The 56,909-nt window shown below is 65.6% G+C and carries 50 protein-coding genes (2 of these 50 cut by a window edge); 36 read left to right on the top strand and 14 right to left on the bottom strand.

Going from position 1 to position 56,909, the window contains the following annotated elements:
- The 17 genes from IB268_RS17645 to IB268_RS17565 form a co-directional block, all read left to right on the top strand.
- Positions 1-45, top strand: partial view of a porin gene (locus IB268_RS17645; RefSeq protein WP_125472577.1) — the 3' portion only. Its footprint begins 1,065 nt before the window's first position; only the last 45 of its 1,110 coding nucleotides appear in the window; its start codon lies off the left edge, out of view; it ends in the stop codon at positions 43-45.
- 291 nt (positions 46-336) lie between these two features.
- The gene (locus IB268_RS17640) at positions 337-696 is read left to right on the top strand and encodes an NADH-quinone oxidoreductase subunit A (RefSeq protein WP_006217959.1); all 360 of its coding nucleotides are present in this window, start codon (positions 337-339) and stop codon (positions 694-696) included.
- A 39-nt stretch (positions 697-735) separates the two neighbouring features.
- Positions 736-1,212, top strand: coding sequence for an NADH-quinone oxidoreductase subunit B family protein (locus IB268_RS17635; RefSeq protein WP_006217960.1), 477 nt, complete (start codon positions 736-738; stop codon positions 1,210-1,212).
- A 75-nt stretch (positions 1,213-1,287) separates the two neighbouring features.
- On the top strand, positions 1,288-1,914 hold the full coding sequence (locus tag IB268_RS17630) for an NADH-quinone oxidoreductase subunit C (RefSeq protein WP_054450481.1): 627 nt from the start codon (positions 1,288-1,290) through the stop codon (positions 1,912-1,914).
- A 3-nt stretch (positions 1,915-1,917) separates the two neighbouring features.
- The gene (locus tag IB268_RS17625) at positions 1,918-3,174 is read left to right on the top strand and encodes an NADH-quinone oxidoreductase subunit D (protein ID WP_054450482.1); all 1,257 of its coding nucleotides are present in this window, start codon (positions 1,918-1,920) and stop codon (positions 3,172-3,174) included.
- A gap of 47 nt (positions 3,175-3,221) precedes the next feature.
- Positions 3,222-3,716, top strand: coding sequence for an NADH-quinone oxidoreductase subunit NuoE (nuoE, locus tag IB268_RS17620; RefSeq protein WP_054450483.1), 495 nt, complete (start codon positions 3,222-3,224; stop codon positions 3,714-3,716).
- Positions 3,713-5,080, top strand: coding sequence for an NADH-quinone oxidoreductase subunit NuoF (gene nuoF / locus IB268_RS17615; protein ID WP_054450485.1), 1,368 nt, complete (start codon positions 3,713-3,715; stop codon positions 5,078-5,080). The genes nuoE and nuoF overlap by 4 nt, the downstream gene beginning before the upstream one ends.
- Before the next feature lie 15 nt (positions 5,081-5,095).
- Positions 5,096-7,423, top strand: a complete 2,328-nt coding sequence (nuoG, locus tag IB268_RS17610; protein ID WP_054450489.1) for an NADH-quinone oxidoreductase subunit NuoG — start codon at positions 5,096-5,098, stop codon at positions 7,421-7,423.
- A complete protein-coding gene (gene nuoH / locus IB268_RS17605; protein WP_054450490.1) occupies positions 7,423-8,496 on the top strand; it encodes an NADH-quinone oxidoreductase subunit NuoH in 1,074 nt (357 codons plus the stop codon). Before nuoG ends, nuoH begins: the two co-directional genes overlap by 1 nt.
- Before the next feature lie 21 nt (positions 8,497-8,517).
- The gene (gene nuoI / locus IB268_RS17600; protein WP_008161196.1) at positions 8,518-9,006 is read left to right on the top strand and encodes an NADH-quinone oxidoreductase subunit NuoI; all 489 of its coding nucleotides are present in this window, start codon (positions 8,518-8,520) and stop codon (positions 9,004-9,006) included.
- Positions 9,007-9,023: 17 nt separating this feature from the next.
- Complete coding sequence (locus IB268_RS17595) at positions 9,024-9,674, top strand: NADH-quinone oxidoreductase subunit J (protein ID WP_054450491.1); 651 nt, start codon at positions 9,024-9,026, stop codon at positions 9,672-9,674.
- Positions 9,671-9,979: an NADH-quinone oxidoreductase subunit NuoK gene (gene nuoK / locus IB268_RS17590; protein ID WP_006217969.1), complete on the top strand. Its 309-nt coding sequence runs from the start codon at positions 9,671-9,673 to the stop codon at positions 9,977-9,979. The genes IB268_RS17595 and nuoK overlap by 4 nt, the downstream gene beginning before the upstream one ends.
- A gap of 17 nt (positions 9,980-9,996) precedes the next feature.
- Entirely contained in the window at positions 9,997-12,018 is a 2,022-nt protein-coding gene (gene nuoL, locus IB268_RS17585; protein ID WP_054450492.1) for an NADH-quinone oxidoreductase subunit L, read from the top strand.
- Complete coding sequence (locus tag IB268_RS17580) at positions 12,015-13,517, top strand: NADH-quinone oxidoreductase subunit M (RefSeq protein WP_054450494.1); 1,503 nt, start codon at positions 12,015-12,017, stop codon at positions 13,515-13,517. Before nuoL ends, IB268_RS17580 begins: the two co-directional genes overlap by 4 nt.
- A gap of 9 nt (positions 13,518-13,526) precedes the next feature.
- A complete protein-coding gene (gene nuoN, locus IB268_RS17575; protein ID WP_119449060.1) occupies positions 13,527-15,011 on the top strand; it encodes an NADH-quinone oxidoreductase subunit NuoN in 1,485 nt (494 codons plus the stop codon).
- Between the two features lie 15 nt (positions 15,012-15,026).
- The gene (locus IB268_RS17570) at positions 15,027-15,356 is read left to right on the top strand and encodes a DUF2818 family protein (protein WP_054450498.1); all 330 of its coding nucleotides are present in this window, start codon (positions 15,027-15,029) and stop codon (positions 15,354-15,356) included.
- 334 nt (positions 15,357-15,690) lie between these two features.
- Positions 15,691-17,967, top strand: coding sequence for a TonB-dependent siderophore receptor (locus tag IB268_RS17565; RefSeq protein ID WP_192354571.1), 2,277 nt, complete (start codon positions 15,691-15,693; stop codon positions 17,965-17,967).
- Between the two features lie 88 nt (positions 17,968-18,055).
- On the opposite strand, the gene serB is transcribed toward IB268_RS17565, so the two are convergent.
- On the bottom strand, positions 18,056-18,913 hold the full coding sequence (gene serB / locus IB268_RS17560) for a phosphoserine phosphatase SerB (protein ID WP_175213932.1): 858 nt from the start codon (positions 18,911-18,913) through the stop codon (positions 18,056-18,058).
- Positions 18,914-18,935: 22 nt separating this feature from the next.
- Entirely contained in the window at positions 18,936-22,418 is a 3,483-nt protein-coding gene (mfd, locus tag IB268_RS17555) for a transcription-repair coupling factor (RefSeq protein WP_175159647.1), read from the bottom strand.
- Between the two features lie 29 nt (positions 22,419-22,447).
- On the opposite strand from mfd, the gene ispD reads away from it, so the two are divergent.
- The 3 genes from ispD (at position 22,448) to IB268_RS17540 (ending at position 25,845) form a co-directional block, all read left to right on the top strand.
- Positions 22,448-23,131 (top strand): 2-C-methyl-D-erythritol 4-phosphate cytidylyltransferase, encoded by a 684-nt coding sequence (gene ispD, locus IB268_RS17550; protein ID WP_175213933.1) that lies wholly within the window; start codon positions 22,448-22,450, stop codon positions 23,129-23,131.
- Positions 23,128-23,616 carry a 2-C-methyl-D-erythritol 2,4-cyclodiphosphate synthase gene (ispF, locus tag IB268_RS17545; RefSeq protein WP_054450511.1) on the top strand — a complete coding sequence of 163 codons (489 nt, stop codon included), beginning with the start codon at positions 23,128-23,130 and terminating at the stop codon, positions 23,614-23,616. The genes ispD and ispF overlap by 4 nt, the downstream gene beginning before the upstream one ends.
- Positions 23,617-23,760: 144 nt before the next feature.
- Complete coding sequence (locus IB268_RS17540; RefSeq protein ID WP_119450991.1) at positions 23,761-25,845, top strand: DUF4344 domain-containing metallopeptidase; 2,085 nt, start codon at positions 23,761-23,763, stop codon at positions 25,843-25,845.
- Between the two features lie 70 nt (positions 25,846-25,915).
- Here IB268_RS17540 and IB268_RS17535 read toward each other — a convergent pair whose 3' ends face one another.
- From IB268_RS17535 to ompR, 4 genes are all read right to left on the bottom strand, one after another.
- Positions 25,916-26,434, bottom strand: coding sequence for a carboxymuconolactone decarboxylase family protein (locus IB268_RS17535; RefSeq protein WP_042796792.1), 519 nt, complete (start codon positions 26,432-26,434; stop codon positions 25,916-25,918).
- A 74-nt stretch (positions 26,435-26,508) separates the two neighbouring features.
- Positions 26,509-27,057: a peroxiredoxin gene (locus IB268_RS17530; protein WP_006389231.1), complete on the bottom strand. Its 549-nt coding sequence runs from the start codon at positions 27,055-27,057 to the stop codon at positions 26,509-26,511.
- A gap of 55 nt (positions 27,058-27,112) precedes the next feature.
- Complete coding sequence (locus IB268_RS17525; protein ID WP_059374934.1) at positions 27,113-28,507, bottom strand: ATP-binding protein; 1,395 nt, start codon at positions 28,505-28,507, stop codon at positions 27,113-27,115.
- Between the two features lie 34 nt (positions 28,508-28,541).
- Positions 28,542-29,276 carry a two-component system response regulator OmpR gene (gene ompR / locus IB268_RS17520; protein WP_013392162.1) on the bottom strand — a complete coding sequence of 245 codons (735 nt, stop codon included), beginning with the start codon at positions 29,274-29,276 and terminating at the stop codon, positions 28,542-28,544.
- A gap of 142 nt (positions 29,277-29,418) precedes the next feature.
- Here ompR and tsaB point away from each other — a divergent pair, with 142 nt between their 5' ends.
- Together tsaB and IB268_RS17510 are read left to right on the top strand one after the other, a co-directional pair.
- The gene (tsaB, locus tag IB268_RS17515; protein WP_054450515.1) at positions 29,419-30,669 is read left to right on the top strand and encodes a tRNA (adenosine(37)-N6)-threonylcarbamoyltransferase complex dimerization subunit type 1 TsaB; all 1,251 of its coding nucleotides are present in this window, start codon (positions 29,419-29,421) and stop codon (positions 30,667-30,669) included.
- Positions 30,666-31,649: a uracil-DNA glycosylase gene (locus tag IB268_RS17510; RefSeq protein ID WP_192354570.1), complete on the top strand. Its 984-nt coding sequence runs from the start codon at positions 30,666-30,668 to the stop codon at positions 31,647-31,649. Before tsaB ends, IB268_RS17510 begins: the two co-directional genes overlap by 4 nt.
- 75 nt (positions 31,650-31,724) lie before the next feature.
- Here IB268_RS17510 and lplT read toward each other — a convergent pair whose 3' ends face one another.
- Positions 31,725-33,038, bottom strand: coding sequence for a lysophospholipid transporter LplT (lplT, locus tag IB268_RS17505; protein WP_054450519.1), 1,314 nt, complete (start codon positions 33,036-33,038; stop codon positions 31,725-31,727).
- A gap of 298 nt (positions 33,039-33,336) precedes the next feature.
- Here lplT and smc point away from each other — a divergent pair, with 298 nt between their 5' ends.
- From smc to ligA, 3 genes are read left to right on the top strand one after another with little or no spacing between them, the layout of a single operon-like run.
- Positions 33,337-36,870, top strand: a complete 3,534-nt coding sequence (smc, locus tag IB268_RS17500) for a chromosome segregation protein SMC (protein WP_054450521.1) — start codon at positions 33,337-33,339, stop codon at positions 36,868-36,870.
- Positions 36,871-36,916: 46 nt separating this feature from the next.
- Positions 36,917-37,996, top strand: coding sequence for a cell division protein ZipA C-terminal FtsZ-binding domain-containing protein (locus IB268_RS17495; protein ID WP_054450522.1), 1,080 nt, complete (start codon positions 36,917-36,919; stop codon positions 37,994-37,996).
- Positions 37,997-40,105, top strand: a complete 2,109-nt coding sequence (ligA, locus tag IB268_RS17490) for an NAD-dependent DNA ligase LigA (protein WP_054450524.1) — start codon at positions 37,997-37,999, stop codon at positions 40,103-40,105.
- A gap of 22 nt (positions 40,106-40,127) precedes the next feature.
- On the opposite strand, the gene IB268_RS17485 is transcribed toward ligA, so the two are convergent.
- The gene (locus IB268_RS17485) at positions 40,128-40,922 is read right to left on the bottom strand and encodes an IclR family transcriptional regulator C-terminal domain-containing protein (protein ID WP_082400663.1); all 795 of its coding nucleotides are present in this window, start codon (positions 40,920-40,922) and stop codon (positions 40,128-40,130) included.
- A 149-nt stretch (positions 40,923-41,071) separates the two neighbouring features.
- Here IB268_RS17485 and IB268_RS17480 point away from each other — a divergent pair, with 149 nt between their 5' ends.
- Genes IB268_RS17480 through IB268_RS17465 form a run of 4 tightly spaced genes read left to right on the top strand, consistent with a single transcriptional unit; the run spans position 41,072 to position 45,084 of the window.
- Positions 41,072-42,052 (top strand): tripartite tricarboxylate transporter substrate binding protein, encoded by a 981-nt coding sequence (locus IB268_RS17480; RefSeq protein ID WP_119450988.1) that lies wholly within the window; start codon positions 41,072-41,074, stop codon positions 42,050-42,052.
- 21 nt (positions 42,053-42,073) lie between these two features.
- On the top strand, positions 42,074-43,222 hold the full coding sequence (locus IB268_RS17475; RefSeq protein WP_192354569.1) for a Xaa-Pro peptidase family protein: 1,149 nt from the start codon (positions 42,074-42,076) through the stop codon (positions 43,220-43,222).
- A gap of 20 nt (positions 43,223-43,242) precedes the next feature.
- On the top strand, positions 43,243-44,085 hold the full coding sequence (locus IB268_RS17470) for a TauD/TfdA family dioxygenase (RefSeq protein WP_225588992.1): 843 nt from the start codon (positions 43,243-43,245) through the stop codon (positions 44,083-44,085).
- Between the two features lie 9 nt (positions 44,086-44,094).
- Positions 44,095-45,084, top strand: coding sequence for an alpha/beta fold hydrolase (locus IB268_RS17465; protein ID WP_192354568.1), 990 nt, complete (start codon positions 44,095-44,097; stop codon positions 45,082-45,084).
- A gap of 84 nt (positions 45,085-45,168) precedes the next feature.
- Here the strand turns inward: IB268_RS17465 and IB268_RS17460 are convergent, their stop codons facing one another.
- Genes IB268_RS17460 through msrB form a run of 4 tightly spaced genes read right to left on the bottom strand, consistent with a single transcriptional unit; the run spans position 45,169 to position 47,264 of the window.
- The gene (locus IB268_RS17460) at positions 45,169-45,945 is read right to left on the bottom strand and encodes a peptidylprolyl isomerase (protein WP_175164515.1); all 777 of its coding nucleotides are present in this window, start codon (positions 45,943-45,945) and stop codon (positions 45,169-45,171) included.
- 17 nt (positions 45,946-45,962) lie between these two features.
- The gene (locus tag IB268_RS17455) at positions 45,963-46,232 is read right to left on the bottom strand and encodes a BolA family transcriptional regulator (protein WP_082400667.1); all 270 of its coding nucleotides are present in this window, start codon (positions 46,230-46,232) and stop codon (positions 45,963-45,965) included.
- A gap of 54 nt (positions 46,233-46,286) precedes the next feature.
- Positions 46,287-46,865: a septation protein A gene (locus IB268_RS17450; protein ID WP_054450536.1), complete on the bottom strand. Its 579-nt coding sequence runs from the start codon at positions 46,863-46,865 to the stop codon at positions 46,287-46,289.
- The gene (gene msrB, locus IB268_RS17445) at positions 46,866-47,264 is read right to left on the bottom strand and encodes a peptide-methionine (R)-S-oxide reductase MsrB (protein ID WP_054450538.1); all 399 of its coding nucleotides are present in this window, start codon (positions 47,262-47,264) and stop codon (positions 46,866-46,868) included.
- Between the two features lie 52 nt (positions 47,265-47,316).
- Between msrB and IB268_RS17440 the strand changes: the two genes are divergently transcribed.
- The 7 genes from IB268_RS17440 to IB268_RS17410 all read left to right on the top strand — a co-directional run bounded on the left by IB268_RS17440 (position 47,317) and on the right by IB268_RS17410 (position 54,372).
- Positions 47,317-47,994, top strand: a complete 678-nt coding sequence (locus IB268_RS17440; RefSeq protein WP_054450540.1) for an energy-coupling factor ABC transporter ATP-binding protein — start codon at positions 47,317-47,319, stop codon at positions 47,992-47,994.
- The gene (locus IB268_RS17435; RefSeq protein WP_054450543.1) at positions 47,991-48,587 is read left to right on the top strand and encodes an energy-coupling factor transporter transmembrane protein EcfT; all 597 of its coding nucleotides are present in this window, start codon (positions 47,991-47,993) and stop codon (positions 48,585-48,587) included. The genes IB268_RS17440 and IB268_RS17435 overlap by 4 nt, the downstream gene beginning before the upstream one ends.
- Positions 48,588-48,626: 39 nt before the next feature.
- Complete coding sequence (locus tag IB268_RS17430; protein WP_125472597.1) at positions 48,627-49,184, top strand: biotin transporter BioY; 558 nt, start codon at positions 48,627-48,629, stop codon at positions 49,182-49,184.
- A gap of 242 nt (positions 49,185-49,426) precedes the next feature.
- On the top strand, positions 49,427-50,590 hold the full coding sequence (locus tag IB268_RS17425) for an ABC transporter substrate-binding protein (RefSeq protein WP_192352593.1): 1,164 nt from the start codon (positions 49,427-49,429) through the stop codon (positions 50,588-50,590).
- Positions 50,591-50,741: 151 nt separating this feature from the next.
- Positions 50,742-51,779 carry a branched-chain amino acid ABC transporter permease gene (locus tag IB268_RS17420; RefSeq protein ID WP_192352594.1) on the top strand — a complete coding sequence of 346 codons (1,038 nt, stop codon included), beginning with the start codon at positions 50,742-50,744 and terminating at the stop codon, positions 51,777-51,779.
- Between the two features lie 5 nt (positions 51,780-51,784).
- The gene (locus tag IB268_RS17415; protein WP_054450549.1) at positions 51,785-53,620 is read left to right on the top strand and encodes an ATP-binding cassette domain-containing protein; all 1,836 of its coding nucleotides are present in this window, start codon (positions 51,785-51,787) and stop codon (positions 53,618-53,620) included.
- Positions 53,620-54,372, top strand: coding sequence for an ABC transporter ATP-binding protein (locus IB268_RS17410; protein ID WP_054450551.1), 753 nt, complete (start codon positions 53,620-53,622; stop codon positions 54,370-54,372). Before IB268_RS17415 ends, IB268_RS17410 begins: the two co-directional genes overlap by 1 nt.
- Before the next feature lie 51 nt (positions 54,373-54,423).
- On the opposite strand, the gene IB268_RS17405 is transcribed toward IB268_RS17410, so the two are convergent.
- The gene (locus IB268_RS17405) at positions 54,424-54,822 is read right to left on the bottom strand and encodes an ASCH domain-containing protein (protein ID WP_054450553.1); all 399 of its coding nucleotides are present in this window, start codon (positions 54,820-54,822) and stop codon (positions 54,424-54,426) included.
- On the bottom strand, positions 54,819-56,909 hold the 3' portion of the coding sequence (locus IB268_RS17400) for a phosphocholine-specific phospholipase C (RefSeq protein WP_192354567.1). It continues 54 nt past the right edge of the window; only the last 2,091 of its 2,145 coding nucleotides appear in the window; its start codon lies off the right edge, out of view — the gene reads right to left on this strand; it ends in the stop codon at positions 54,819-54,821. Before IB268_RS17400 ends, IB268_RS17405 begins: the two co-directional genes overlap by 4 nt.

The following is a 56,909-nucleotide window of genomic DNA, read 5'->3' as shown; positions in this document are numbered from 1 at the left end:
GTCAAGTCGACCGCCGTCGGCGTCGGTATCCGTCACCGCTTCTAATCCAAAGCAGGGCGCAAGTCCTGCCTGGATTTAAAGTGCACAAACGGGCTTCGGCCCGTTTGTATAAAACCACCCTCCGGGGTGGTTTTTTTCGTTTGCGCGCCTGTGTTTTTGCGTGTGTTTGTGCGTGCATCGGCAGGCTGCTGTATGCTTGCGTACCGGTGCTGAAAGCAGCCATTGTTCCATTTAAGGAATGCTGTCTTTCGCCTGCTGTTCGAGCTACAGAGTTCAGCCAGAAGTAACCGCGCGAATGCTACAATCCTAAGGTTTGCGCATTTGACGGACGCCTGAATGAACCTGCAACAGTATTTTCCCGTCCTGCTGTTTATCGTAGTGGCCACCCTTATCGGGTTCGCGCTTCTAACGGCCGGCTCCCTCCTTGGTCCGCGGCGTCCTTACGCCGAGAAGCTCTCGCCGTACGAATGCGGTTTCGAGGCCTTCGAAGACGCCCGCATGAAGTTTGACGTGCGCTACTACCTGGTGGCGATCCTGTTCATTCTTTTCGACCTGGAAATCGCCTTTCTGTTCCCGTGGGCCATCGCCCAAGGCACGGTCGGTCTCGTCGGTTTCTGGACGGTCATGGTTTTCCTGGCCGTGCTGACGGTCGGCTTCATCTACGAATGGAAAAAGGGCGCGCTGGACTGGGAATAACCCGCCGGGTTTTTTCACAGCACGCTATCAGAGACGAATATGGCTATAGACGGCATTCTCAAGCAAGGGTTCATCACAACCAGCGCCGACAAGTTCCTTAATTGGGCGAAGACCGGCTCCATGTGGCCCATGACCTTCGGTCTGGCCTGTTGCGCGGTTGAGATGATGCACGCGGGCGCGGCCCGCTACGACCTGGACCAATTCGGCATCATCTTCCGCCCCAGCCCGCGCCAGTCCGATCTGATGATCGTGGCCGGCACGCTGTGCAACAAGATGGCGCCGGCGCTGCGCAAGGTCTACGACCAGATGCCCGAGCCGCGTTGGGTGGTTTCCATGGGCTCCTGTGCCAACGGCGGCGGTTACTACCACTACTCGTATTCGGTGGTCCGTGGCTGCGATCGCATCGTACCGGTAGACGTCTACGTGCCAGGCTGCCCGCCCACGGCCGAGGCGCTGGTCTACGGCTTGCTGCAAATGCAGAACAAGATCCGTCTGACCAACACGATTGCGCGCTGAGTTCCGCCGCGCCAGGCAGCAGCCTTTGCAGCCGGCCCCGCGAAACCAGCATATCGGTTCACCTAAGCGTACAAGATGATGACCAGGCTCGAAACCCTGAAAAACAATTTGCAGACCACCCTCGGCGCGGATATCGCGCTGACCGAGGCGTTGGGCGAGCTGACGCTCGAAGTACCCGCGCAGCAGTGGTTCTCCGTCTGCAACAAGCTGCGCACCGAAGCCGGCCTGCGCTTTGAAACCTGTATCGACCTCTGCGGCGTCGACTACCTGACCTGGGGCAACGGCACGCGCCAACTGCCCGAGGAAACCAACGCCAAGATCCACCGCTCGCGTTTCGCCGTGGTTGCCCATGTGCTCTCGATCGAGAACAACTGGCGCCTGCGCGTGCGCACCTGGGCCGAGGACGACGAGTTCCCGATGGTCGCCTCGCTGATGGAATGCTGGCCGGCCGTGGGCTGGTTCGAACGCGAAGCCTTCGACCTGTACGGCATCGTCTTCGAAGGCCACCCGGACCTGCGCCGCATCCTCACCGACTATGGCTTCATCGGCCATCCCTTCCGCAAGGACTTCCCGCTGTCCGGCACCGTCGAAATGCGCTACGACCCGGAACAGCGGCGCGTCATTTACCAGCCGGTCACGATCGATCCGCGCGAGGTTACTCCGCGCGTGGTCCGCGAAGACTCTTACGGCTTGGGGCGTTAAATCATGGCAGAAATCAAGAACTACACGCTCAACTTCGGTCCCCAGCACCCGGCTGCGCACGGTGTGCTGCGCCTGGTGCTCGAGCTCGACGGCGAAGTGATCCAGCGCGCCGACCCGCACATCGGCCTGCTGCACCGCGCCACCGAAAAACTGGCCGAACACAAGACCTACATCCAGGCGCTGCCCTACATGGACCGCCTGGACTACGTGTCCATGATGTGCAACGAGCACGCCTACGTCATGGCCATCGAGAAGCTGCTGGGCGTCGAAGCGCCGCTGCGCGCGCAGTACATCCGCGTGATGTTCGACGAGATCACCCGTCTGCTGAACCACCTGATGTCGCTGGGTTCGCACGCGCTGGACGTGGGCGCCATGGCGGTGTTCCTTTACGCCTTCCGTGAACGCGAAGACCTGATGGACTGCTACGAAGCGGTTTCGGGCGCGCGCATGCACGCGGCCTACTACCGTCCGGGCGGCGTCTACCGCGACCTGCCGGACTCGATGCCGCAATACGGCGACACCAGCAAGTACCGCGGCGACAAGGAAGTGCGCGCCATGAACGACGCGCGTTCGGGTTCGCTGCTGGATTTCATCGAAGACTTCACCAACCGCTTCCCGGCTTGCGTCGACGAGTACGAAACTCTGCTGACCGACAACCGCATCTGGAAGCAGCGTCTGGTGGGCATCGGCGTGGTCGACCCCGATCGCGCCAAGGCGCTGGGTTTCACCGGCCCGATGCTGCGCGGTTCCGGCGTGGCCTGGGACCTGCGCAAGATGCAGCCCTACGAAGTCTACGACCTGCTCGATTTCGACATCCCCGTGGGTGTCAATGGCGACTGCTATGACCGCTATCTGGTCCGTATCGCCGAAATGCGTGAGAGCAACCGCATCATCCGCCAGTGCGTGGAATGGCTGCGCAACAACCCGGGCCCGGTCATGATCGAGAACCACAAGATCGCCCCGCCCAAGCGCACCGCCATGAAGACCAACATGGAAGAGCTGATCCATCACTTCAAGCTCTTCACTGAAGGTTTCCACGTGCCTCCCGGTGAAGCGTACGCCTCGGTGGAACACCCCAAGGGCGAATTCGGCATCTATATGGTGTCCGACGGCGCCAACAAGCCTTACCGCCTGAAGATTCGGGCCCCCGGCTTCGTCCACCTGCAATCGCTGGATGAAATGTCGCGCGGTCACATGATTGCCGACGCCGTCACCATCATTGGCACGCAGGACATCGTTTTCGGCGAGATCGATCGCTGATCCGCCCAGACAGTCACGAGCACGCCCGCATAACCCGGATTCAAACTATGCTGCTTTCCGAACAGGCCTACCAGAAAATCGACCGAGAACTCGCGAAGTTCCCGGGCGACCAGCGGCAGTCCGCCATCATGGCCTCGCTTGCCATCGCGCAAGAAGAGAAGGGCTGGTTGGCTACCGAAATCATTGAAGATGTGGCCAACTACATTGGCGTTCCGCCCATCGCGGTCCAGGAAGTCGCCACCTTCTACAACATGTTCGACGTCAAGCCCGTCGGCAAGAACAAGATCGCCGTCTGCACGAACCTGCCCTGTGCCTTGCGCGACGGCGAACGCGCCGGCGACTACCTCAAGCGCAAGCTGGGCGTCGATTACCGCGGCACTACTCCCGACGGCCAGTTCACGCTGGTGGAAGGCGAGTGCATGGGCGCTTGCGGTGACTCGCCCGTGCTGATCGTGAACAACAAGCATATGTGCGTGCGCATGACCGAAGAGAAGCTGGACGCGCTGGTCGCGGCCCTCAAGGTGCAAGGAGAGTCGGCATGAACGCGCCCGACCTGTACAAACAGTTCGCGCAGGGGCTGGACCCCAACCCGCTGAACGATGTTTCCAATTCGATGTGCCTGCATGGCCGGCACATCCAGCCGCAGATCCTGGCTGACGTCGACGGCGCCAACTGGCGCCTGGCCGACTACGTCAAGCGCGGCGGCTACGAAGCCCTGAAGAAGATCCTGACCACCGGCATGAAGCCGGAAGACGTGATCGCCGAGGTCAAGGCCTCCGGCCTGCGCGGCCGCGGCGGCGCGGGCTTCCCGACTGGCCTGAAGTGGAGCTTCATGCCGCGCGCCTTCCCGGGCCAGAAGTACTTGGTCTGCAACTCCGACGAAGGCGAGCCTGGCACGTTCAAGGACCGCGATATCCTGCGCTTCAATCCGCACATCGTGATTGAAGGCATGGCGATCGCGGCCTACGCCATGGGCATCAGCGTCGGCTACAACTACATCCACGGCGAAATCTTCGAAGTCTACGAGCGCTTCGAAGAAGCGCTGGAAGAGGCGCGCGCCGCCGGCTTCCTGGGCGACAAGCTGCTGGGTTCGGATTTCAGCTTCCAGCTGCACGCGTTCCATGGCTATGGCGCCTACATCTGTGGCGAAGAAACCGCGCTGCTGGAATCGCTGGAAGGCAAGAAGGGCCAGCCGCGCTTCAAGCCGCCGTTCCCGGCCAGCTTCGGCCTGTACGGCAAGCCCACCACCATCAACAACACCGAGACGTTCGCGGCGGTGCCCTGGATCATCCGCAACGGCGGCCAGGCCTACCTCGAAGTCGGCAAGCCGAACAACGGCGGCACCAAGCTGTTCTCGATCACCGGCGACGTCGAGCGTCCCGGCAACTACGAGATCCCGCTGGGCACTCCGTTCTCGAAGCTCCTGGAGCTGGCGGGCGGCATGCGCGGCGGCAAGAAGCTGAAGGCCGTGATTCCCGGCGGTTCGAGCGCGCCGGTGCTGCCGGCCGACATCATCATGGAATGCACGATGGACTATGACTCCATCGCCAAGGCCGGCTCGATGCTGGGCTCGGGCGCCGTGATCGTCATGGACGAAACGCGTTGCATGGTGAAGTCGCTCCTGCGCCTGTCGTACTTCTATTTCGAAGAAAGCTGCGGCCAGTGCACGCCGTGCCGCGAAGGCACCGGCTGGCTCTACCGCATGGTGCATCGCATCGAAAACGGTCACGGCCGTCCGGAAGATCTGGACTTGCTGGACAACGTGGCGGGCAACATCATGGGCCGCACCATCTGCGCCCTGGGTGACGCCGCCGCCATGCCCGTCCGTGGCTTTCTCAAGCATTTTCGCGACGAATTCGCGCACCACATCGAGCACAAGTCTTGTGTGGTCCCGCAATATCTGTAGGTCTCAGGAACAGCAATGGTTGAACTAACCGTCGACGGCAACAAGGTCGAAGTGCCCGAAGGCAGCATGGTCATGCATGCCGCCCAGAAAGTCGGGCTTTACGTGCCGCATTTCTGCTACCACAAGAAACTGTCCATCGCGGCCAACTGCCGCATGTGCCTGGTTGAAGTGGAAAAGGCGCCCAAGGCGCTGCCCGCCTGCGCCACGCCCGTGACCAACGGCATGGTCGTCCACACCTGCTCCGAGAAGGCTCGCGCCGCTCAGAAGTCGGTGATGGAATTCTTGCTCATCAATCACCCGCTCGACTGCCCGATCTGCGATCAGGGCGGCGAATGCCAGCTGCAGGACCTGGCCGTGGGCTACGGCGGTTCTTCCTCGCGTTACCAGGAAGAAAAGCGCGTGGTCTTCCACAAGGACCTGGGCCCGCTGGTTTCCGCCGAGGAAATGAGCCGCTGCATCCACTGCACCCGCTGTGTGCGCTTCGGCCAGGAAATCGCCGGCGTCATGGAACTGGGCATGCTGGGCCGTGGCGAACACTCCGAGATCACGACCTTCGTCGGCCGCTCGATCGAGTCCGAACTGTCGGGCAACATGATCGACATCTGTCCGGTGGGCGCGCTGACCTCCAAGCCCTTCCGCTACAGCGCGCGCACCTGGGAACTGGCTCGCCGCCGTTCGGTCAGCCCGCACGACAGCCTGGGCGCCAACCTGGTGGTCCAGGTCAAGGGCGACCGCGTCATGCGCGTGGTTCCGTTCGAAGACGAAGCCGTCAACGAGTGCTGGATCAGCGACCGCGACCGCTTCTCGTATGAAGGCCTGAACAGCGAAGACCGCCTGTCGGCCCCGATGATCAAGGGTACCGACGGCAAGTGGCAGGAAGCCTCCTGGAGCGACGCGCTTGCCGCCGTGGCCCAGGGCCTGTCCCGCGTGCGCGACAGCTTCGGCGCCGGCCAGATCGGCGCCCTGGCGTCCGAATACGCCACCACCGAGGAATACGCGCTGCTGGGCCGCCTGGTCCGCGCGCTGGGTTCCGAAAACATCGACTTCCGCCTGCGCCAGACCGATGCCGCCTTCGACGCCGCCCTGACCGGCGCGCCGTGGCTGGGCATGCCCATCGCCGAACTCGACAACCTGGATCGCGTCCTGGTGGTCGGTTCCTTCCTGCGCAAGGATCATCCGCTGATGGCGCAGCGTCTGCGCCAAGCTGCCAAGCGCGGCACGCAGATCCTGATGGTCGACAGCGCTGCCGACGATCCCCTGATGCCCGTGGCTGCCCGTATCACCGTGGCTCCGTCCGAGCTGGCGCGCGCGCTGGCCGAAGTGGCAGTCGCCTTGGCCCAGGCCAAGGAACAGGCCGTGCCGGCCGAGTTCGCCTCGGTCACGCCCGGCGAAAACGCTAAGCTCATCGCTGCCAGCCTGGCTTCCGGCGCCAACACCGCCGTGCTGATGGGCAACCTGGCAGTGGCCAGCGCCCAGGCCTCGACCCTGGCCGCCAACGGCCGCGCCGTGGCTGAGTTGGCCGGCGGCAAGTTCGGTTTCCTGACCTCCGGCGGCAACACCGTCGGCGGTTACCTGGCCGGCGCCATTCCGGGCAAGGGCGGCAAGAACGCAGCCGCCATGCTGGCCGAGCCGCTGAAGGCCTACGTGGTCCTGCACGCCGAGCCGCTGTTGGATGCCGACAACGGCCAGCAAGCCATCGCCGCGCTGCGCGGCGCGCAGTTCGCCGTGGCCCTGACGCCTTACCGTTCGGCCGCCGCCGAATGGGCCGACGTCATGCTGCCGGTGTCGCCGTTCACCGAAACCTCGGGCACCTACGTCAACGCGCAAGGCCTGGCCCAGAGCTTCAAGGGCACGGTCACGCCGTTCGGCCAGACCCGTCCGGGCTGGAAGGTCCTGCGCGTGCTGGGCAACGTCCTGCATCTGGCTGGCTTTGACGACGAGACTTCCGAGTCCGTGCGCGACGCCGTGCTGGCTGGCGGCATCGAAGGCCGCCTGTCCAACGAGATCAAGGCCCCGCTGGGCCTGGGCCAGGCCGCCAGCGGCCTGGAGCGCGTCGCCGACGTGCCGATCTACCGCACCGACGCGATGGTTCGCCGCTCGGAGCCGCTGCAAGCGGCCCCGGCCTCGAAGAAGCCGGCTGCCGCCATGAACGGCCGCACGCTCACCAGCCTGGGCCTGACGGCCGGCGTCAAGGTGCGCGTGTCGAGCGGGCAGGGCGCCGTCGAACTCGAAACCGTGCAGGACGATGCCGTGGCCGACCGCGCCGTGCGCATCTCCGCAGCCTTTGAAAACACCGCAGCCCTGGGTGGCGCATTCGGTCAAATCAGCGTGGAGCGTGCCTGATGGAATGGCTTAATGTTCTTGAGAGCCAGGGTACGGCATTGCTGGGCCCGACGGTCTGGATGGTCCTCTGGACCCTCGTCAAGATTGTGGTCATCGCCGTGCCCATCATTCTGTGCGTGGCGTACCTGACCTACTGGGAACGCAAGATGATCGGCGCCATGCACGTGCGCATGGGTCCGAACCGCGTCGGCTTCAAGGGGCTGCTGCAGCCGTTCGCCGACGTGTTCAAGCTGCTGACCAAGGAAGTGGTGGTTCCGTCGCAGGCCAACAAGGTGCTGTTCATCGTGGCCCCGGTGGTCACGCTGATGCCGGCCCTGGCGGCCTGGGCGGTGGTGCCGTTCGGTCCCGACGTGGTCCTGGCCAACGTCAACGCCGGCCTGCTGTACATCATGGCCATCACGTCCGTGGGCGTGTATGGCGTGATCGTCGCGGGTTGGGCGTCGAACTCCAAGTACGCCTTCCTGGGCGCGCTGCGCGCTTCCGCGCAGATGCTGTCCTACGAACTGGCCATCGGCTTCGTGCTGGTGACGGTGCTGCTGGTGTCCGGCAGCCTGAACATGTCCGAGATCGTGCACGTGCAGAACCGCGGCTGGTTTGCCGACAAGGGCCTGACGTTCCTGTCCTGGAACTGGCTGCCGCTCTTGCCGTTGTTCGTGATCTACGTGATTTCGGCCGTGGCCGAAACCAACCGCCACCCGTTCGACGTGGTCGAAGGCGAATCGGAAATCGTGGCCGGCCACATGGTCGAATACTCGGGCATGGCGTTCGCGCTGTTCTTCCTGGGCGAATACGCCAACATGATCCTGCTGTCCTGCATGGCCTCGATCATGTTCCTGGGCGGCTGGGCTTCCCCGATCGACATCGCGCCGCTGACCTGGATTCCGGGTTGGATCTGGCTGGGTCTCAAGACGTTCGTCGTGGTCTCGTTGTTCGTGTGGTTCCGCGCGTCGTTCCCGCGTTACCGCTATGACCAGATCATGCGCTTGGGTTGGAAAATCTTCATCCCGCTGACCGGCGTTTGGCTGGTCGTGGTGGCGATCTGGATGCAGACGCCCTGGAACATTTGGCGCTAAGCCGCCAGGCAGAGGCAGGATATGGAAGCGATCAAGGATTTCTTCGGCAGTCTGATGCTGACCGAATTGCTCAAGGGCATGCGCCTGACGGGCAAGTATTTCTTCAAGCGCAAGGTCACCTTGCGCTACCCCCAGGAAAAGACGCCTGCGTCGCCGCGTTTCCGCGGCCTGCATGCGCTGCGCCGCTACCCCAACGGGGAAGAGCGCTGCATCGCATGCAAGCTGTGCGAAGCCGTGTGCCCCGCGCTGGCGATCACCATCGAGTCGGACCAGCGCGATGACGGTACCCGCCGCACCACGCGTTACGACATCGACCTGACCAAGTGCATTTTCTGCGGCTTCTGTGAGGAAAGCTGCCCCGTGGACTCCATCGTGGAAACGCACATCCACGAATACCACGGTGAAAAGCGCGGCGACCTGTATTTCACCAAAGACATGCTGCTCGCCGTGGGCGACCGCTACGAAGCCGACATCGCCCGCCGCCGGGCCGAAGACGCTCCCTATCGTTGAAGCCCAGGACCTGATCCATGACTTTTACCACTGTCCTGTTTTACATACTGGCCGCCGTGCTGGTGATCGCGGCGTTCCGCGTGATCACCGCGCGCAGCCCGGTCACCGCCGTCCTGCACCTGATCCTGGCCTTCGTCAACGCGGCCATGCTGTGGATGCTGCTTGGCGCCGAGTTCCTGGCGCTGCTGCTGGTGCTGGTGTACGTGGGCGCCGTGATGGTGCTTTTCCTCTTCGTCGTGATGATGCTGGACATCCGCATGGATGCCCTGCGCCAGGGCATGAAGACCTACCTGCCGCTGGGCCTGGTCATCGGCCTGGTGATGGTGGTCGAAATGGCCTTCGTGCTGGGTTCGACCTGGTACGGCGCGGGCCCGCAAGCCCCGGTTGCCGGCGACTACAACAACGCCCGCGCGCTGGGCGAGGCCATGTACACCCAGTACATCTACGCCATTGAAGTGGGCGCCGCGCTGCTGCTGGTCGGCATGGTCGCCGCCATCGCGCTGACCCTGCGCCGCCGCCGCGACGTGAAGTACAACGACCCGGTGGCCGCCGTCCGCGTGCGCTCGAAGGACCGTTACCGCATGGTGAGCATGCCCGCCCAGAGCGAGCGTGCCCAGGCGCAGAACGGCACCCCGACCGCCGCCGCGCCCCAAGGAGAACAAAAATGACGCTGACGCTGGCCCACTACCTGATCCTCGGGGCGATCCTGTTCGCCATCGGGATCTTCGGCATCTTCCTGAACCGCCGCAACCTGATCATTCTCCTGATGTCCATCGAGCTCGTGCTCCTGGCCGTCAACATGAACTTCGTGGCGTTCTCCAGCTGGTTCGGCGATACCGCCGGCCAGGTGTTCGTGTTCTTCATCCTGACCGTGGCCGCCGCCGAAGCGGCGATCGGCCTGGCCATCCTGGTGCTGCTGTTCCGCAACCTGAACACGATCAACGTTGACGAACTCGATCGCCTGAAGGGCTGACGGGGTATTGGAAGAAAATGTCTAGCTCACCCAATCTCTACTTGCTCATCGCGCTGGCTCCGCTGGCCGGGGCGATTCTCGCGGGCCTCTTCGGCACCGGGTTCCTGGGCCGTCCCATCGGCCGCCGTGCTTCGCACATGATCACCATCCTGGGCGTGCTCATCTCCACCATCGGTTCGGTGGTGGTGCTGAACGACGTGCTCAACGGCCTGCGCTTCGACGGCGCGGTCTACACCTGGAGCCTGATCGGCCAGACCAAGCTGGAAATCGGCTTCCTGATCGATCCTCTGTCGGCCATGATGATGGTCGTGGTGACTTCCGTGTCGCTGATGGTGCACATCTACACCATCGGCTACATGGCGGATGATCCCGGCTACCAGCGCTTCTTCTCGTACATCTCGCTGTTCACGTTCTCCATGCTCATGCTGGTGATGTCGAACAACATGGTGCAGCTGTTCTTCGGCTGGGAAGCGGTGGGCCTGGTGTCGTACCTGCTGATCGGCTTCTGGTACACCCGTCCCACGGCGATCTTCGCCAACATGAAGGCGTTCCTGATCAACCGCGTCGGCGACTTCGGCTTCGTGCTGGGCATCGGCCTGCTGTTCGCTTACGCCGGCACCATGCATTACGGCGAAGTCTTCGCCCAGGCCGACAAGCTGGCCACGCTGACGCTGCCCGGTTCCGACTGGATGCTGCTGACGGTCGCCTGCATCTGCCTGTTCATCGGCGCCATGGGCAAATCGGCCCAGGTTCCGCTGCACGCCTGGCTGCCTGACTCGATGGAAGGCCCGACCCCGATTTCCGCGCTGATCCACGCCGCCACCATGGTGACGGCCGGCATCTTCATGGTCGCGCGTTTCTCGCCGCTGTTCGAACTGTCCGACGTGGCGCTGTCCTTCATCATCGTGATCGGCGCCATCGGCGCGCTGTTCCTGGGCATCCTGGGCATCATCCAGAACGACATCAAGCGCGTGGTCGCGTATTCCACGCTGTCGCAGCTGGGCTACATGACGGTCGCGCTGGGCGCTTCGGCCTACTCGGTCGCGATCTTCCACCTGATGACGCACGCGTTCTTCAAGGCGCTGCTGTTCCTGGGCGCTGGCTCCGTCATCATCGGCATGCACCATGACCAGGACATCCGCAACATGGGCGGCCTGCGCAAGTACATGCCCATCACCTGGATCACCTTCCTGCTGGGCACGCTGGCCCTGGTCGGCACGCCGTTCTTCTCGGGCTTCTACTCGAAGGAACACATCATCGAGGCCGCCGGCGCCGCAAACGTCTGGGGCGCGAACTTCGCGTACTACTCGACCCTGATCGGCGTGTTCGTGACCTCGCTGTACTCGTTCCGCGTGTACTTCCTGGTCTTCCACGGCAAGGAACGTTTCGACACCAGCGACCACGGCCATGGTCATGGCCACGACGATCACGGCCACGACGACCACGGCCATCATGGCGGCAAGCCGCATGAGTCGCCCTGGGTGGTCACGCTGCCGCTGGTGCTGCTGGCGATCCCGTCGGTCATCATCGGCGCCCTGGTGGTCGATCCGATGCTGTTCGGCAAGTTCTTCGACGGCGTCATCAAGGTCCTGCCGCAGCATCCCGCCATGCACGAGCTGCATGAAGAGTGGCACGGCTGGGTGGCCTTCGGCCTGCACGCCTTCCAGACGGTTCCGTTCTGGCTGGTCGTGGCTGGCGCGGTCATCGCCTGGTACTGCTACCTGATCAATCCCAAGGTTCCGGCCAAGATCCAGTCCAGCCTGTCCGGCATCAACAAGGTGCTCGAGAACAAGTACTACGTGGATTGGGTCAACGAGCAGATCATCGCCCGTGGCTTGCGCTGCCTGGGCCGTGGCCTGTGGCAGACCGGTGACCGCGGCATCATCGACGGCCTGCTGATCAACGGCAGCGCCCGTGTGGTGGGCTGGGTGGCAGCGGTCAGCCGTCACCTGCAGTCCGGCTTCATCTATCACTACGCGTTCGCGATGATCATCGGCATCATGGCGCTGGTGACTTTCTTTGTGCTGATTCCCCAATGATGGCAAGCGAGATGGCATCCAACACTTTCCCCTGGCTCACGCTTGCGATCTTTGTCCCGATCGTATTCGGCCTGCTGGTGCTGGCGGTGGGCCGTGACGACCGTCCCGGCCTGACGCGCGGCTTGTCGCTCGTCGGCTCAATCGCCGGTTTCCTCGTCACGATCCCGCTGTACACCGGTTTCGACTCCACCACGGCCAAGATGCAGTTCGTGGAGAAGACCTCCTGGATCGAGGCCTTCAACGTCAATTACCACCTGGGCATCGACGGCATCTCGATGTGGTTCGTGCTCCTGACCGCCTTCATCACCATCATCGTGGTGCTGGCCGGCTGGGAAGTCATCACCAGCCGCGTGTCCCAGTACATGGCCGCCTTCCTGATCCTGTCGGGTCTGATGGTGGGCGTGTTCTGCGCGCTGGACGGCATGCTGTTCTACGTGTTCTTCGAAGCCACGCTGATCCCGATGTACATCATCATCGGCGTCTGGGGCGGCCCGAACCGCGTGTACGCGGCGTTCAAGTTCTTCCTGTACACGCTGATGGGCTCGCTGCTGACGCTGGTCGCCTTCGTGTACCTGTGGAACGTGTCGGGCGGCTCGTTCGACATCCTGACCTGGCAGCAGACCAAGCTGGGCTACACCCCGCAGATCCTGATCTTCGTGGCCCTGTTGGCGGCCTTTGCCGTCAAGGTGCCGATGTGGCCGGTCCACACGTGGTTGCCCGACGCTCACGTCGAAGCTCCCACCGGCGGCTCCATCGTGCTGGCCGCGATCATGCTGAAGCTGGGCGCCTACGGTTTCCTGCGCTTCTCGCTGCCGATCGCTCCCGACGCCTCGCACAGCCTGGCCGGCCTGATGATCACGCTGTCTTTGGTCGCCGTGATCTACATCGGCCTGGTCGCGATCGTCCAGGACGACATGAAGAAGCTGGTGGCCTATTCGTCCGTCGCCCACATGGGTTTCGTGACGCTGGGTTTCTTCATCTTCAACACGGCCGGCGTCGAAGGCGCCATCGTGCAGATGATCTCGCACGGCTTCGTGTCGGGCGCCATGTTCATGTGTATCGGCGTGCTCTATGACCGCATGCACTCGCGCCGCATCGCCGACTACGGCGGCGTGGTCAACGTCATGCCGCGTTTCGCCACCTTCTTCATCCTGTTCTCGATGGCCAACAGCGGCCTGCCGGCCACCAGCGGTTTCGTTGGCGAGTTCATGGTGATCATGGGCGCGGTCGAGCACAACTTCTGGATCGGCCTGCTGGCGGCGACCGCGCTGATTCTGGGCGCTTCGTATTCGCTGTGGATGGTCAAGCGTGTGGTCCTGGGCGACGTCGCCAACGACCACGTGCGCGAGCTGACCGATATCAACCGCCGCGAGTTTGTGATTCTTGGCGTGATGGCGATCGCCGTGTTGTACATGGGGATCTATCCCAAGCCCTTTACCGACGTGATGCACGTTTCGGTGGAGGCCCTGCTGCAACACGTTGCCGTCTCGAAACTGTAAGACAAGACAATGATGCAATCCCAAATCGATTTCGCCCTGGCGACACCGGAAATCCTCCTGCTGGTTTTCGGCCTGGCTATCCTGCTCGTCGACGCGGTCAGCAATCACCCCGAGCGCAAGCCGACGTTTCTGCTGACCATGCTTGCATTGGGCGTGCTGACCGTCGTGTCGGCCCTGCAATGGAAGAACGGCGTTGTTGGTTCGACCTTCAACGGCCTGTACGTTACCGACGAACTGTCGCATCTGCTCAAGATCGCGTCCTACATCGCCGTGGCCGCGACCCTGGTCTATGGCCGCGTCTACGCGCAATTGCGCGACATGATGCGCGGCGGCGAACTCTACGTCCTGACGCTGTTCGCCCTGCTGGGCCAGATGGTCATGATCTCCTCCGGGAACCTGATCTCCATCTACCTGGGCCTGGAGCTGATGTCGCTGGCGCTGTACGCGCTGATCGCGCTGCGCCGCGACAACGTCGTCGCCACCGAAGCCGCCATGAAGTACTTCGTGCTGGGCGCGCTGGCCTCGGGCTTCCTGCTGTACGGCATGTCCATGATCTACGGCGCCACCGGCCACCTGGATCTGGCCGAAGTGTCCAAGGTCATCGCCGCGGGCAAGGCCGAGAAGCTGGCCCTGGTGTTCGGCATCGTGTTCCTGGTGTCGGGCCTGGCGTTCAAGCTCGGCGCCGTGCCGTTCCACATGTGGGTTCCGGACGTCTACCAAGGTTCGCCCACCGCCGTCACCCTGATCCTGGGCGGCGCGCCCAAGCTGGCTGCATTCGCCATCACGCTGCGCCTGCTGGTCGATGGCCTGCACGGCCTGGCCGCCGACTGGCAGCCGATGCTGATGATCCTGGCGGTGCTGTCGCTGGCCATCGGTAACCTGACGGCCATCGCGCAGACCAACTTCAAGCGCATGCTGGCCTACTCGACCATCTCGCATATGGGCTTCGTGCTGCTGGGCCTGATGTCCGGTTCGGTCGCGGGCAAGCCGGAACTGTCGTCGGCCGCCTACGGCGCCTCGCTGTTCTACATGCTGACCTACGTGCTGACCACGCTGGCGAGCTTCGGCATCGTGCTGCTGCTGTCGCGCCAAGGTTTCGAGTGCGAACACATCGACGACCTGAAGGGCCTGAACCGCCGCAGCCCCTGGCATGCCGCCATCGTGCTGCTGCTGATGTTCTCGCTGGCCGGCATTCCGCCGCTGGTGGGCTTCTACGCCAAGCTGGCAGTGCTGCAGGCGCTGGTCAGCGCCGGCCACGTGACGCTGGCCGTGATCGCGGTGCTGTTCTCGCTGATCGGCGCGTTCTACTACCTGCGCGTGGTCAAGGTCGTTTACTTCGACGAGCCGGCCGCCGATGCCGCGCCGATGGTCGCCACCTGCGGCCAGCGCGGCGTGCTGTCGGTCAACGGCGCACTGATCCTGATCCTGGGCATCCTGCCGGGCGGCCTGATGGCCCTGTGCGTGCAGGCCATCCGCAGCTCGCTCAGCCTGTAAGCGGAAAACGGGGCCATGAACCAGACTCTGGCGGTATGGCTGCTGATCGCGCTGGCCCTGGTCAGCGCGAATCTCCCGTTCCTGACGGAGCGGGTTTTCGCCGTCATGCCCTGGAAGCAGGGCGGAGTGGCGGCAGTCAAGCCGTTCTGGATGCGCCTGATCGAAGTGTTGGTGTTCTACGCCATCGTCGGCGCGCTCGGTTTCGCGTTCGAATCCACGCTGGGCAACCGGTTTTCCCAGACCTGGGAGTTCTACGCGATCACCCTGAGCCTGTATCTGGTGCTGGCTTATCCGGGGTTCGTGTACCGTTATCTGTTCAAACGGCACCCGCGCCTGCGCACCTGAAGGCAGGCATGGTTCATGCAAGAAAAACGCCCTGTGGGGCGTTTTTTTTCGCAGGTGCATGAAGGACCTTAGCCTGTGTCGTCTGAGCTTACTGATACCTTTCTTTGCCCGTTCGCGGGTATTCGGGAGGGTGGGGCTGCCCGGCATCTTGCTCTAGCGGATACCCGTCGGGATTCCTGCGAAGACCTGTGGGGGATAACCCGCTTATGGTGTTGTTTTTTCATCTTTTGGATGGGTTTGGGTCTTTCATTCAGGTTTCATTCAGCCGCTGAGTTCAGAATCGCAAACGTTAAAAAAACAAGAATCGTTGCTATTCACATTCGGAGAAGCTGGTTTGAAGCCCCAAGATACGTATTCGCTGAATACGCTCACTACCTCCCTGGCCGCCGCGATCGCGGCCCCCGCGTTGTTCATCAGCCCGTACGCCGCCGCCCAATCCGCGGATTCGGGCGTGACGCAACTTGCGCCCGTGCGCGTGGAGGGTGAGGGGTCGTCGTACCAGACCTCCACGGCGCAGTCGCCGAAGTTCACGGCGCCTCTGCTGGACACCCCGCGCACGGTGCAGGTCGTGCCGAAGCAGGTGATCCAGGACCAGGCCGCGTCCACGCTGCAGGACGTCCTGCGCAACTCCCCCGGCATCACGTTTGGCGCAGGCGAAGGCGGCCGCCCGGGCGGCGACCTGCCCATCATCCGTGGCCAGAACTCCGCCGGCAGCATCTTCCTGGACGGCATCCGCGATTCCAGCACGCAGGTGCGCGACACCTTCAACCTGGAACAGGTCGAAGTCATCAAGGGGCCGGACTCGGTCTACTCGGGCCGGGGCGGCGCGGGCGGCAGCATCAACATGGTCAGCAAGACGCCCAAGGCCGCCGACTTCACGGAAGCCACGGCGCAGATCGGCACGGACAACAACTACCGCGCGACGATCGACAGCAACTGGCGCCTGGCCGACAAGGCCGCGTTCCGCTTGAACGTCATGGGCAACAAGGGCGATGCGCCGGGCCGCGACGACGCGGTGGACTTCGAGCGCTGGGGCGTGGCGCCCTCGCTGACCTTGGGCGTGGGCACGCCGACCCGCATCACGCTGAGCTACTACCACTACCAAGACGACAGCATGCCGGATTACTCCATCCCGTATGACCCGAAAACGGGTCAGCCGGTGACGGAGACCATGGGCGTGAGCCGCAAGAGCTTCTATGGCCTGAAGGGCCGCGATTTCATGAAGACCCGCGACGACGTTGCGACGGTGGACTTCCAGCACGACTTCTCCGACAAGCTGCAGCTGCGCAACGTGACGCGCTACGGCCGCGGCACGACCGACTTTGCTGCGACCAACCCCGACGACAGCAAGGGCAACATTCCGAATGGCCTGGTGTACCGGGCGCTCAAGTCGGGCTATTACGTCACCAAGAGCTTCGCCAACCAGACCAACCTGACGGGCGAGTTCGATACCGGCAGCCTGAAGCACTCGTTCGACCTGGGCTTCGAGTACAGCAATATCAAGCAAGACAAGGACGGCTACACCGAGTCGGGCGTTCCCGCCGGCACCAGCGGTTGCGTGACTGGCACGGCCAATGGCAAGAACACCTACGCCAACCCGGCGCTGTGCGCTTCGCTGTGGGATCCGGACCCGGGTACTTACTACCCTGGCCATCTGCAGCGCAACAACAATCCCGCGCGCTACAACACGGATACGGTCGCGCTCTACGGCTTCGACACGATCAAGTTCAACGAACAATGGCAGGCCAGCCTGGGCTTGCGCTGGGACAACTACCGCACCAGCGGCAGCAACATCGCCAAGGGCCGTAACGACCCGGCAAGCACCCCGGCGTTCTACAGCACCAGCCGCGAGGACAATCTCTTCAACTACCAGATTGGCTTGGCCTACAAGCCGGCGCCCAACGGCACCATCTACGCGACGTATGGCACTTCGTCCACGCCGTCGGCCATCGCCTCCAGCGCGATCAGCGACGCCGTGTCCGTCTCGAACCAGTCGCTCGAGCCTGAGAAGAGCCGTACGGTGGAACTGGGCACGAAGTGGCAGGTGTTCGATGACCGCCTGACGCTGTCGGCGGCGGCCTTCCAGGACATCCGCAAGAACACCAGCGTGGCCGTTTCGGCCACCGAGACCGCACAGGTCGGCGAAGCCAAGGTGCGCGGCATCGAACTGGGCTTCTCGGGCAGCATCACGCCCAAGTGGAACGTGTTCGGCGGCTACACCTTCATGGACAGCGAAATGACCAAGGGCGCCTACAACAGCGGCGCCGTGGGCCAGGACCTGCCCAATACCCCGCGCAATGCCTTCAGCCTGTGGACCACCTACAAGGTGTTGCCCAAGCTGACGGTCGGCGGCGGCGCCTACTACGTGGACAAGGTGTACGGCAATTCGGACGCGACCAAGAACGCCGACGGCTCGCCCAAGGCGCGCTGGGTGCCTTCCTACTGGCGCTTCGACGCCATGGCCGCGTATGAATTCAACGACCACATGTCGGCGCAGTTGAACGTGCTGAACATTTTCGACGAAACGTACTACACCAAGGCCTATGCGGCGCACTATGCGGCGCTGGGTACTGGCCGGGCTGCGCTGCTTTCGCTGCGCGTGCGGTACTGATACGCCGCTGCAATGAAAAAGCCACCGCGAGGTGGCTTTTTTCATGCTTGGCCGCTGGCTGCGGGCACAGGCGCCGGGCGTGGCGCGATCAGCTCTCGAACCAGTTCAGCACCCCGTCCAGCCCCGACACATTCAGCGCATAACGCGTCTGCTGACGCACCAGCGGCTTGGCGTGGTACGCGACGGGGAAGCCGGCGATGCCCAGCATCTTCAGATCATTGGCGCCGTCGCCCATGGCGATGATCTGCTCCTGGGAGGCGCCGTGCTGGCGGGCGAACTCGCGCAGGTGGGCTTCCTTGGCGTCGGCATCGAGGATGTCGCCCAAGACCTTGCCGGTCAGCACGCCATTGGCGATTTCCAGGGTGTTGGCGTGCGCGCTGTCGAGGTTCAGGCGCTGGCGCAGGCGTTCGGTGAAGAAAGTGAAACCGCCAGAGACCAGCAGCACCTTGATGCCGGCCGCCTGGGCCGTGGTGATCAGGCGTTCGGCGCCGGGGTTCAGACGCAGCTTGTCCGCATAGACCTGTTCCAGCGCATCGGCCGGCACGCCTTCGAGCAGGGCGACGCGGCGGCGCAGGCTTTCGGAAAAGTCCTTGATCTCGCCGCGCATCGCGGCCTCGGTGATTTCGGAGACCTTGTCCTTCAGGCCCGCCACGCCGGCGATCTCGTCGATGCACTCGATGTTGATCAGCGTGGAGTCCATGTCCATGGCCAGCACCTTGCACCCGGACAGCTTCAGGCCTGCGGGCAGGAAGGCGGTGTCGACGCCATGGCGTTCTGCCCAGCCCACGACGTCGGCGCGGGTCGAGTCGTCGTGCTGCACGTCGAGCAGGCGGGCGGCAGTGGCGCTGATGCGCGCGACGCCTTGCGCCTGGGCCAGGGCCGCCAACTGTTCAGCATGTTCCACGGTCAGGCCGGGGGATTGGACGACAAGGTGATGGGTGGTCATAGAAATCAGTGTGGTTTGACGGTTACTTCAAGGCGCGCAGCACGGCGCGCACGGCATCGGCGCGGGCAGGAATCTGCGCGGCCTTGATCTCAACCCGCAATTTATCCTGTCCCGCCAGTTTGATGTGGCGCTGGCGTTGCACCAGTTCGATGATCTTGCCGGGATCGACCGAGGTCTTGGGGCCGAACTGCAGCAGCGCCTGGGTTTCGCTGGCGTCGATCTTGACGATGCCCAGGGGCTGGGCGGCCAGGCGCAGGCGGTGCGTGGCGAGCAGCGTCTGCGCGGCCTCGGGCAGCTTGCCGAAACGGTCGATCAGTTCTTCCTGGATGTGGATCAGATCGTCTTCGTCCGCAGCGTGCGCCAGGCGCTTGTAGATGCCCAGGCGGGCATGGACGTCGGCGCAATAGTCGGACGGCAGCAGCGCCGGGGCGTGCAGATTGACTTCGCAGGCCAGGTTGAAGGGCGCGTCCAGGTCGGGCTCTTCACCGGCGCGCAGCGCGCGCACCGCTTCGTTGAGCATCTCGTTGTACATCGAGAAACCCACTTCCTGGATGTTGCCGGACTGCGAATCGCCCAGCACTTCGCCCGTGCCGCGGATCTCCAGATCGTGCATGGCCAGGTAGAAGCCCGAGCCCAGCTCTTCCATGGCCTGGATGGCTTCCAGGCGCTTCTTGGCGTTGTTGGTGATGGCGTCTTCACCGGGCGTCAGCAGGTAGGCGTAGGCCTGGTGATGCGAGCGCCCGACGCGGCCGCGCAACTGGTGCAACTGGGCCAGCCCGAAGCGGTCGGCCCGGTGGATCACGATGGTGTTGGCGCTGGGCACGTCGATGCCGGTTTCGATGATGGTGGTGCACAACAGCACGTTGTAACGCTGCTGGTAGAAGCCCTTCATCACCTGTTCCAGCTCGCGCTCGGGCATCTGGCCGTGGGCCACGGCGATGCGGGCTTCGGGCACCAGTTCTTCCAGGCGGGCACGGCGGTTGTGGATGGTCTCGACTTCGTTGTGCAGGAAGTAGCACTGGCCGCCGCGCTTGAGTTCGCGCAAGAGCGCTTCGCGCAGGGTGCTGCCGTCCTCGCGCCGCACGAAGGTCTTGATGGCCAGGCGCTTTTGCGGCGCGGTGGCGATGACGGAGAAGTCGCGTATGCCTTCCAGCGACATGCCCAGCGTGCGCGGAATGGGCGTGGCGGTCAGCGTCAGCACGTCGACCTCGGCGCGCAGCGCCTTCAAAGCTTCCTTCTGGCGCACGCCGAAGCGGTGCTCTTCGTCGATGATGACCAGGCCAAGGCGCTTGAACTTCACGTCCTTGGACAGGATCTTGTGGGTGCCGATGACGATGTCCACGCGGCCGTCGTTGATGCCTTCGATGGCGGCGGAGACTTCCTTGGCCGAACGGAAGCGCGACAGCTCCACGACCTTCACAGGCCAGTCGGCGAAGCGGTCAGAGAAGGTCTGTGCATGCTGTTCGGCCAGCAGCGTGGTGGGGCAGAGCAGGGCGACCTGCTTGCCATTGGCCACGGCCAGGAAGGCGGCGCGCAGCGCGACCTCGGTCTTGCCGAAGCCCACGTCGCCGCAGACCAGGCGGTCCATGGGGCGGCCGGAGGTCATGTCAGCGATGACGGCTTCGATGGCGGCGGCCTGGTCGGCCGTTTCCTCGAAGCCGAAGCCCTCGGCGAAGGCCTGGTAGTCGTTGAGCGGCAGGTTGAAGGCGTAGCCTTCGCGTGCGGCGCGCTGGGCGTACAGGGCCAGCAGTTCGGCGGCAGTGTCGCGGACCTGCCGGGCGGCCTTGCGGCGCGCCTTGTCCCATTGGCCGGAGCCCAATTGATGCAACGGCGCGGCCTCCGGATCGGCGCCGCTGTAGCGGGCGATCACGTGCAGCTGCGACACCGGCACGTAAAGCGTGCTGCCGTTGGCGTATTCCAGATGGAGGAACTCCATCCCGCCTTCGCCCATGTCCATGTTGACCAGGCCGTGGTAGCGGCCGATGCCATGCTGCGCATGGACCACTGGGTCGCCCGCGCGCAGCTCGGACAGGTCGCGCACCATGGCTTCGACGTTGCTGGCGCGTTCCTGGTCGCGCTTGCCGCGGCGGCCGGTGGTGGCAAGGCCCGGGTACAGGTCGTTTTCGGTGAGGAAGGCCAGATTGGCCTGGGGCAGCCCGAAGCCTGTGGACAGCGGTGCGGCGACGATGCCGAAATGGGCGTCCGAAGCGAGGAAGGCTTCGATGGTGTCGGGCTGCGCGTCAGGCGTGACGCCGAACTCGTTGAGCATCTGCACCAGGGTCTCGCGCCGGCCGGCGGAGTCGGCGCACAGCAGCACGCGCGTCTGGCCGGCCTGCACCAGCGCGCGCAGCTTGGCGATGGGATCTTCAGAACGCCGCGCCACGCTCACGTCGGGCGCCGCCCGGAAGTCCGGATGCGGCTGGCCGGCAGTCAGCGACAGCCGGCGGAAATCCTTCAGCCGTGCGTAGAGCGTCTCGTTGTCCAGGAACAGTTCGGAGGGCGGCAGCACCGGCCGTTCGCGGTCGCTCTTTAGGAAGCCGTAGCGGCTGGAGGTGTCCTGGTTGAAGCGCTGGATGGCGTCGTCGATGTCGCCCACGGTGACGGTGACCGTGCCTTCCGTCAGGTAGTCGAATAGCGTCGCCGTTTCCTCGAAGAAGAGCGGCAGGTAGTACTCGACGCCAGCGAACGGAATGCCGTTGCCGATGTCCTTGTAGGGCAGCGCGCGCGAGGGGTCGCCCTCGAAGACTTCACGGAAGCGCGCCCGGAAGCGGTTGCGCGCGTCTTCGTCCATAGGGAATTCGCGGCCGGGCAGCAGCTGCACTTCACGCACCGGGTACAGGCTGCGTTGCGTGTCCACGTCGAAGCTGCGGATGGTCTCGATCTCGTCGTCGAACAGGTCCAGGCGGTAGGGCACCACCGAGCCCATCGGGAACAGGTCGATCAGGCCGCCGCGCAGGCAGAATTCGCCGGGCGCCGTTACCTGGGTGACGTGGTTGTAGTTGGCCAGGGTCAGCTGGGCGCGCAGCGCGGCTTCGTTGAGCTTGTCCTTCTGCTTGAAGGAAAAGGTGTAGGCCGCCAGGAAAGAGGGCGGCGCCAGCCGGTACAACGCCGTGGTGACCGGCACCGTCAGCACGTCCACCGACTTGGTCATCAGCGAGTGCAGCGTGTGCAGGCGTTCCGAAATCAGGTCCTGGTGCGGCGAGAAGGCGTCGTAGGGCAGCGTTTCCCAGTCGGGCAGCTGGCGCACACGCAGGTCCGGTGCGAACAGCTGGATTTCCTCGGCCAGGCGCTGGGCCTCGACCGGCTCGGCGGTCAGGATGACCAGCGGCGCCGAGGCCTGCCGCGCCAGGTCCGCCAGCAGCCAGGCGTCGCCGGACCCTGGGGGGCGCGGCTGCGCATAGCGCGCGCCGGCCTTCAGCGCGGACAGGGTGGGGGCCGTAGCGGGGACGGGAGGCGCGAAGGTGGCGGGGGCGGAGGGGGCTGGCATCAGGCTGGGAGCAGGCATCAAGCGGAAGATTATAAAATCACCGCACCATGTCTGCCTCCCTCATTGCAATCGTGCCCGCTGCGGGCGTAGGGGCCCGCGCCAGCCGGCCCGGGCATGAAACCGTGCCCAAGCAGTACCGTCCGCTGTCCGGACAGCCCATGCTGCGCCATGCGGTATGCGCGCTGCTGGCCGATGAACGCATCTCGCAGGTGCGGGTGGCCGTGACGCCTGGAGACGGCTGGGTCGATGCCGCGCTGGCCGGCCTGCCGCGCACGGTGTGGCGCGCCTGCGGCGGCGCGACCCGCGCGGATACCGTGGCGGGCGCGCTGGCCGACAGCGGCGTGGCCGACGATACCTGGGTGCTGGTGCATGACGCCGCGCGCCCCGGGCTGCCGGCGGCGGCGCTGGGCCGCCTGATCGACGCCTGCCTGGCGGATCCCGTGGGCGGCCTGTTGGCGCTGCCCGTGGCCGACACCGTCAAGGCCGGCCACGAGCGTGTGGAGCGCACGCTGGACCGCAATGGCCTGTGGCTGGCGCAGACCCCGCAGATGTTCCGGGCCGGCGTGCTGCGCGATGCGCTGACGGCGGCCTCGGTGAGCGGCGCGGCCGTCACCGACGAGGCCTCGGCCATCGAGGCGGCGGGCTATGCGCCGCTGCTGGTGCCCGGCGCCATGCGCAATTTCAAGGTGACGTGGCCGGACGATTTTGAACTGATGGAAAAATGGCTATGAGTATTCCTTTTCGCGTCGGCCAGGGGTTCGACGTGCACGCGCTGGTCGAGGGCCGCCCGCTGATCATCGGCGGCGTCACGATTCCCCACACGCATGGCTTGCTGGGGCATTCGGACGCGGACGTGCTGCTGCACGCCATTACCGACGCGCTGCTGGGCGCCGCCGGCCTGGGCGACATCGGCCGCCACTTTCCGGATACCGACCCGGCCTTCAAGGGCGCCGACAGCCGCGTGCTGCTGCGCGAGGCCATGGCGCGCGTGCGCGCCGCGGGCTGGACGCCGGTGAACATCGATGCCACGCTGCACGCGCAGGCGCCCAAGATCGGTCCGCACGCGCCGGCCATGGTGAAGAACATCGCCGCGGATACCGGGCTGGCCGAGACCGAGGTCAACATCAAGGCCAAGACCAACGAAGGCCTGGGGTACCTGGGCCGCAAGGAAGGCATCGCGGCGACGGTGGTGGCGCTATTGGGGCGGATTTCCTAGCCCGCCGCGGGGCCCGCGGGCAAGGGGCTTTCGCATATTCTCCGCAATTCATTTGGTTTTGATACATCTTTAACAAATGAATAAGCGGGTCGGATTGATCTGGCATATTCTGCGCTACTTCATTTCGACTACTGAGACATTCGGATGCATTTACGTGGCATCGCCCTGGCTTCCATCTTCGGCGCGGTAAGCCTGCCCGCGCATGCGCAGTACGAGCAGCAGCTCGGCCCGCTGGCCGGCGCGGTCAAGCAGCAGATGCTTGAGGGCTGGACCGCCGGCGTGCAGGATGGATGGTTCACCCTGCACAACGCGAACAAGGCCGACAGCGAACAGACGCTGTACATGAATGTCGGGCCGGCGCCGGAATCGGGCCGGGTGACCGACGTCAATGTGGTCGTCAAGTCGCCAAATCCGAAAGCGTCCATCGGCGTGGCACTGAGCAACCGCGCCAACAAGAGCCTGTGCCTGCTCGAACTCACGGCCGACAAGAATACGCTGCTGTTCTGTCTGCAGGGGAAGGATCGCCGCGACATCGCTGCGCTGCCCAACGTAGCGAAGCTGGACGGTACCGACCGCATCAGAGTGGTCGAGCTGCCCGGCGCGGCCCGTTTCATCGTCAACGGCCAGCAGATCGGCGATGTCAGCAATGAGCCCGCCACGGGCGCCGAGCTGGGAATCATGGCCTACGACGTAGGCACCTTCGGCGTTGCCGATTTCAAGATCACGATGACCGGCGGCCAATCCGCCGCGGCGCCGGCGGCCGGCACCTTGCCCGCGCGCGGCGGCAACGCAGGCGGGGGCACGGCGCAAAAGCCCCAGGCGCAGGCTCCGGCCGCTGGACAGGGTGGCGGTGACTACAACCCTGCCTTGCCGGGGGAAGGCCCCTATCCGCGCTTTGGCGGCGACACCATGCGCATTGTGTCGGTGTACATCGGCATCATGCGCAGCATCTTCATGCACGAGTTCGGGCACGCCCTGATCGGCGAGCTGGAGCTGCCCTCGACGGGGGCGGAAGAGGACGCGGTCGACATCTATTCGGCGCTGCAGATCGTCGAGCCGACCATGTATCCGTCGGACAACAAGGAAGTGAACACCATGGCGCAGGACGCGGCAAAGTACGCGGCCTTGCAGTGGTACTACAGCGGCAAGGTGGCCGAGCGCAGGGGGGCCGACGCCTCCTCGGCCTGGCAAGACGAGCACACTGGCGACCTGAAGCGTTTTCGCAACATGCTCTGCATCATGTACGGCGGCAACCCCGCCGTGTTCGAGTCCATTGCCAAACACGTCGGGCTGGAGGACCGGACCCGGGCGCGTTGCGCGGATGAATTCAACAAGCAGAACCGCGCCTGGAACAAGATCCTGGCGCCTCACACGCGCGTGGGCACCTGGACGCCCGAAGGCCAGCAGCCGGCGAATGCGCCCGGCGCGCCGGTGAAGGTGGTGTTCCAGCCGTCCAAGCGCAAGATCGGCAACTTGTTTGCGAACAATCTGTCCGAAGCGATCTCGAACAACATCAAGCTGCTGGGCGAACGCTACGTGCTGCCGCGCCCGGTCAACGTGGTGTTCAAGGACTGCGGCCAGCTCAATGCCTGGTACAGCCCGCGCGAAGGCTCGATCACCATGTGCTATGAGCTGATCGAAAACATCGCGGTGATGATTTCCGACATCGAGATGGGCACCGTGGGCGGCGAGGTCGCTCAGGCAGGGGCGGCTCCGGGCTCGGCTGCGCCGCGGCAGCAGCCGGCGCAGCCGGGGCAGGGCCTGCCCGCCAGCGCCATCGACGAGCTGAAGGACTTTGGCGTGCCGGCCACGACCATGCTGTTCACCGCGCCGTACAAGGGGCCGACGCCCAACAAGATCTACCGGGCCCAGGTGATCACGACCGCCGACCTGGTCGGGATGATCAAGAAAGACAAGAATCTCCTCATCGTCGATACCAGCGGGCTGCGCGACACGGTGCCTATCGGCTATCCGCTGACCGATGCGGGTTCGGACGGCAGCGTTACGGATCACCTGCAGCAAGGCTTCGACGCCTGGCTGTTGAAGAACAACGGTGGCGATCGCAAGGCGCCCGTCGTGGTCCTGGGCGCCGGCATGAACGATCGTTCCGCCTACAACGCGGCGCTGCGCGCCGGCACGCTGGGCTGGACCGTGTACTGGTACCGCGGCGGCGTCGAGGCGTGGGTCGCGAACGGCCTGCCCACCACGTCGAGCATGCCGAAGAAATAAACGGTCGGCGACGTAAATAAAAAGCCCGCCTGCGGTTACGCAGGCGGGCTTTTTTTTGCCGGACGGAGGCTTACTTGCCTTGGGCAGCCAGCGCCAGGGCGGCAGCGTTGACCACGGCGGCGATGCGGCCGGCATCGCGCAGCTGCTCGGTCGACAGGCCGTCATTCTTCAGGTTTTCGTAGTGCGAAGCCACGCAGAAGTGGCACTTGCCGATGATGGAGGCCACCAGGGCGAACAGCTCGAAGCGCTTCTTTTCCACGCCGCCGTGGGTGGCGTAGGCGTTCATGCGCAACTGGGCCGGCAGGCTCTTCAATTGGGCGTCGCCAGTCATTTCGACGTACGGATACCAGGTGTTGTTCATGCCCATGAGGGCCGAGGCCGTCAGCGCGGCGTTGGCGTCGCCTTCGGACAGGCCGCTCTTGAAGGCTTCGACCAGCACCGGACTGCGCGCGGCGTAGGCGGCGGACAGCGCGGCGCCGACGGCATCTTCAGGAGCCAGCGTCGAGCGGGCGATCACGGCGTCCAGATTCAGGCGGATATCCTTGGCCCAATCCGGCAGTTGTTCCTTAATGGTCGTAAGAAATTCCATAGCTTTTACCTATAATCTAGAGCAGTTAAAGCCCAGCGCAGGACCCGCAATCGGGTCCCGGGCCGGGCTGGAAATTACAGCGTGGCGCCGCCAACCGTACGGTTGCACGGGCACAGCTCGTCGGTTTGCAGACCGTCGAGCAGACGCAGAACTTCTTCCGGGTTACGGCCGACGTTCAGGTTGTTCACCGAAACGTGCTGGATCGTGTTGTCCGGATCAACGATGAAGGTGGCGCGCAGGGCAACGCCAGCGCCCTTTTCACGCACGCCCAGCTGGTCGATCAGAGCGCCGGTGGTGTCGCCGAACTGGTAGTGACCCAGCTTGTTGAGGTCCGGGTGCTCACGGCGCCATGCCAGCTTGACGAATTCGTTGTCGCTCGAGCCGCCCAGCAGGACGGCGTCGCGGTCTTCGAAATCCTTGGCCAGCTTGTTGAAGCCGACGATTTCGGTCGGGCAAACAAACGTGAAGTCTTTCGGGTAGAAGTAGATGACCTTCCACTTGCCGGGGAACGAGCTTTCGGTGATGTCTTCAAACGCCGACACGCCGTTTTCTTCGTGCTGGTTGAAGCCGGGCTTGACGCCGGTGACCTTGAAGGGTTCGAGTTTGTCGCCAACAGTTTTCATGTTTACTCCCAGTTGTTGGTGGAATTAAGGCTGCGCCTCAAACCTTAATTCTACGCTATGGATTCTCGTTGTCTAATTGATAATTCCTAAACTTTGCTTTGGGCAACTCTATCCTTGCGGTGAGGCCGCCGCCCTCGCGCGGCAGCATGCGCAACGAGCCGCCGACATGCTTGAGCAGGCGTTCGACGATGGCCAGGCCCAGCCCCGCACCGCTGACGCCAGTGCGCGCGGCTTCGCCGCGCGAGAACGGCCGCAACAGGCGGTCGACGTCTTCCGGCGCGATGCCGGGGCCGCGGTCGGACACCTCGATCACGATCATGGAGCCTTCAGCTTGCAGTGTCATGACGAGATGCGCCATGCCATCGGCCGAACGGCCGTAGCGGCGGGCGTTCTCGATCAGGTTGCTGACGATGCGCTTGAGGTCGAGCGCCGTGATGCGGGCGCGCAGGCCCGGCTCCAGCGTGGCGTCCAGCTCCCCGCCCAGGGATGCGGTATGGCTGCGTTCGCGTTCGTAGAGCTCGGCCAGCACCGCGGAGATGTCCGTGGCCAGCTGCGGCAACGTGCCGGCGGGACGCGCGTACTCCATCAACTGGCCGATACTGTGGTCGATCTGGCCCAGGTCTTCGTCGATGGCCTGGCGGGCGTCCTCGGATACGCCGCTCAACTCGATCTCCAGCCGCATGCGCGCAAGTGGCGTGCGCAGGTCGTGCGAGATACCCGCCAGCATCAGCTCGCGGTCGGCCTCCGCCTGTCTGAGGTCCTTGGCCATGCGGTTGAACGAGGCGTTCAGGTCGCGGATTTCCAGTGGTCCCTGCTCGGGCAGGGCGGCGGGAGTTTCGCCCCGCGACAGCACCTGGGCGGCCCGGGCCAGCCGCGACAGCGGCCGGTTGACGAAGCCCACGCTGACTGCGGCGCCCACCAGCGACAGCAATAGCGCCGTGGCGCCCCAGCCCAGCCATTCGATCCCGCCCGTCAGGCCGATCTGCTCGCGCTCGAACACCAGCCAATACAGGTCTTTTTCTATCTGGAAGCTGACCCAGAAGCCGGGTACCTGGTTGACGCCCCAGGCAATCTGCGTTTCCGGGCCGAAGCGCGTGCGGATGTGCTGGGCAACGCGTTGCCAGTAATCGTCGTCGGGGAGGGCTTCGGCGAAGTCGGTGACTTCGCGCGGATAGACCTGGATGCCTTCGTTGGTGGCCAGATCCAGCAGCAGCTTGCTGCGCTCGTCGTTATGCGAGTAGATCAGCGCGGTGCGCGTGATATTGACGGCCGTGATCACCCGCTGCGCCATTTGGTTGGCGCGCGGTCCCAGCTCCATGCTGAAGAATACTTGTAGCCACGCGCCCAGGCTGACGAGCATCAGCGCGGCGAGCAACAGGAACGTGCGGCCGAACAAGCCGAGCCGCAAACGTGATGTCAGGTTCCTGAAGGTTCTGCGCAAGCGGGGCACGAGGCTGCGCTCCTGCCCGGGGCGGGCGAGTCGGTCAGCTACCACCGTCCGGCACAAACACGTATCCGAGACCCCAGACGGTCTGGATGAATACGGGCTTGGACGGATTCGGTTCGATCAGCTTGCGCAGGCGCGAGATCTGCACGTCCAGGCTACGATCGAAGGCTTCGTATTCGCGGCCGCGCGCCAGTTCCATGAGCTTGTCGCGCGACAGCGGGATCTTGGGGTGGCGTGCGAACACCTTCAGCACCGAGAATTCGCCGGTGGTGATGGGCACCTGTTCGCCGTTGCGCGTGAGCGTGCGGGTGGACAGGTTCAGCGTGTAGGGGCCGAAGGCGATGGACTCGTTTTCCTGGCTGGGGGCGCCGGGATGTTCCTCGGTGCCGCGGCGGCGCAGGATCGCGTTGATACGCGCCAGCAGTTCCCGGGGGTTGAACGGCTTGGACAGGTAGTCGTCCGCGCCCATTTCCAGGCCGACGATGCGGTCGATTTCTTCCGCCTTGGCCGTCAGCATGATGATGGGGGTATTGTCGTGACCACCGCGCAGCCGGCGACAGATGGACAGGCCATCTTCTCCAGGCAGCATCAGATCCAGCACGAGCAGGTCGAAATGCTCGCGTTGCCAGAGTTTGCCCATCTCTTTGGCGTCTTCGGCAACGAAAACGTTGAATCCCTGCTCGGATAAGTACCGACGCAGCAAATCGCGCAAGCGCGGATCATCGTCGACGACGAGGATTTTTCGGGTGGGGGTGGTGTTTTGCGTATTCATGGCCGGAAATGTAACAGTGGCAAGAACCAGCGGCTAGTGGGCGTTCACAAGATATTACACATTGCGAACCATGGTTGAAATCCCCCTCGCATCCCCCTGATAACCGGGGGCGGAGTCGCGGTATTTCGTACAATCTGCATCTATGGAACTAAACCTGCTGGCTTTGGAAACTTCTTCGTCCCGTTGCGGCGTGGCCCTGTTGCGGGCGGCCGATGGCCGCCTGGAGGTCAGCGTCAGGGAACACGAGGGTTCCCAGGAGCACGCGGAACGGCTCTTGCCCATGGCCAACGAACTGCTGGCGGCGTCCGGACTGGCGCCAGCCGCCTTGCACGCAGTGGCTTTCGGCCAGGGGCCGGGCGGATTTACCGGCCTGCGGGTGGCCTGCGGAGTGGCGCAAGGCATGGGCCTCGGCCTGGGCATCCCCGTACTTCCCATTGTCTCTCATCAGGCGGTCGCCGCACAGGTGGAGGCCACGCCGGCGGACGCGATCGTGGTGGCGCTGGACGCCCGCATGAATGAGGTCTATCTGGCCGTCTACCGCCAGACGGACGTTTCAGATGGCGAAATCTCTTGGGAAGTCCTGCAGGCGCCGTTGCTGATCGCGGCGGCTGAAGTGGTGCCATGGACCGCCCATCACCTGCCGGCATGGTCGGCGCGCGCGGGCCGGCCGCTGGAACCGGTATTGGCCGGCGATGCCTGGGACGCCTACGCGTCCGAAATGGAATATCCCGGCGCCTGGCGCCGCGCCGACGCCAGGCGTCCGGAAGCGGCCAGCGTTGCCCGTTTGGGCCGGCAGGGCTGGCTGCGGGGCGAAGCCGTGGCGCCCGAGTTGGCCGCGCCGCTGTACGTGCGCGACAAGGTGGCGTTCACCACTGCCGAGCGCATGCGGGGCGAGGGCGGCAATCCGAAAGCCCAGCCTTCGCTGGTTCCCGCGGTGCCTCAACCGATGACCGACGCCGACCTGGACGAGGTCGTGGCGTTGGAAGCGCACGTGCAGGCCTTCCCCTGGACCCGTGGCAATTTCGCGGACGCCCTGGCGGCAGGCTACGGCGCCTGGGCGCTGAGGCGCGAGGGCAAGCTGGCGGGGTTCTGCGTGCTCATGTTCGCGCCCGACGTGGCGCACCTGCTGGTGATCGCGGTCGCCAAGCCGCTGCACCGCCAGGGCCTGGGCGGCGTGCTGCTGGACTGGTGCGAGCAGCAGGCGCGTGAGCGCGGCATGGAGGGCGTGCTGCTGGAAGTGCGCCCGTCCAACGAGTCGGCCGTCAGCTTCTACAAACGGCACGGGTATCTGCAGATTGGCGTGCGCCGGGGCTATTACCCGGCCGAGAAAGGCGGCAGGGAAGATGCCCTGGTCATGCAGAAGCGCTTTGCGGCGGATGGAGCGGCGGCATGAGCCAGCCCAACATAGCGCCGCCGCCGGCCGCGCCCCGGGTCAATCCGCTGCAGCGCATCTGGCTGCGCGAGATCGGCATGGAGCGGCTGTGGCTGCGTCCAGCCCCTGCGCCCGGCAAACCGACGGCCGAGGCGCAAGCCCTTGTTTCCAAGCCGGTTTTGCCGGCTGCGGCCCAGGATCCCGTCGCCGAGGCGCCGCTTGCGCCGCAGCCTGTCGCTCCGGTCGCGGCGGTCCCGGCGGTCCCGGCGCGCGAGGCATCACCCGCCGCCGCGGCGGCTCCTGCGGAACCCGCTCCCGGCCGTCCCGGCATACCGACGTCGATCCTGAACCGCAAAGGCCCGCCGCCGCCGCCGGCTCCCAAGGCCGAGGCCGAGGCGGCGCCTCCGCCGCCCGTGCCTGTGGCAGAAGCGATCCGGAATTCCACACTGGAAGAAATGCACGACCAGGTCGTGGCCTGTTCCGCCTGCGGCTTGTGCAAGGGCCGCCGCAACGCGGTGTTCGGCCACGGCGGCCAACCTACGCGCTGGCTGGTGGTGGGCGAGGCGCCTGGCGAGCAAGAGGACCGGCAGGGGCAGCCCTTCGTGGGCCGCTCGGGCCAGTTGCTGGACGCCATGCTGTCGTCGGTGTCCATGAGCCGCGAGCGCGATGTGTTCATCACCAACGTCATCAAGTGCCGGCCGCCCGGCAACCGCAATCCCAAGCCTGAGGAAATCGCGGCCTGCAGTCCGTACCTGATGCGCCAGATTGCGCTGCTCAAGCCGGAGCGGATCCTGGTGCTGGGCCGTTTCGCGGCCCAGACGCTGCTGGGCACGGACGCCACGATCGGCAGCCTGCGCGGCCGCGTTCACCAGTTGAAGACGGACGAAGGGCGGGAGATTCCGGTAATCGTCAGCTACCACCCCGCCTATCTGTTGCGCAGTCCCAGCGAGAAGGCGCGCGCCTGGCAGGACCTGCGCCTGGCCGTGGCGCAATTGGCCTGAGCCTGGCTCCGCTATCTTTGGGCAAACAAAAACCGGGCGTCAGCCCGGTTTTTCCATGGCAGCGGAATCGCGCGCCTAGTGCGTGGAGTCCAGCGCGCGCCCATGGCCTTCCTGGCCGATCTGGTCGTGCAGTTCCGGGTTGGCCTGCAGGTTGCGCTTGCTCCAGCGCATGAAGACCACCATCAGCACGGCGACCACGGTGCCGAAGATCACGATGATGATGTTGATGGGCAGCTGCAGCCACAGCAGCAGCGTGTACATGGCGACCATCAGCAGGATGTTGAGCTGTTCGTTGAAGTTCTGCACGGCGATGGAGTGGCCGGCCGACAGCAGCACGTGGCCGCGGTGCTGCAGCAGCGCGTTCATCGGCACGACGAAGAAACCGGCCAGGCCGCCCGTGATCAGCAGCAGCAGGTAGACGCTCCAGGGCGAGTAGACCAGCGGCATCAGCAGCACGACCAGGCCCATGGCGGCGCCGACCGGCAACACGGCCAGCGCGCGGCGCAGCGGAATGCGGCCGGCCAGGATGGAGCCGACGACGGTGCCCAGCGCGGCCACGCCCATCAGCATCGAGGCCTTGTCCAGCTGGTATCCGAGATGGCTGCGGCCCCATTCGATGACGATCAACTGCAGCGTGGCGCCCGCGCCCCAGAACAGGGTGGTGACGGCCAGCGAGATCTGGCCCAGCTTGTCTTTCCAGAGCACACAGACATAGCCCCAGAAGGTGCGGATGAGCCGTACCGGGTTCTTTTGTTGCGGCGGGTAGCGCACGTGGGTGTGCGGAATCAGCAGGTTGCACAGCGCCGCCAGCAGGTACACGAAGGCGATGACCAGGATCGCGGCTTCGGCCGGGGTGTGGACCAGCTTGCCGATGAAGGAATGGCTGAGCAGGGCGGTGGAAACCGAGGACGAGATCAGCAGGCCGCCCAGCACCGTGCCCAGGATGATGGAGAAGACCGTCAGGCCCTCGATCCAGCTGTTGCCCTTGACCAGCATGGCCGGGGGCAGCATTTCCGTGACGATGCCGTACTTGGCGGGAGAGTAGGCCGCGGCGCCGATGCCGACGATGCCGTAGGCCGCGCAGACCAGGTAGGTCTGGTATTCGGGGGCGACGCCGATGCTGGCATACGAGAACATCAGCATGCAGCCGGTCACTTTCAGGGCATTGGTGGAGAACATCACGCGGCCCTTGGGGAAGGAGTCCGCCAGTGCCCCGACAAAGGCGGCCAGCACGACATAAGCCAGCGCAAACGACCACTTCATCATGGGCGCCATCCAGTCCGGCCCATGCAGTTCCTGTATCAAGGCGATGGCTGCGATGAACAGCGCGTTGTCCGCCAATGACGAGAAGGCCTGCGCGGCCATGACCAGATAGAAACCACGTTTCAAGAATGTCCCCGTTCTCAGGCCTGGCCCCGGCCAGTCCGCGTGAAAATTTATGTGTCGTGCAAAAAAGTGTCAGGGAGTATAGCCGGACCCCAGACGGCGGCCATTGAGCGTTTGCCCGCGGATTGACCGCCGGCAAGCCTCAGGGACAACACGCCTTGACCCTTGCTGACGTTTGGGGACAGACTGCCTGCGGTATCATACGACCCATATGTGCGCCGGCCCTCCAGGGGCCGGTTTGCAATCTGTGCGGCAGGTCCGTTAACGCCTTTCGTTCAACCCACCCCGTCGTCATCGTACTGTGCGTCTTACTCAGCTAAAACTCGCCGGCTTCAAGTCCTTCGTCGATCCCACCGTGATTCCCGTGCCCAGCCAACTGGTGGGCGTGGTGGGTCCCAATGGCTGCGGAAAATCGAACATCATTGACGCCGTGCGCTGGGTGCTGGGCGAGGCCAAGGCCTCGGAACTGCGCGGCGAGTCCATGCAGGACGTCATTTTCAACGGCTCCGGCAACCGCAAGCCCGCGGCGCGGGCCTCGGTGGAAATGGTGTTCGACAACAGCGAGGGGCGCGCCGCCGGCCAGTGGAGCACCTACGCGGAAATCGCCGTGCGCCGGGTGCTGACCCGCGATGGCACCAGCAGCTACTTCGTCAACAACCAGCAGGTCCGCCGCCGCGACATCCACGACATCTTCCTGGGCACCGGCCTGGGTGCTCGCGGCTACGCCATCATTGGCCAGGGCATGATCAACCGCCTGATCGAGGCGCGCCCCGAAGAACTGCGGGTGTTCCTGGAAGAGGCGGCAGGGGTGTCGCGCTACAAGGAACGGCGTCGCGAGACCGAGAATCGCCTGTCCGACACGCGCGAAAACCTGACCCGCGTCGAAGACATCCTGCGCGAACTCAACAATCAGCTGGAAAAGCTGGAAGCGCAGGCCGAAGTGGCCACGCGCTACCGCGAACTCCAGGCCGACGGCGAAAAGAAGCAGCATGCGCTGTGGTTCCTGAAGGAAACCGGCGCGCGCGAAGAGCGCGCCAAGAAAGCCCAGGAGATGGCCCAGGCCCAGAATGAACTGGAAGCCGCCATCGCCGGCCTGCGGGCGGGCGAAGCTGCGCTGGAATCCCGCCGCCAGGCCCACTACGCCGCCAGCGACGCGGTGCACACCGCCCAGGGCGGGCTGTACGAAGCCAATGCGCAGGTCAGCCGCCTGGAAGCCGAAATCCGTCACGTGGTGGATTCCCGCAACCGCCTGCAGGCGCGTCGCGATCAGCTGCAGCAGCAGATCGGCGAGTGGACCGCCCAGCGCGAGCATTGCACCGAACAGATCGCCCAGGCCGAGGAAGACCTGGCCGCCGGCGCCGCCCGCACCGAAGAGGCGCGCGCCAAGGCCGAGGACGCCCAGGCCGCGCTGCCGGCCGTGGAGCAGCGCGTGCGCGAAGCCGCCTCGGGGCGCGACGAGATGCGCGCCGCGCTGGCCCGCGTCGAGCAGAATCTTGCCCTGGTGGCCCAGTCGCAGCGCGACGCGGACCGCCAGATGCAGGCCCTGGACCAGCGCCGCGAGCGCCTGCAACAGGAACTGCGCGAACTGCACAGTCCCGATCCGGTGCGCCTGGAGCAACTGGCTGGCGACCGAGCCGCCGGCGAGGACCAGCTCGAGGAAGCCCAGGAAGAACTGGCCACCCTGGAAGGCCGCGTGCCCGAAGCGGACGCCGAGCGCAGCCGCGCCCAGGCCGCCGCCCAGACCGACGTGCAGAACCTGGCGCGCCTGGAAGCCCGCCTGTCGGCCCTTGTGAAGCTGCAGGAAGACGTGCAGAAGCAGGGGGCGCTGGAACCCTGGCTGGCCAAGCATGAACTGGCCGGGTTGTCGCGCCTGTGGCAGAAGCTGCACATCGAACCCGGCTGGGAAACCGCCCTGGAAGCCGCCCTGCGCGAGCGCATGGCTTCCATGGAAGTGCGCAACCTGGATTGGGCCCGCGCCTTCGCCGAAGATGCGCCGCCGGCCCGGCTGGCTTTCTACCAGTTGCCCGCCGCGGCGCCGACGCCCGCCGCGCCCGCCGGCCTGACGTCGCTCGCCAGCCTGCTGCGCATCACCGATCCCGACCTGCGCACGCTGCTGAATGAGTGGCTGGGCGGCATCTACACGGCTACCGACGTGACCCAGGCGCTGGCCATGCGCGCCAGCCTGCCCGCGGGCGGCGCCTGCGTGGTCAAGGCCGGCCATCTGGTCGACGCCCACAGCGTGCGTTTCTACGCGCCGGATTCCGAGCAGGCCGGCCTGTTGGCGCGCCAGCAGGAAATCGAGAACCTGCAACGCGAGATCAAGGCCCAGCAACTGATCGCCGACCAGGCGCGCGCCGCGGTCGCCCGCGCCGAAGCCGCCTGGCAGCAAGTGTCCCAGGCCATCGCCCCGGCGCGCCAGCGCGTGGCCGAGGTCACGCGCCGGGTGCACGACATCCAGCTGGAACACTCGCGCCTGCAGCAGCAGGCCGAACAGTCCGGCGAGCGCGCCTCGCGTCTGCGCCAGGACCTGGAAGAGATCAAGGTCCAGGAAGAAGACTTGCGCGCCACCCGCGAAGAGGCGGAAGCCCGCTTCGAGGCGCTGGACGAAGAGCTGGCCGAACACCAATCCCGTTTCGCCGACGCCGAGATCGACGGTGAAACCCTGGCGGCGCAGGCCGAAGCAGCCCGCGCCGGCCTGCGCGAACTGGAACGCGCCGCCCAGGAAGCCGAATTCGCCGAGCGCGGCATCCAGGTGCGTATCACCGATCTGCAGCGCAACCAGCAATTGGCGGCCGACCAAAGCCAGCGCGGCAGCGTCGAGCTGGAACAGCTGCTGGTGGACCTGGCCGAGCTGGACGCCTCGGCGTCCCAGGCTGGCTTGCAGGACGCCCTGGAAGCGCGCGCCGAGCGCGAGGAAGCGCTGTCGCGCGCCCGCCAGGAACTGGAAAATCTGGCGGCCCTGCTGCGCGGCGCGGACGAAGACCGCCTGCAGCAGGAACAGACGCTGGAGCCGCGGCGCGCCCGCATCATGGAACTGCAGCTGCAGGAACAGGCCGCGCGCCTGGCTGAAGAGCAGTTCACCGAACAGCTGAACGCGCGCGAGGTCGACCGCGAGGCGCTGGCCCAGGATCTGGCCAATCAGCCCGACGAATGGCGCCGCGCCAGCTGGCTGCAGTCCGAAGTCAGCCGTATTTCACGCCAGATCGAAGCCCTGGGCTCGGTCAACCTGGCGGCGCTGGACGAATTGAATACCTCGCGCGAGCGCAAGGGCTTCCTCGATTCGCAGCATCAGGACCTGATGACCGCCATCGAGACCCTCGAGGACGCCATCCGCAAGATCGACCGCGAAACCCGCGAGCTGCTGCAAGAAACCTTCAACGTCGTCAACGGCCACTTCGGCGAGCTGTTCCCCAAGTTGTTCGGCGGCGGCGAGGCCAAGCTGACCATGACGGGCGAGGAAATCCTCGATGCCGGGGTGCAGGTCATGGCTCAGCCTCCAGGCAAGCGCAACAGCACCATCCACCTGCTGTCCGGCGGCGAAAAGGCCCTGACCGCGACCGCCCTGGTGTTCGCGCTGTTCAAGCTCAACCCCGCGCCGTTCTGCCTGCTGGACGAGGTGGACGCGCCGCTGGACGACGCCAACACCGAACGCTATGCGAACCTGGTCGCCAACATGAGCGAGCAGACCCAGTTCCTGTTCATCTCGCACAACAAGATCGCGATGCAGATGGCCAAGCAACTGATCGGTGTAACCATGCAAGAGCAAGGGGTTTCGCGTATCGTTGCGGTAGACATAGACTCGGCCGTCCAGATGATGGCCTCCGAAGCGGCATAAACCCAATATTCAGAAGGGCGTCGGGGTTTCGGCGCGGGATTGATACATGAGTGATTTGCAGATCGGGCTGATAGCCCTGGGCGTATTGCTGATACTGCTGGTGCTGGGATTCAACTGGTGGCAGGACCGGCGCGTCCGGCGCAAGATGCAGACCCATTTCCCCTCCACCGAGCAGGATCCGCTGTTGGGGGCGGGCGCGGCAGCCGGCGCGTCTGCAACCGCGGGCGCAGCGGCGGCGCGCCGTGAGCCTGGCATGGGCGGCGAGAGCGCCCGTGCCCAGCCCGGTCAGCCGGCCCCGGTCGATGCCGGCAGCGATGCCGACGATACCGAAGAACCCGATCCCGCTTGCGAGGTGGTCATCGAGATCAACTTCGCCGACGCCGTGCGCGGCGCCGATTTGCTGCCCTACATGCAAAGCCTGCGCCACGTGGGCCGCAAGCCCATGCGCGTGTTCGCCGAAACCGATCAGCGCCGCCACCGCGCGCGCGTCCACGCCGGCGAATCCTACGCCTCCATGCAGCTGGCCGTGCTGCTGGCCAATCGCAGCGGCCCGCTGACCGCCATCGAATGGTCGCAGGCCTGGGCTCGCGCCCAGGACATGGCCGAGCGTTTCGACGCCACCATCGAAGGTCCGGACCAGCAGGCCGTACTGGAGCAGGGCGCCCGATTGGACGACACCTGCGCCGCCCTGGACACCCAGGTCGGCCTGACCCTGCTGCTGGGCGCCGCCCAGCCCGCCGCCGAGGTCCTGTCCGTGGCGCGCGACATGGGCTTCGTTGCCGACGGCAGCCGCCTGGCCTGGCTGGCGGAAAACGGCGTAGCCCGTTTCACGCTGGCGCGCGGCGACGGTGCGGCATTCGATGCCGGCATGGGCGGCATCGAACGTCTGTACCTGCTACTGGACGTGCCTTGCAGCCCGGCGGACGAGCGCGCTTTCGGCCGCATGGTCGACGTGGGCCGCGACTTGGCCGCTCGCCTGCGCGCGGACCTGGTGGACGACCAGGGCAAGCCGCTGGCCGATGGTTCGGAAACGGTCATCGACGAGCGTCTGCAGGTGCTGTTCGGCCAGCTCGAACAAGCGGGCCTGCCCGCTGGCAGCGAGCGCGCCCTAAGGGTGTTTGCATAAATGAGCGGCGCGACTGGCGGTGAAAACGCGGCGCAGGCCGCGGCGCGCTTGCGCGCCGAAATCGAACAGCACAACGTCCGCTACTACGTCTACGACGATCCGTCGATCTCGGACGCCGAGTACGACCGGCTGATGCGCGAACTGCAGGCGCTGGAGGCCGAGCATCCGGAGCTGGTGACGCCTGAGTCGCCGACGCAACGCGTGGGCGCGGCGCCTGTTTCGGCCTTTGGCAGCGTACGCCATGTCGTGCCGATGCTGTCGCTGGGCAACGCCTTCGACGAAGAAGACGTGACCGCCTTCGACCGCCGCGTCACCGACACGCTGCGCGGCGCGGGCCTGCTGGGGCCGGCGCAGCAAGCCGATTACTTCTGCGAGCTCAAGCTGGACGGGCTGGCGATCAGCCTGCGCTACGAGGACGGCCGCCTGGTGCAGGCCGCGACCCGCGGCGACGGCCAGACGGGCGAAGACGTCACCTCCAACATCCGCACGATCAAGGCGATTCCGCTGCAGCTCAAAGGGGCATACCCCAAGGTGCTGGAAGTCCGCGGCGAAGTCCTGATGAACCGCGCCGACTTCGAAAAACTGAACCAGGCCCAGGCCAAGCGCGACGAAAAAGTCTTCGTCAATCCGCGCAACGCCGCCGCGGGCAGCCTGCGTCAGCTGGATCCGCGCATCACCGCCAAGCGGCCGCTGCGCTTCTTTGCCTATGGCTGGGGCGAGGTCCAGGGCTTGGCGGGCTCCCAGGGAGGGCTGTTCGCCGAAGCCTCGGCGGGGGCGGCCGAAGCCTCGCAATTGCCCGAGAAATCCCATGGCGCCATGCTGGACTGGCTGGCCTCGCTGGGCCTGCCGGTCAACGTCAAGCACAACCACCGCGCCAGCGGCGCCGAGGGCCTGATGGCCTTCTACGCCAAGGTTGGCAAACTGCGGCCTGAGCTGCCCTACGACATCGATGGCGTGGTCTACAAGGTGGATTCGCTGCCGGCGCAGAAGGTGCTGGGTTTCGTCGCGCGCGCGCCGCGTTTTGCGCTGGCGCACAAGTTCGCCGCCGAGGAAGCCACCACCACCTTGGTCGATATCGAAGTGCAGGTGGGCCGCACCGGCGCCATCACGCCGGTCGCGCGCCTGAAGCCCGTGTTCGTGGGCGGCGTCACCGTCACCAACGCCACGCTGCACAACGAAGACGAGATCCGCCGCAAGGACGTGCGCATCGGCGATACCGTCATCGTGCGCCGCGCGGGCGACGTGATCCCCGAAGTGCTGGGCCCGGTGCTGGACAAGCGCCCGGACGACGCCCGTGAATTCGTCATGCCCACGGCCTGTCCGGTCTGCGGCTCGGCCATCGAACGCCTGGAAGACGAGACCATCGCGCGCTGCACCGGCGGCCTGTTCTGCGGCGCGCAGCGCAAGCAGACGCTCTGGCACGCCGCCAGCCGCAAGGCGTTGGACATTGAAGGCCTGGGTGAAAAACTGGTGGATCAACTGGTCGACAGCGGCCGGGTCAAGACCCTGGCCGACCTGTACAGCCTGCGTCCGCTGGAATTGGTAGGCCTGGACCGCATGGGCCAGAAGTCCGCCGACAACCTGGTGGCCGCCATCGACAAGGCGCGCGCCCCCGGCTTGAACCGCCTGCTGTACGCGCTGGGCATCCGCCATGTGGGCGAGACCACGGCGCGCGACGTGGCGCGCCATTTCGGCAGCATCGACGCCATCATGGACGCCGATGAAGACGCCTTGTCCTCCGTGCCCGACGTGGGGCCGGTGGTGGCAGCCTCGATCCGCCGTTTCTTCGCCGAGCAGCACAATCGCGACGTGATCGAACAGCTGAAGTCGCAGGGCGTGAATCCCGTGGCCGAGGCTGCGCCGCAGGCTACGACGCTGGCCGGCAAGACCTTCGTGCTGACCGGCACGCTGCCCAATTGGACGCGCGAAGAAGCCTCGATGCGCATCCAGGCGGCGGGCGGCAAGGTCAGCGGTTCGGTGTCCAAGAAGACGGCCTATCTGGTGGCCGGCGAGGATTCCGGCAGCAAGCTCGCCAAGGCCCAGGAACTGGGCGTGGCGGTGCTGGACGAGGACGGCCTGAAAGCCTTGCTGGGCGAACAGGGCGGCTGAGGCCGCCCGCCCAGGCACAGAATCAGATGGTGCTGCGCGGCATCATGTCGCGGATGGCGGCGGCGGCGCGCTGCAAGGCCGGCAGATGCTGTTGCTTCAATTCGTCGGGCTGGCGGGAGCCCAGCACCATGCTGACGCTCAGGCCCGCCACCGCGCGGCCTTCGTGGTTGTACAGCGGCACGGCCACGCCCGCGAAACCATCCACCAATTCGCTGACCGAAATGCAGTAGCCGTCCTGGCGCACCTGCCGGATCAGCTTGCGCAGGGCGCTGCGCGACACGGTCGTGTAGGGCGTCAGGCGCTTCAGGTCCGCGCTTTCCAGATATGCGTCGAGCGCCTCGTCGTCCAGCGTCGATAGCAGCGTGCGGCCCAGGGAGTGGGCGTAGGCGGGCAGGCGGCTGCCCACCGACAGGTCCAGCTTGAGCAGCTTGGGGCCTTCTTCGCGCGCCAGGAACACGACATGTTGCCGGTCCAGCACGCCCAGCGAGCAGGTTTCCCCTACGGTCTGCGCGACTTCGCGCATGGTCGCGCGAGTCAGTTTGGGCAGGCTTAGCGAAGCGAAATACGCATAACCCAGGTCCATGACCTTGGGCGTGGGCGAGAAATTCCTGCCGTCCTGCCGCACATAGCCCAGTTTTTCCAGCGTCAGCAGAATGCGCCGCGACGCCGCGCGCGTCACGTCCAGTTGTTCCGCGGCCTCCTGCACGGTCACGCTGGCCACGCCCGTGGCGTAGATCTGCAGCAATTGCAGGCCGTTGGCCAGGCTGTCGAGAAACTCCTCTTTCCTTTCTTTCGGTTCCGGCAATGTCGTGTCCATGTATCGGCAGTCTTGTCGTTGGAGGCTCGATTGTAGTTTGACATCCGTGGCAATCTTCATAAAATGCCAACTAGCGAACAATTGTTCGTTAATTAGATGGGTCGGCCAGGGCACCCGCCCGGTACGTCCCGCAACAACGGAGACATGCCATGTGCAGGAGACTATTGCGCGCCTTGGGCGCATGCGCCCTGGCGGCGGGGGCGGCGGCCAGTTCCGTCGCCGGCGCGGCCGAGGCCTATCCCAGCAAACCCATCCGCTTCGTCGTGCCCGCCGCGGCCGGCGGACCCACTGAAATCGTCACCCGGTTGCTGGCCGAACGCATGACGCAGAGCATGGGCGTATCGGTCATCGTCGAGGCCAAGCCCGGGGCGGGCGGCAATATCGGGGCGGACGCCGTGGCCAAGGCGGCGCCGGACGGCTACACGATCCTGATGGGCACGATAGGCACCAACGCCATCAACCAGACCCTGTACAAGTCCATGCCGTTCCAGCCGTTGAAGGACTTCACGGCGGTGACGCAGGTCGTGTCGTATCCGCTGGTGGTGGTGGTCAACCCGAAGCTCCCGATCCACTCGGTGGCAGACCTCATCGCCTATGCCAAGGCCAACCCCGGCAAGCTCAACCGCGCCTCGGGCGGCAGCGGCACGTCCATGCACATGTCGGGCGAACTGTTCAACGAGATGGCCGGCGTGCAGATGCAGCACATCCCGTACAAGGGCAGCCTGCCCGCGCTCACGGACGTGATCGGCGGACAGGCCGACCTGGCCTTCGACAGCCTGGTCATCGCCCAGCCCCTGATCAAGTCCGGCAAGCTGCGCGCAATCGCCGTGACCGGGCCGGAACGTTCCCCAGCCGCACCCGACATCCCCACCGTGGCCGAAACCCTGCCGGGCTATGCCATGACGTCCTGGATCGGCGTGTTCGCGCCCGCCGGCACGCCGCGTCCCATCGTCGAACGCCTGCAGCAGGAAATTGCCAAGGCGCTGGCCGATCCCCGCGTGCGCGAACAACTTGTTTCGCAGGCCGCGGATCCGGTGGCCAGCAAGCCCGACGACTTTGCGCGCTTCACAGCCGATGAAACCGAGAAATGGGCGCCTGTCGTCAAGGCTTCCGGCGCATCCGTTTCCTGAATCCCCAAGGAGGAGTGACACATGCAGTCCATCGATTTTCAGGCGCGCCGCAAGCGCGTCGCCCAACACGCGCGCGAACTCGGCTTCGATGCCTACCTGGGCACCCGCCAGGGCGCGCTGCACTACCTGAGCGGTGCATTCATGCCCTGGCGCGGCGCCGTGCTGGTCACGGCTGACGGCCACTGCGAATTCATCTACTGGGCCATGGACGCCTCGCGAGTGCGGGTGGAAGGCCATGAGATGGAAATGTACGAGTTCGAGTTTTCCGACTTTCCGCAACTGATACGCCAGCGCCTGGAGCATCACGGACTGACGCGTGGCAAGGTGGCGCTGGACCTGTCGCACCCCGGGGCGGCGCAGGTGGCGCCGGGCATGCTGACTGCGGCCGAGTACTTCGACCTCACCAGCCATCTGCCCGACATCCGTTTCGCGAACGGCGTGGACGTGATCGACGACGTCATGCTGATCAAGGACGCTGCCGAGATCGAGCGCCTGCGCCATGCGGCGGAAGTCTCGGACTACGGTTTCGAGCAGGGCATGAATGCGGTGCGGGTCGGAGCGACCGAGAACGAGATCGCCGGCGAAATCGAGCGTGCGATCCGGCAACGGGGCAGCACCTGGTCCTGGGCGGTGACGGGCGGTACCGAAGTCGGGGCCGGCGAGCGCACGGGATTCCTGCGCGGCGTGACTCAGCAGGCGACCGACCGCGTCATCCAGCCGAACGAATTCGTGATCCTGGACCTGCATCCCTTGCTGGACCTCTACATGGCGGATACGGCATTGCCCGTGTTCCTGGGCAAGCCCGACCCGGTCCAGAGCAAGCTGATCGATTGCTGGGAAGAGACCGTGCAGACCATGCTGGCATCGTTGACGCCGGGCCGGCCGATAGCGGAGTGCGCCAGCCGCGGCATTGCCGTGTTCGAAAAGCACGGACTGAGCGAGTTCGGCCTGCCCCTGTTCGGCCACGGCCTGGGCACCTGCGCGCGTACCCGGCCCTTCATCAACCTGCGCAGCCGCGACGTCGTGACGCCTGGCATGGTGGTGGCGTTGGGCACGCACCTGTACCGCCCGGGCGTGGGCGGCATGCGGCTGGAGTATCCGGTGCTGATCGGAGAGCGCGGCGCCGAGCCGCTGGTGCGCACCGAGGCCCGCGTGCACCGCCTTCCCTGAACCTCTGCCGGAGCCTGATGATGAAAGCGATACCCCTGAGCCCGCTGATCGGCGCGGCCGTCCATGGCGTGGATCTGGAAACCCTGGACGACGCCGCCTTCGCGGATGTGAATGCGCTGTTCCTGCGCCACCAGTTGCTGGTCTTCAAGAACCAGCGCCTCTCGCCCGAGGGCCAGTTGCGCTTCAGCCGCCGCCTGGGCGAGCTGGATATCCACGTGCTGGCCCAGTACAACCATCCCGAGTATCCCGAGATATTCGTGCTTTCCAACGAGGTCAAGAACGGCGTGCCGGCGGGCATCGCCGACGGCGGTTCGTACTGGCATTCGGATTTCGCCTTCCGCGAATGCCCGGCCAAGGCCACCATTCTGAATGCGCAACAGATTCCACCGGAAGGCGGCAACACCCTGTTCGTCAACATGTACCAGGCCTACGAGGAACTGGACGGCGCCGTGCAAAGCCAATTGGCGGGCCTGCGGGCGGTGCACCGCTACCGGCGCAAGAACACCAGGGCCGACGAAGGCACCCAGGTGAAGATGGACGCCAGCCAACTGGCCGGCACGCCTGACGTCGAACATCCCATCGTGCGCACGCATCCCGAGACGGGCCGCAAGGCGCTCTACGTCCATCCCGGCATGACCGCCGAGGTGTCTGGCTGGGGCGAGGCGGACAGCCAGGAATTGCTGGACCGCCTGTTCGCGCATTGCACGCAGGAGCAGTACCAGTACGCGCTGCAATGGGAGCCGGGCGACGTGGTCATGTGGGACAACCGCTGCGTGATGCACAAGGCCACCACCCGTGAACTGCCGGCCAGCATGCGGCGCACGATCTACCGCACCACGGTCATGGGCGAACGTCCCGTTTAGGCGCTGCCGATGTCCACCCGTCAGCCCTCAGGTCGCGCCGGTGGCGTGACGCAGTTGGAAGCCTTGCCATTGGACGGCGGGGGAACGCTGGCGCCGGTCCGGCTGGCCTGGGCCCGCTACGGTCCGCCGCCGGAGCGCGCGCGCGCCGTGGTGTTGCTGCTGCATGGCATATCCGGCAGCCACCAGGCCTTGCTTGCGGCCGAGGGAGAGGTCCATCCCGATGCCGGCTGGGCCAGTCCCTGGCTGGGGCCGGGAGCGGCGCTGGACACGCGCGATACCTGCGTGCTGGCGCCGAACGCGTTGGGATCCTGTTTCGGCAGCAGCGCGCCGATCGGGGCGGCCGCCAGCGCATTTCCTGACATATCGATTGCCGATGGCGTGCGCCTGCAGGGGGAATGGCTGCGCGCGATCGGCGTCGAGCGCCTGGATGCGGTGGTGGGTTATTCCTACGGCGGCTATCAGGCCTTCCAGTGGGCCGTGGCCGCGCCGCTGCCCGTCGGGCGGGTGGTGGCGCTGGCGTCGGCGCCGCGCGGCGGCGGCAGCATGGCGGACGCGCAGCGCCTGCGCCGCATCGCCGCCGCCCTCGACGCGGGCGATGCGCATGCCTGGAACGAATGGGTCGAATTGCGCTGCGCAACCCTGCGTCGCTATGGCTACGCGCAATGGCTGGCCGATGCGGGCGAACCCGCCGCGGAGCAGCGTTTGCGGGCCGAGGCGCAGGCCTGGGCGGCGCGTTTTTCACCGTGGTCCATGGCGGCGCTCAGGACGTCCGCCTGCCGCTACGACGTGCGCGACGCGCTGCTGGAAACCGCTACGCCCGTGCGTTGGCTGCGCTGCGTATCCGACGAACTCTTTGCGCCCGACGATCCGGGCGCGGGGGCGCGGATCGCGTATCCCGCCCATATTGTCCAGACCAGCGTGGCTGGGCGCTACGGCCATCTGTCGCCGCTGCTGGAAGGCCGTCTGTGGGATGCCCAGCTGCGGCAGGCGCTGGCATAGCAGAGGCTGTGCCACCCCGGCGCAGGAAAACCCGGGCGAAAAAATGCCCGCTTGCGCGGGCATTTTTCATCTGTGCGGCAAGGCTTACTGGATCTTGGCCTTTTCGCGCAGTTCCTTCTGGTAGTCGGCCAGGGTTTGCTGGCGCAGCATTTCTTCCAGTTGCGGGCGCACCTGGTCGAGCGGCGGGAATTCCACCGGACGGGTGTCGTCGACCACGATGATGTGCCAGCCGTACTGGGTCTGGACCGGCTTGTCGACCATTTCGCCCTTCTTCAGCTGCGTCACGGCTTGCGCGAACGGCTGGACGTAGTTGGTCGGGGGAGCCCAACCCAGGTCGCCGCCCTTTTCGGCGCTGCCGGGGTCCTTGGAGTTCTTCTTGGCCAGGTCGTTGAACTTGCTCTTGTTGCTCTTGATCTGGGCCAGCAGGTCATTCGCCGTCTTCTCGTCTTCGACGAGGATGTGGCGGACCTTGTATTCCATCTTGCCGGCCTGTTCCTTCTTGATCTTCTCGTATTCGGCCGTGACCTTGGCGTCCGACACGGGGTGCTTGGCCAGGTAGTCGGCCATCAGGGCGCGGACCAGGATGCCTTGGCGGGCCAGTTCGACTTCGGTCTGGACGTCGGCCTGCTTGGCGATACCGCTGGATTCGGCGGCTTGCACGAAGATCTGGCGGTTGATCATTTCCTGCTTGACCTGTTCGCGCAGTTGCGGCGAATCGGTGGCGCCCTGGCTGACCAGCAGCTTGACGAATTGATCCAGGCTCTTCTGCGAGATGGCCTTGCCGTTGACGGTAGCCACGTTCTGAGCGAAAGCCGGCACGGCGATGACGCAGGCCGCAGCCAGCATGACGATGCGTTTCATGAATATCCTTTTACTTTCTATTTGGGAGCCTGGGCATCTAGCGCAAGCGCATGAATCGGATAAGGGATCAAATCTTGCAAATGATGATACACCAGCCTATGCCGCGCAACGGGCGAAAGCCCCGCGAAGCAAGGCGCTACGATGATCACGCGATAGTGGCCGGCGCCGTTTTTACTGCCTTCGTGGCCGGCATGCAAATGCGAGTCGTCCAGAATGTCCAAACTGACAGGTTCCAGGGCGGCTAGCCGCTCCCGGATCAGGGAAATGCGGTCGGTGGTGTCTGACATGAGGAGTGAGGGTTGGTTCCGGCGCGGCGCGCCGGCCATGGATGTCGGAAGAGATCAGGGCTGGCGGGGCGGGGTGTCGGAGGAGGGGGCCTGTTCCTCCGTCTGGATATGCTTGCCCAGCCAGATCGACTGGCCGATCACGAAGACCACCATCAGGCCCATCAGGCCGAAGGCCTTGAAGCTGACCCACTGCGATTCGGTGAAGTGGCCGGAAAACGCCACATACAGGTTGAGCGCACCCGCGATCAGGAAGAAGCCGGCCCAGACCAGGTTCAGGCGTTCCCAGGCGGCGTCGGGCAGCTGGATCTGCTTTTCCATCAGGCGGCGGATCAGGTTGCGGCCGAACAGCAAGCGCGCAAAGACCAGCGCGCCGCCGAACAGCCAGTACAGCACCGTGGGCTTCCACTTGATGAACACGTCGCTGTGCAGCCAGATCGTGGCCCCGCCGAACACCAGGATGACGGTCAGGTTGATCCAATGCATGGCCTCGGTGGCGCGGCCCGTCGCTTTCAGCCAGACGATCTGCAGCACGGCCGCCGCCATGGCGACGCCCGTGGCGATGAAAATGTCCGTGTACCGATACGCAATGAAGAAAAGGAACAGCGGAAACAGGTCGAACAGGAACTTCTTCATTCAGTCTTCTATGGGTTCAAACGTCATCGACAGGGAATTGATGCAGTAGCGCAGTCCGGTGGGTTCGGGGCCGTCGGGGAAGACGTGTCCCAGATGCGAGTCGCAGACGTTGCACAGCACTTCGGTGCGGACCATGCCGTGGGTGGTGTCGCGCTCTTCGCGCACCAGTTCAGGGTCCAGCGGCTGGAAGTAGCTGGGCCAGCCGCAGCCGGCGTCGAATTTGGTGTCGGAAGCGAACAGCGCCGTGCCACAGCCCACGCAGCGGTAGATGCCGTGAGAGAACGTATTCCAGTAACGCCCGGTGAATGCCCGTTCGGTACCCTTTTCACGGGCGACGACGTATTCTTCGGGGGAAAGCTGGGCCCGCCATTCGGCGTCGGATTTTCGTACTTTGTCCATATGAGCTCTTGGAGTCCCGATGCCCGAAATGGTTCGGGCATAATCCCGCCCCATGTTAATCGAGTTTGACCAGGCGGTTGTTTCCACGCCCCAGGCGCAAGTGCTGAATGGGGTGAGCCTGACGCTGGCCGAACGACGCATTGGCATCGTCGGCCCCAATGGCGCCGGCAAGAGCACGCTGGCGCGCCTGATCAATGGGCTGGTCCTGCCCTCGGCCGGCAATGTGCGGGTGGGCGGGCTGGACACCCGGCGCGACTTGAAGGCCGTGCGCCGCCAGGTCGGGTTCGTGTTCCAGAACCCTGAAAACCAGATTGTCTTCCCCATCGTCCGCGAGGACCTGGCGTTCGGCCTGAAGCATCTGTCCCCGGACCGCCAGCAGCGCGAAGCCCGTATCGATGCGCAGTTGGGCAGCCTGGGCGTCGGTCACCTGGCGGACCGGACCAGCCACACGCTGTCCGGCGGCGAACGCCAACTGGTGGCGCTGGCGGCAGTGCTGGTGATGGAACCGGCGCTGATCGTGTTCGATGAACCCACCACCCAGCTGGACCTGCGCAATCGCAATCGCGTGCGCGACGCCATTGCGGGCCTGCCCCATGATGCCATCGTCGTCAGCCACGACCTGGAGCTGCTGGAGGATTTCGACCGGGTGGTGGTGGTGCGCGACGGTAACGTCGCGGCCGATGACCAGCCGGCCGCCGCGCTGCGTTGGTACCGGGAGCACTGCGCATGATGGAGCCGCTTTACGTCGCGGGAGATACCTTTCTGCACCGCCTGCCCGCCTGGCTGAAGCTGCTGGCGCTGATGGCGGCGGGCGCGGGCCTGTTCCTGCTGCGCGACCCGCGCTGGCTGGCGCCTGCCTTCCTGGCCGCCGCCGCGCTGGTCTGGTCCACGGGCGTGGCCGCGGCTGCCGTCTGGCGGCAGGTCAAGGGCTTGGCCTGGGTGCTGCTGGCCGTCGGCGTGTTCACGGCCTGGTTCCAGGGCGGCCTGGAGGCGCTGGCCGTGCTGCTGCGCGTAGGCGCGATGGTGGGACTGGCCCTGGCCGTCACGCTGGCCACGCGCACCTCGGATCTGATTGCCGTCTGCGAAAAGGCGCTGATGCCACTGGAACGCCTGAGGCTTGTCGATGCCGGCAAGGTTGCGCTGGCCTTGGCGCTGGCCCTGCGTTTCGTGCCGGAGATCTGGCGCAACTTCCAGGAAATCCGCGAAGCGCAGGCCGCGCGCGGCCTGGGCGCCAATCCGGTCGCGCTGATCGTGCCCTTGATCGTGCTGACGCTGAAAAGAGCGCAGGAAGTATCCGAAGCGATAGACGCGCGCAGCCACTGAGGCCCGCGCGCCCAGTTCCATCTCCCAAAGGGGAAAACCGTGAAATCCAGTAATACCGTGCTGATTGCGCTGTTCGCGGCGCTGATCGTCGTCCTGAGCCTGATCCCGCCGATTCCACTGCCCGCCATACCGGTGCCGGTCACGCTGCAAACCTTGGGTGCCATGCTGGCGGGCGCAATGCTCGGACCCGTCCGTGGCGCGCTGGCCTGCCTGCTGTACCTGGCGCTGGCGGCGGTCGGGTTGCCCGTCCTGCCGGGAGGCCGGGGAGGGCTGGGCGCCTTTTTCGGGCCTACCGGCGGCTTTCTCGTCGGCCTGGTGGCGGGCGCCCTCGTGACGGGCTGGCTGGCGCGCAGCCTGGCCGGCCGCGCCGCGGGCGGCTGGGCGAAGTTCGCCGGCTATTTGGCGGCATGCGTGGTGGGCGGCATCGCGGTGGTCTACGCCTGCGGCGTGCCCTGGCTGGCCGCCGTGACGAAAATGGGTTTGGCCAAGGCTGCGATGGCGGTCGCGGTGTTCCTGCCCGGCGACCTGGCCAAGGCCGTGGTTGCCGCCTGGGTGGCGTCGCGGGTGGAGCGCGTGTGGCCGATGTTGGGGCGTTGAGAGGCGCGCCGCAGTCCAAGGGAATCCCCCAACTGACGGCCGCAAAGCTTTTCTAGTACAAGTTCGCCATTAACGAATGCGTTTGCTGAATTGCGTTTTTCGTAGCACATCAGGGAATTACCGGAGTTGCGCATCGTCATTTGATACTGTTTTAACCCTATAATATTTTTTTCTGTATAACTTTAACTAGGCTCGCCCTGCCTCGACCGAGGCGCCTCAGAGCCACCACAGGAGACAAAAACATGCGCAAGCACTTCGGCTTGTCCGCGGCGGCTGCCGCCATTGCCCTGGCCCTGCCGCTACTGGCGAACGCCCAGGTCAAGGTTGGCGTGACCGTGTCCAGCACCGGCCCGGCTGCCTCGCTGGGTATCCCCGAGCGCAACACCGTGGCGCTGCTGCCCAAGGAAGTGGCTGGCCAGAAGATCGAATGGATCGTCCTGGACGACGCCACCGACACCACGCAAGCCGTCAAGAACTCGCGCAAGCTGGCCTCCGACGACAAGGTCGACGTGCTGATCGGCACCTCGGTCACGCCGGGCTCGCTCGCCATGGTCGACGTGGCTGCCGAAGCCAAAGTGCCGATGATCAGCGTGGCCGCCAGCGCCAAGATCGTCGAACCCGTGGACGACAAGCGCCGCTGGGTCTTCAAGACCCCGCAGAACGACGCCCTGATGGCCGGCGCCCTGGCTGACGCCATGGCCAAGTCCAAGGTCAAGACCCTGGGCTTCATCGGCTTTGCCGACGCCTACGGCGACGGCTGGCTGGACGTGATGCAAAAGGCCGCCAAGGCCAAGGGCATCGAGATCGTCGCCATCGAGAAATACAGCCGCACCGACACCAGCGTGACGGGCCAGGTGCTCAAGCTGGTCGGCGCCAAGCCCGACGCCATCCTGATCGCCGGCGCCGGCACTCCGTCGGCCCTGCCGCAAAAGGAACTGAAGGCCCGCAACTACGGCGGCACCATCTACCAGACGCACGGCGCCGCCAACAACGACGTGCTGCGCGTTTGCGGCAAGGACTGCGACGGCATGCTGCTGCCGGCCGGCCCGCTGCTGGTCGCGGCTCAGCTGCCCGATAGCAACCAGGTCAAGAAGTCGGCCCTGGCCTACGTCGAAGCCTATGAAAAGGCCAACGGCGCCGGCTCCACCAACACGTTCGGCGGCCACATGTGGGACGCCGGCCAGCTGGTCGTGGCCGCGCTGCCCGTGGCGCTGAAGTCGGGCGCCAAGCCCGGCACGCCGGAATTCCGCGTCGCCATGCGCGATGCCCTGGAAGGCGTGAAGGACCTGGCCGCGTCGCAAGGCGTGTTCAACATGTCGCCCACGGACCACGCTGGCTTTGACGAGCGCTCGCGCGTCATCGTCAAGGTCGAAGGCGGCAAGTGGGTCTACCAGCCCGGCCTGTAATCCTCCAGGATCGCCCGATCCAAGGGTGTGCAAAGCGCGGCGGCGCCCGCCGCGCGGCACCCTAGCAATGCTTCGCACCGGCCTTTCCGGCCGGTGTGTCGTATCAGTGTCCCGGGTGCGGCCGGAACACCAGAATAAATAAGGTTGTTAGATGGATTCCTCAATTGCGCTGATCCTGCTGCAAGACGGTGTCGTCAACGGCGCCATCTATGCCCTCCTGGGCATGGCTCTGGTGCTGGTGTTCGCCGTTACGCGCGTCATTTTCATTCCCCAGGGCGAGTTCGTGGCGTTCGGCGCCCTGACCCTGGCCATGCTGGTGGACGGCAAAGTGCCGGGCACTGCCTATCTCCTGCCGCTGCTGGGCATCGTCTGCCTGGCGCTCGAGCTGCTGCGTGCGCTGCGCACCCGCAGCGCAGTCGCCTTGCCCAAGGCCATCGCCACCTGTGTGGTTCTGCCGCTGGCGCTGCTCTGGCTGACCGTGACCTACACCGCACCCGGCAATTCGCTGTGGCTGAACATGCTGCTGACGCTGCTGCTGGTGATCCCGATGGGTCCGATGGTCTACCGCATCGTCTACCAGCCGCTGGCCGAAGCCACCGTGCTGGTGCTGCTGATCGTTTCCGTGGCCGTGCACTTCGCGCTCACCGGCCTGGCGCTGGTCTTCTTCGGCGCCGAAGGCTGGCGCACTCCGGCCTTCGTCAGTGGCCAGGTCGACCTGGGCTTCATGACCTGGTCGGCGCAAAGCCTGTTCGTGGTGGCGACATGCGCCATCCTGATCATCGGCCTGTGGCTGTTCTTCGGCAAGACGCTGTATGGCCGCGCGCTGCGCGCCACGGCCGTCAACCGCCGCGGCGCCCGCCTGGTCGGCATCAGCACCACCATGTCCGGCAGCCTGACCTTCACGCTGGCCGTCGCCATCGGCGCCATGTCCGGCATGCTGATCGCGCCCATCACCACCGTGTACTACGACACCGGCTTCCTGATCGGCCTGAAGGGCTTTGTCGGCGCCATCATCGGCGGGCTGGCCAGCTACCCCGTGGCGGCCGCGGGCTCGCTGCTGGTGGGCGTGCTGGAGTCCTTCTCGTCCTTCTGGGCCAGCGCCTACAAGGAAGTGATTGTCTTCACCCTGATTATCCCGGTTCTGGTCTGGCGTTCGTTCAGCACCCATCACGTGGACGAAGAGGAATAAACGTCATGAACCGCATTCTGCTTGCCGTCTTCATCGTCGTCCTGGCGGGCCTGCCACTGCTGCCGGTCACGCCCGAATTCTGGGTGACGCAACTCAATTACATCGGGCTGGCCAGCCTGGTGGTGCTGGGCCTGGTGCTCTTGACCGGCGTGGGCGGCCTGACCTCGTTCGGCCAGGCGGCGTTCGTGGGCCTGGGCGCCTACACCACCGCCTACCTGACCACGCAATACGATGTCTCGCCCTGGCTGGCGTTGCCGGCCGGGCTGATCCTGACGGCCGTCGTGGCCTACCTGCTGGGCGCGATCACCCTGCGCCTGTCGGGCCACTACCTGCCGCTGGGCACCATCGCCTGGGGCCTGTCGCTGTACTTCCTGTTCGGCAATATCGACTGGCTGGGCAAGCATGACGGCATCGCCGGCATCGAGCCCATCAGCATCTTCGGCATGTCCCTGGCCAGCGGCCGCCACATCTATTACCTGATCTGGGTGTTCGTGCTGCTGGCGTTGTGGGCGACCCGCAACCTGCTGAACTCGCGTCCGGGCCGCGCCATTCGCGCGCTCAAGAGCGGCGCCGGCATGGCCGAGTCCATGGGCGTGAACACCGCCGCCTACAAGGTCGTGATCTTCGTCTGGGCGGCGCTGCTGGCCTGCGTCTCGGGTTGGCTCTACGCGCACATGCAGCGCGCCGTCAGCCCCAGCCCGTTCGGCATCAACTACGGCATCGAGTACCTGTTCATGGCGGTGGTCGGCGGCGCCGGCTACGTCTGGGGCGCCCTGCTGGGCTCCAGCGTTATCCTGGTGCTGAAGGACCAGTTGCAGAACCTGCTGCCCAAGCTGCTGGACACCAACGCCAACTTCGAGATGATCGTCTTCGGCGTGCTGCTGATCCTGATGCTGCAATACGCCCGCAACGGCCTGTGGCCGATCCTGGCGGGCTGGTGGGACAGCATCACCGGCGCCGACAGCTCGCGCCGCAATCTGGCGCCGCCCGCGTCCGCGCCGGCCCTGCCGACGCGCGTGCGCCCGCAAGCCGGCCAGGTGGTGCTCGAAGTCGACGCCATCCGCAAGGAATTCGGCGGGCTGGTCGCCGTCAACGATATTTCCTTCAAGGTCGCGTCCGGCGAGATCATGGGCCTGATCGGTCCGAACGGCGCCGGCAAGAGCACGACCTTCAACCTGATCAGCGGCGTGCTGCCGGTGACGCGCGGCAAGGTCACCTTCATGGGCCAGCGCATCGACAGCCGTTCGGCGCGCGACATCGCCAAGCTGGGCGTGGGTCGCACCTTCCAGCACGTGCAGCTGCTGCCCGGCATGACCGTGCTGGAAAACGTGGCGCTGGGCGCGCACCTGCGCTCCGACGTCGGCGTGCTGGCGGGCGCCCTGCATTCGGACCGCGCCCGCGAGGCGCAGCTGCTGCACGAGGCCGCCGAACAGATCAAGCGCGTCGGCCTGGGCGAGTACCTGTACGAGCAGGCCGGCAACCTGGCGCTGGGCCAGCAACGCATCCTGGAAATCGCGCGCGCCCTGGCCGCCGACCCCGTGCTGCTGCTGCTGGACGAACCCGCCGCAGGCCTGCGCTACAAGGAAAAGCAGGACCTGGCGCGCGTGCTGGAACAGTTGCGCGCCGAGGGCATGAGCATTCTGCTCGTCGAACACGATATGGATTTTGTGATGCGTCTGACCAACCACCTCGTGGTGATGGATTTCGGCACCAAGCTGGCGGAAGGCGTGCCGGCCGACGTGCAAAAGAACCCGGCGGTGCTGGAAGCCTACCTGGGCGGCATCGATGATGACCTGCCCGAAGCGGACCAGGCCAAGCCCGTGTCGGCAGGAGGCGTGTGATGAGCGCTCCCGTACTCGAAGTCAGCAACCTGTCCGCCCGCTACGGCAAGGTGGGCGCGCTGGTGGGCGCCTCGCTCACCGTGCCCGCCGGCAGCATCGTCACGGTGATCGGCGCCAACGGCGCCGGCAAGTCCACCATGCTGAACGCCATGATGGGCTCGCTGCCGCAGACCGGCCACGCGGCCGGCACCGTGCAATACGCCGGCACCGACGTATCGGGCTGGCAGGTCGAGCGCCGCGTCGCGGCTGGCATGTCGCTGGTGCCAGAGCGCCGCGAACTGTTCGGCACCATGTCGGTGGAAGACAACCTGCTGCTGGGCGGGTTCCGCCGCTACCGCGCCCGCGAAAGCGGCTGGCGCGACACGCTGAACGAAGTCTTCGACCTGTTCCCGCGGCTGCGCGAGCGCCGCGCCCAGCAGGCCGGCACGCTGTCGGGCGGCGAACGCCAAATGCTGGCCGTCGGCCGTGCATTGATGGCCAAGCCCAACCTGCTGATGCTCGATGAGCCCAGCCTGGGCCTGGCGCCGCGCATCGTGCGCGAGATCTTCCACATCATCGCGCGCCTGCGCGAGACCGGCGTGGCAATCCTGCTGGTGGAACAGAACGCGCGCGCCGCGTTGCAGGTGGCCGATTACGGCTACGTGCTGGAAACCGGCGAAGTCATCCTGCACGGCCCGGCGCGCGAGCTGGCCGGCGACCCGAAGGTCATCGAAAGCTATCTGGGCCTGGGCAAGGGCGGCGAGCAAAGCTGACCGACCCCGAGCACACGAAGAGCCGGACGCCGCAGGGTGTCCGGCTTTTTTTTATCGTTCGAAGACCTCGACCACCCGGAACCGTTCGCACACCAGCACCAGGTCCGGCGCATAGCCGCCGTTGCGGTCGAAATAAGCGATGTGCGCATCGCGCCATGCCTCGTACGGGCCTTCGCCTTCGGCCAGCGCGAACGCCTCGTCCACCTGATCGAAGCGCTGGATCAGCACGCTGAGCGTCTCGATCACGCAAGCCGGGCGGCCCGAGCCGTCCAGCACCACGTCACGCCGACCGGCCTCGGGCACAGGTTCCTGTTCGTTGAAGTCGCGCAACGCGCCGCAGGTGGCGGTCTTCGTGCCGGCCAGCACCAGCGCAAGCAATTCGTCGGCTAACTCGGGCGAGTCGCCGAACTGGAAGGTCACGGCGTTTTCATAGGGAGCAGGTGGTTTCATGCCTGGGGTATCCATTGCAATATCAGCTCCTGTCCCATCGCGGGATCGGAAGTGGAGGGGGCGCCGGTTTCGATGCGGCCGGCCAGACGCCGCGTGTAGGTCGGATCGCCGCTTTCGCGCACGGTCAGGTCATACCATCCCGCACTGCGGGTCATGTCCCAGGACAGGCTGACCGTCTCGCCGGGAGCGAGCGTGGCATCCTCTTCCTGGGGATAGCCGTAGGCGTTGGCTTCCACCCGGAATGAACGGGCCTGCGGGGCGGGGTTGCGCAGCGTTAATTGCAGCGATGCGCCAGGCCCCTGGTAGGCGGCCAAGACCTCCAGCGCCGGCAGGCCGGCGCGGCCGGTGCAATGGCGATGGAAACCGTTGGGACCCAGCACCCACAGATCGTAGCGTCCATCGTCAGCGGCGGTCTGCCATGCGCCCTCCAGGTGCTTGCCGGCTTCCACGGTGTAGCGGCGCGGGCCGCGGTCCAGATGCAGCCGGTCATAGACGTGCAGCACCGCGCCCGCCGTGCCGCTGTTCTCGAAACGCAGCGTGACGCTTGCCGCGTCCGCGCGCGCGTGGACCTGCAACGCATAGGGCAGGGGGCGCGACGGGCGCGTGCCCGCCTGCTGCCGCGCCGGCCCCGGCTGCAGCGGCGCGGGCGGCGTGATGGTGCCCGGCAGCGCCGATGCGAGGCCGGCGCGTTCGGCGGTGGCTGGAAAGCCGCTGGGCAGGCCTGCGCCGTCCGGCGCGGCGAAATCGAAGATCGAGGTCAGGTCGCCACAGACCGCGCGCCGCCACGGCGAGATATTGGGCTCGGCCACGCCGAAGCGTTGCTCGATGAAGCGCAGCACGGAAGTGTGGTCGAACACTTGGGAGTTGACCCAGCCGCCCTTGGTCCAGGGCGACAGCACGTACATGGGCACGCGCGGACCCAGGCCGTAGACGCCGTGCAAATGCGCCAGCGTGTCGTCCTTCTCTGCGCCGGCGACGATCTCGTGATACTCGCCGCGCGTATTTACCGTGGACGCCCCGGCCAGCGCGCCCGATGCATCGCGCGCAGGCGGCGCGGGCGGCGGCATGTGGTCGAAGAAGCCGTCGTTTTCGTCGAACATCAGCAACAGGACGGTCTTGCTCCAGACCTCCGGGTTGGCCGTCAACGCATCCAGCACCCGGGCCGTGTAGTCGGCGCCTTGCGCCGGGCTGGACGGGCTGGGATGCTCGGAGCCGGCCTTCGTGGCGCAGATCCACGAGACCTGCGGCAGCGTGCCGTCCAGCACGTCCTGGCGCAGCAGGTCCAGGCCGCGGGTGGTGAGCGCCTTTTCCTTCAGCGCGGCCGCCGCGCCCGGCGCGCCATGATAGGCGTCGCGGTAGGCCTTGAAGCCGGCGGTCGGGTTCAGCGAATAATTGTCCGCCATGTTCTGGTAGATGCGCCAGCTGATGCCGGCGGCCTCCAGGCGTTCGGGATAGGTCGTCCAGGTGTAGGCGCGCGCCGGATCGCCGCCCGTGAGCTTGTTGTAGGTATTGCCCAAGGCCGGGCCGTTGCCGCGGCCCAGGCCGTCGTTGGTGCCGGTCCAGACGAACAGCCGGTTGGTGTTGGTGCCGCCGGTGAACGAGCAGTGATAGGCGTCGCAGACCGTGAAGGCGCGCGCCATGGCGTACTGGAAGGGCATGTCCTCGTCCGTGAAGTACGCCATCGAATGGTTCTTCTTGGCGGCCGGCCAGTTGCCCATGCGGCCCGCGTCCCAGGCGTCCTGCGCGTTGGACCAGGTGTGCGGCGTGCTGGCCACGCGCATGGTTTCGAAGGCCTCGCGCGTATCCAGATGGAAGGGCAGGACCGTGCGCGGCGCGCCTTCATCGGGTTTGTCGTTGTATTGCGCCCAGACGGTGCGATGGCGCGCGTCGGGGCTATCCGGCACGGGTATGGGAAAGCGGTCGCCAAACCCGCGTACGCCGGCCAGCGCGCCGAAGTAATGATCGAACGCGCGGTTCTCCTGCATGAAGATCACGATGTGTCCCACGTCGCGGATCGTGCCCGTGCGCCGCGCCGCGGGGATCGCGAGCGCGCGGCGGATGGAGGCGGGCAGCAGGGCCAGGGCGCT

Origin of the sequence: Achromobacter sp. ACM01, assembly GCF_014851745.1 — a bacterium.
GTDB lineage: Bacteria > Pseudomonadota > Gammaproteobacteria > Burkholderiales > Burkholderiaceae_B > Achromobacter > Achromobacter aegrifaciens.
Note: the sequence above shows the minus strand (reverse complement) of the source record. Positions and strands in the feature narration are given on the sequence as shown.

What these genes read in the sequence shown, in the direction of transcription:
- IB268_RS17640 (WP_006217959.1), top strand. Translation starts at nt 337, where the DNA reads ATGAACCTGCAACAGTATTTTCCCGTCCTGCTGTTTATCGTAGTGGCC.
- IB268_RS17635 (WP_006217960.1), top strand. Translation starts at nt 736, where the DNA reads ATGGCTATAGACGGCATTCTCAAGCAAGGGTTCATCACAACCAGCGCC.
- IB268_RS17630 (WP_054450481.1), top strand. Translation starts at nt 1,288, where the DNA reads ATGATGACCAGGCTCGAAACCCTGAAAAACAATTTGCAGACCACCCTC.
- IB268_RS17625 (WP_054450482.1), top strand. Translation starts at nt 1,918, where the DNA reads ATGGCAGAAATCAAGAACTACACGCTCAACTTCGGTCCCCAGCACCCG.
- nuoE (WP_054450483.1), top strand. Translation starts at nt 3,222, where the DNA reads ATGCTGCTTTCCGAACAGGCCTACCAGAAAATCGACCGAGAACTCGCG.
- nuoF (WP_054450485.1), top strand. Translation starts at nt 3,713, where the DNA reads ATGAACGCGCCCGACCTGTACAAACAGTTCGCGCAGGGGCTGGACCCC.
- nuoG (WP_054450489.1), top strand. Translation starts at nt 5,096, where the DNA reads ATGGTTGAACTAACCGTCGACGGCAACAAGGTCGAAGTGCCCGAAGGC.
- nuoH (WP_054450490.1), top strand. Translation starts at nt 7,423, where the DNA reads ATGGAATGGCTTAATGTTCTTGAGAGCCAGGGTACGGCATTGCTGGGC.
- nuoI (WP_008161196.1), top strand. Translation starts at nt 8,518, where the DNA reads ATGGAAGCGATCAAGGATTTCTTCGGCAGTCTGATGCTGACCGAATTG.
- IB268_RS17595 (WP_054450491.1), top strand. Translation starts at nt 9,024, where the DNA reads ATGACTTTTACCACTGTCCTGTTTTACATACTGGCCGCCGTGCTGGTG.
- nuoK (WP_006217969.1), top strand. Translation starts at nt 9,671, where the DNA reads ATGACGCTGACGCTGGCCCACTACCTGATCCTCGGGGCGATCCTGTTC.
- nuoL (WP_054450492.1), top strand. Translation starts at nt 9,997, where the DNA reads ATGTCTAGCTCACCCAATCTCTACTTGCTCATCGCGCTGGCTCCGCTG.
- IB268_RS17580 (WP_054450494.1), top strand. Translation starts at nt 12,015, where the DNA reads ATGATGGCAAGCGAGATGGCATCCAACACTTTCCCCTGGCTCACGCTT.
- nuoN (WP_119449060.1), top strand. Translation starts at nt 13,527, where the DNA reads ATGATGCAATCCCAAATCGATTTCGCCCTGGCGACACCGGAAATCCTC.
- IB268_RS17570 (WP_054450498.1), top strand. Translation starts at nt 15,027, where the DNA reads ATGAACCAGACTCTGGCGGTATGGCTGCTGATCGCGCTGGCCCTGGTC.
- serB (WP_175213932.1), bottom strand. Translation starts at nt 18,913, where the DNA reads ATGACCACCCATCACCTTGTCGTCCAATCCCCCGGCCTGACCGTGGAA.
- mfd (WP_175159647.1), bottom strand. Translation starts at nt 22,418, where the DNA reads ATGCCTGCTCCCAGCCTGATGCCAGCCCCCTCCGCCCCCGCCACCTTC.
- ispD (WP_175213933.1), top strand. Translation starts at nt 22,448, where the DNA reads ATGTCTGCCTCCCTCATTGCAATCGTGCCCGCTGCGGGCGTAGGGGCC.
- ispF (WP_054450511.1), top strand. Translation starts at nt 23,128, where the DNA reads ATGAGTATTCCTTTTCGCGTCGGCCAGGGGTTCGACGTGCACGCGCTG.
- IB268_RS17540 (WP_119450991.1), top strand. Translation starts at nt 23,761, where the DNA reads ATGCATTTACGTGGCATCGCCCTGGCTTCCATCTTCGGCGCGGTAAGC.
- IB268_RS17535 (WP_042796792.1), bottom strand. Translation starts at nt 26,434, where the DNA reads ATGGAATTTCTTACGACCATTAAGGAACAACTGCCGGATTGGGCCAAG.
- IB268_RS17530 (WP_006389231.1), bottom strand. Translation starts at nt 27,057, where the DNA reads ATGAAAACTGTTGGCGACAAACTCGAACCCTTCAAGGTCACCGGCGTC.
- ompR (WP_013392162.1), bottom strand. Translation starts at nt 29,276, where the DNA reads ATGAATACGCAAAACACCACCCCCACCCGAAAAATCCTCGTCGTCGAC.
- tsaB (WP_054450515.1), top strand. Translation starts at nt 29,419, where the DNA reads ATGGAACTAAACCTGCTGGCTTTGGAAACTTCTTCGTCCCGTTGCGGC.
- IB268_RS17510 (WP_192354570.1), top strand. Translation starts at nt 30,666, where the DNA reads ATGAGCCAGCCCAACATAGCGCCGCCGCCGGCCGCGCCCCGGGTCAAT.
- IB268_RS17495 (WP_054450522.1), top strand. Translation starts at nt 36,917, where the DNA reads ATGAGTGATTTGCAGATCGGGCTGATAGCCCTGGGCGTATTGCTGATA.
- ligA (WP_054450524.1), top strand. Translation starts at nt 37,997, where the DNA reads ATGAGCGGCGCGACTGGCGGTGAAAACGCGGCGCAGGCCGCGGCGCGC.
- IB268_RS17485 (WP_082400663.1), bottom strand. Translation starts at nt 40,922, where the DNA reads ATGGACACGACATTGCCGGAACCGAAAGAAAGGAAAGAGGAGTTTCTC.
- IB268_RS17480 (WP_119450988.1), top strand. Translation starts at nt 41,072, where the DNA reads ATGTGCAGGAGACTATTGCGCGCCTTGGGCGCATGCGCCCTGGCGGCG.
- IB268_RS17475 (WP_192354569.1), top strand. Translation starts at nt 42,074, where the DNA reads ATGCAGTCCATCGATTTTCAGGCGCGCCGCAAGCGCGTCGCCCAACAC.
- IB268_RS17470 (WP_225588992.1), top strand. Translation starts at nt 43,243, where the DNA reads ATGAAAGCGATACCCCTGAGCCCGCTGATCGGCGCGGCCGTCCATGGC.
- IB268_RS17465 (WP_192354568.1), top strand. Translation starts at nt 44,095, where the DNA reads ATGTCCACCCGTCAGCCCTCAGGTCGCGCCGGTGGCGTGACGCAGTTG.
- IB268_RS17460 (WP_175164515.1), bottom strand. Translation starts at nt 45,945, where the DNA reads ATGAAACGCATCGTCATGCTGGCTGCGGCCTGCGTCATCGCCGTGCCG.
- IB268_RS17455 (WP_082400667.1), bottom strand. Translation starts at nt 46,232, where the DNA reads ATGTCAGACACCACCGACCGCATTTCCCTGATCCGGGAGCGGCTAGCC.
- IB268_RS17450 (WP_054450536.1), bottom strand. Translation starts at nt 46,865, where the DNA reads ATGAAGAAGTTCCTGTTCGACCTGTTTCCGCTGTTCCTTTTCTTCATT.
- msrB (WP_054450538.1), bottom strand. Translation starts at nt 47,264, where the DNA reads ATGGACAAAGTACGAAAATCCGACGCCGAATGGCGGGCCCAGCTTTCC.
- IB268_RS17440 (WP_054450540.1), top strand. Translation starts at nt 47,317, where the DNA reads ATGTTAATCGAGTTTGACCAGGCGGTTGTTTCCACGCCCCAGGCGCAA.
- IB268_RS17435 (WP_054450543.1), top strand. Translation starts at nt 47,991, where the DNA reads ATGATGGAGCCGCTTTACGTCGCGGGAGATACCTTTCTGCACCGCCTG.
- IB268_RS17425 (WP_192352593.1), top strand. Translation starts at nt 49,427, where the DNA reads ATGCGCAAGCACTTCGGCTTGTCCGCGGCGGCTGCCGCCATTGCCCTG.
- IB268_RS17420 (WP_192352594.1), top strand. Translation starts at nt 50,742, where the DNA reads ATGGATTCCTCAATTGCGCTGATCCTGCTGCAAGACGGTGTCGTCAAC.
- IB268_RS17415 (WP_054450549.1), top strand. Translation starts at nt 51,785, where the DNA reads ATGAACCGCATTCTGCTTGCCGTCTTCATCGTCGTCCTGGCGGGCCTG.
- IB268_RS17410 (WP_054450551.1), top strand. Translation starts at nt 53,620, where the DNA reads ATGAGCGCTCCCGTACTCGAAGTCAGCAACCTGTCCGCCCGCTACGGC.
- IB268_RS17405 (WP_054450553.1), bottom strand. Translation starts at nt 54,822, where the DNA reads ATGAAACCACCTGCTCCCTATGAAAACGCCGTGACCTTCCAGTTCGGC.